The organism is Variovorax sp. CCNWLW186 (genome assembly GCF_037203865.1).
GTDB lineage: Bacteria > Pseudomonadota > Gammaproteobacteria > Burkholderiales > Burkholderiaceae_C > Variovorax.
In genome coordinates this window covers 1-54,553 of record NZ_JBBCBO010000020.1, presented here as the reverse complement: position 1 = coordinate 54,553, position 54,553 = coordinate 1, and the positions used below count along the sequence as shown (strand labels likewise).

General features: G+C 65.6%; 53 protein-coding genes, 2 tRNA genes and 2 pseudogenes (1 of these 57 cut by a window edge). 21 read left to right on the top strand and 36 right to left on the bottom strand.

Annotated features, from left to right (window positions below; translation table 11 throughout):
* Positions 1 to 291: the 5' portion of a GlcG/HbpS family heme-binding protein gene (locus V9K97_RS21040; protein ID WP_028258861.1), read on the bottom strand. The gene continues 117 nt to the left of window position 1, outside the view; only the first 291 of its 408 coding nucleotides appear in the window; it begins with the start codon at positions 289 to 291; its stop codon lies beyond the left edge, outside the window.
* Positions 292 to 454: 163 nt separating this feature from the next.
* On the opposite strand from V9K97_RS21040, the gene V9K97_RS21035 reads away from it, so the two are divergent.
* Entirely contained in the window at positions 455 to 1,156 is a 702-nt protein-coding gene (locus tag V9K97_RS21035) for a Bax inhibitor-1/YccA family protein (protein ID WP_126748851.1), read from the top strand.
* Positions 1,157 to 1,217: 61 nt separating this feature from the next.
* Here V9K97_RS21035 and rlmD read toward each other — a convergent pair whose 3' ends face one another.
* Genes rlmD through surE form a run of 5 tightly spaced genes read right to left on the bottom strand, consistent with a single transcriptional unit; the run spans position 1,218 to position 6,176 of the window.
* Positions 1,218 to 2,678: a 23S rRNA (uracil(1939)-C(5))-methyltransferase RlmD gene (gene rlmD, locus V9K97_RS21030; RefSeq protein ID WP_337320409.1), complete on the bottom strand. Its 1,461-nt coding sequence runs from the start codon at positions 2,676 to 2,678 to the stop codon at positions 1,218 to 1,220.
* A 52-nt stretch (positions 2,679 to 2,730) separates the two neighbouring features.
* Positions 2,731 to 3,735 carry a sigma-70 family RNA polymerase sigma factor gene (locus tag V9K97_RS21025; RefSeq protein WP_337320407.1) on the bottom strand — a complete coding sequence of 335 codons (1,005 nt, stop codon included), beginning with the start codon at positions 3,733 to 3,735 and terminating at the stop codon, positions 2,731 to 2,733.
* 4 nt (positions 3,736 to 3,739) lie between these two features.
* Positions 3,740 to 4,630 (bottom strand): peptidoglycan DD-metalloendopeptidase family protein, encoded by an 891-nt coding sequence (locus V9K97_RS21020; protein ID WP_337320404.1) that lies wholly within the window; start codon positions 4,628 to 4,630, stop codon positions 3,740 to 3,742.
* Positions 4,631 to 4,641: 11 nt separating this feature from the next.
* Positions 4,642 to 5,415, bottom strand: a complete 774-nt coding sequence (locus tag V9K97_RS21015) for a protein-L-isoaspartate(D-aspartate) O-methyltransferase (RefSeq protein WP_258505276.1) — start codon at positions 5,413 to 5,415, stop codon at positions 4,642 to 4,644.
* A 2-nt stretch (positions 5,416 to 5,417) separates the two neighbouring features.
* Positions 5,418 to 6,176 carry a 5'/3'-nucleotidase SurE gene (surE, locus tag V9K97_RS21010; RefSeq protein WP_126748846.1) on the bottom strand — a complete coding sequence of 253 codons (759 nt, stop codon included), beginning with the start codon at positions 6,174 to 6,176 and terminating at the stop codon, positions 5,418 to 5,420.
* Positions 6,177 to 6,304: 128 nt separating this feature from the next.
* Here surE and V9K97_RS21005 point away from each other — a divergent pair, with 128 nt between their 5' ends.
* On the top strand, positions 6,305 to 7,291 hold the full coding sequence (locus tag V9K97_RS21005) for an NADPH:quinone oxidoreductase family protein (RefSeq protein ID WP_337314581.1): 987 nt from the start codon (positions 6,305 to 6,307) through the stop codon (positions 7,289 to 7,291).
* Positions 7,292 to 7,378: 87 nt separating this feature from the next.
* Here the strand turns inward: V9K97_RS21005 and V9K97_RS21000 are convergent, their stop codons facing one another.
* The 3 genes from V9K97_RS21000 to V9K97_RS20990 all read right to left on the bottom strand — a co-directional run bounded on the left by V9K97_RS21000 (position 7,379) and on the right by V9K97_RS20990 (position 8,783).
* On the bottom strand, positions 7,379 to 7,723 hold the full coding sequence (locus V9K97_RS21000) for an H-NS histone family protein (RefSeq protein ID WP_258505272.1): 345 nt from the start codon (positions 7,721 to 7,723) through the stop codon (positions 7,379 to 7,381).
* A gap of 276 nt (positions 7,724 to 7,999) precedes the next feature.
* Positions 8,000 to 8,075 (bottom strand) — tRNA-His (locus V9K97_RS20995).
* A 75-nt stretch (positions 8,076 to 8,150) separates the two neighbouring features.
* Complete coding sequence (locus V9K97_RS20990; RefSeq protein WP_337320402.1) at positions 8,151 to 8,783, bottom strand: YbhB/YbcL family Raf kinase inhibitor-like protein; 633 nt, start codon at positions 8,781 to 8,783, stop codon at positions 8,151 to 8,153.
* Between the two features lie 209 nt (positions 8,784 to 8,992).
* On the opposite strand from V9K97_RS20990, the gene V9K97_RS20985 reads away from it, so the two are divergent.
* Complete coding sequence (locus V9K97_RS20985; protein WP_126747350.1) at positions 8,993 to 9,241, top strand: GlsB/YeaQ/YmgE family stress response membrane protein; 249 nt, start codon at positions 8,993 to 8,995, stop codon at positions 9,239 to 9,241.
* A gap of 19 nt (positions 9,242 to 9,260) precedes the next feature.
* Entirely contained in the window at positions 9,261 to 9,593 is a 333-nt protein-coding gene (locus V9K97_RS20980) for a hypothetical protein (RefSeq protein ID WP_126747351.1), read from the top strand.
* A gap of 42 nt (positions 9,594 to 9,635) precedes the next feature.
* Here the strand turns inward: V9K97_RS20980 and V9K97_RS20975 are convergent, their stop codons facing one another.
* The 6 genes from V9K97_RS20975 to V9K97_RS20950 form a co-directional block, all read right to left on the bottom strand.
* Complete coding sequence (locus V9K97_RS20975) at positions 9,636 to 10,310, bottom strand: histidine phosphatase family protein (RefSeq protein ID WP_337320400.1); 675 nt, start codon at positions 10,308 to 10,310, stop codon at positions 9,636 to 9,638.
* 60 nt (positions 10,311 to 10,370) lie between these two features.
* Positions 10,371 to 12,281, bottom strand: coding sequence for a SurA N-terminal domain-containing protein (locus tag V9K97_RS20970; protein ID WP_337320398.1), 1,911 nt, complete (start codon positions 12,279 to 12,281; stop codon positions 10,371 to 10,373).
* 75 nt (positions 12,282 to 12,356) lie between these two features.
* Positions 12,357 to 12,432, bottom strand: a tRNA-Val gene (locus tag V9K97_RS20965).
* Positions 12,433 to 12,459: 27 nt separating this feature from the next.
* Positions 12,460 to 12,732 (bottom strand): HU family DNA-binding protein, encoded by a 273-nt coding sequence (locus tag V9K97_RS20960; RefSeq protein WP_007830705.1) that lies wholly within the window; start codon positions 12,730 to 12,732, stop codon positions 12,460 to 12,462.
* A gap of 213 nt (positions 12,733 to 12,945) precedes the next feature.
* Positions 12,946 to 14,031, bottom strand: coding sequence for a tartrate dehydrogenase (locus V9K97_RS20955; protein ID WP_337320396.1), 1,086 nt, complete (start codon positions 14,029 to 14,031; stop codon positions 12,946 to 12,948).
* The gene (locus V9K97_RS20950; RefSeq protein ID WP_337320394.1) at positions 14,028 to 14,942 is read right to left on the bottom strand and encodes an alpha/beta fold hydrolase; all 915 of its coding nucleotides are present in this window, start codon (positions 14,940 to 14,942) and stop codon (positions 14,028 to 14,030) included. The genes V9K97_RS20955 and V9K97_RS20950 overlap by 4 nt, the downstream gene beginning before the upstream one ends.
* 70 nt (positions 14,943 to 15,012) lie before the next feature.
* Between V9K97_RS20950 and V9K97_RS20945 the strand changes: the two genes are divergently transcribed.
* Entirely contained in the window at positions 15,013 to 15,975 is a 963-nt protein-coding gene (locus V9K97_RS20945; protein WP_337320392.1) for a LysR substrate-binding domain-containing protein, read from the top strand.
* 16 nt (positions 15,976 to 15,991) lie between these two features.
* On the opposite strand, the gene V9K97_RS20940 is transcribed toward V9K97_RS20945, so the two are convergent.
* From V9K97_RS20940 to V9K97_RS20925, 4 genes are all read right to left on the bottom strand, one after another.
* On the bottom strand, positions 15,992 to 16,879 hold the full coding sequence (locus V9K97_RS20940) for a DMT family transporter (RefSeq protein ID WP_443303855.1): 888 nt from the start codon (positions 16,877 to 16,879) through the stop codon (positions 15,992 to 15,994).
* Positions 16,876 to 17,442 carry a CDP-diacylglycerol--glycerol-3-phosphate 3-phosphatidyltransferase gene (pgsA, locus tag V9K97_RS20935; RefSeq protein WP_206178231.1) on the bottom strand — a complete coding sequence of 189 codons (567 nt, stop codon included), beginning with the start codon at positions 17,440 to 17,442 and terminating at the stop codon, positions 16,876 to 16,878. The genes V9K97_RS20940 and pgsA overlap by 4 nt, the downstream gene beginning before the upstream one ends.
* 56 nt (positions 17,443 to 17,498) lie before the next feature.
* A complete protein-coding gene (gene uvrC / locus V9K97_RS20930) occupies positions 17,499 to 19,460 on the bottom strand; it encodes an excinuclease ABC subunit UvrC (protein WP_337320389.1) in 1,962 nt (653 codons plus the stop codon).
* 76 nt (positions 19,461 to 19,536) lie between these two features.
* Positions 19,537 to 20,982 (bottom strand): M20/M25/M40 family metallo-hydrolase, encoded by a 1,446-nt coding sequence (locus V9K97_RS20925; RefSeq protein ID WP_337320387.1) that lies wholly within the window; start codon positions 20,980 to 20,982, stop codon positions 19,537 to 19,539.
* Positions 20,983 to 21,071: 89 nt separating this feature from the next.
* On the opposite strand from V9K97_RS20925, the gene earP reads away from it, so the two are divergent.
* The 4 genes from earP (at position 21,072) to V9K97_RS20905 (ending at position 24,690) form a co-directional block, all read left to right on the top strand.
* Complete coding sequence (earP, locus tag V9K97_RS20920; protein ID WP_337320385.1) at positions 21,072 to 22,169, top strand: elongation factor P maturation arginine rhamnosyltransferase EarP; 1,098 nt, start codon at positions 21,072 to 21,074, stop codon at positions 22,167 to 22,169.
* Positions 22,170 to 22,345: 176 nt separating this feature from the next.
* Complete coding sequence (gene efp / locus V9K97_RS20915) at positions 22,346 to 22,900, top strand: elongation factor P (protein WP_012746921.1); 555 nt, start codon at positions 22,346 to 22,348, stop codon at positions 22,898 to 22,900.
* Between the two features lie 85 nt (positions 22,901 to 22,985).
* Positions 22,986 to 23,765, top strand: a complete 780-nt coding sequence (locus V9K97_RS20910) for a crotonase/enoyl-CoA hydratase family protein (protein ID WP_337320383.1) — start codon at positions 22,986 to 22,988, stop codon at positions 23,763 to 23,765.
* Between the two features lie 61 nt (positions 23,766 to 23,826).
* Positions 23,827 to 24,690, top strand: coding sequence for a TIGR00730 family Rossman fold protein (locus V9K97_RS20905; RefSeq protein ID WP_337320381.1), 864 nt, complete (start codon positions 23,827 to 23,829; stop codon positions 24,688 to 24,690).
* Positions 24,691 to 24,717: 27 nt separating this feature from the next.
* Here V9K97_RS20905 and V9K97_RS20900 read toward each other — a convergent pair whose 3' ends face one another.
* From V9K97_RS20900 to pncB, 5 genes are read right to left on the bottom strand one after another with little or no spacing between them, the layout of a single operon-like run.
* On the bottom strand, positions 24,718 to 25,881 hold the full coding sequence (locus tag V9K97_RS20900) for an MFS transporter (RefSeq protein ID WP_258505243.1): 1,164 nt from the start codon (positions 25,879 to 25,881) through the stop codon (positions 24,718 to 24,720).
* Positions 25,878 to 27,233: a DNA recombination protein RmuC gene (locus V9K97_RS20895; RefSeq protein ID WP_126747364.1), complete on the bottom strand. Its 1,356-nt coding sequence runs from the start codon at positions 27,231 to 27,233 to the stop codon at positions 25,878 to 25,880. Before V9K97_RS20895 ends, V9K97_RS20900 begins: the two co-directional genes overlap by 4 nt.
* Positions 27,234 to 27,283: 50 nt before the next feature.
* On the bottom strand, positions 27,284 to 28,270 hold the full coding sequence (locus tag V9K97_RS20890) for a 2-hydroxyacid dehydrogenase (protein WP_337320377.1): 987 nt from the start codon (positions 28,268 to 28,270) through the stop codon (positions 27,284 to 27,286).
* Positions 28,271 to 28,283: 13 nt separating this feature from the next.
* On the bottom strand, positions 28,284 to 29,696 hold the full coding sequence (locus tag V9K97_RS20885; protein WP_337320375.1) for a sodium:proton antiporter: 1,413 nt from the start codon (positions 29,694 to 29,696) through the stop codon (positions 28,284 to 28,286).
* A gap of 25 nt (positions 29,697 to 29,721) precedes the next feature.
* Positions 29,722 to 30,942, bottom strand: a complete 1,221-nt coding sequence (pncB, locus tag V9K97_RS20880; protein ID WP_157613121.1) for a nicotinate phosphoribosyltransferase — start codon at positions 30,940 to 30,942, stop codon at positions 29,722 to 29,724.
* A gap of 174 nt (positions 30,943 to 31,116) precedes the next feature.
* On the opposite strand from pncB, the gene V9K97_RS20875 reads away from it, so the two are divergent.
* Both V9K97_RS20875 and V9K97_RS20870 read left to right on the top strand, forming a co-directional pair.
* A complete protein-coding gene (locus V9K97_RS20875) occupies positions 31,117 to 31,350 on the top strand; it encodes a CsbD family protein (RefSeq protein WP_337314484.1) in 234 nt (77 codons plus the stop codon).
* 86 nt (positions 31,351 to 31,436) lie between these two features.
* On the top strand, positions 31,437 to 31,844 hold the full coding sequence (locus V9K97_RS20870; protein WP_258505237.1) for a hypothetical protein: 408 nt from the start codon (positions 31,437 to 31,439) through the stop codon (positions 31,842 to 31,844).
* Positions 31,845 to 31,912: 68 nt separating this feature from the next.
* Here V9K97_RS20870 and V9K97_RS20865 read toward each other — a convergent pair whose 3' ends face one another.
* Both V9K97_RS20865 and V9K97_RS20860 read right to left on the bottom strand, forming a co-directional pair.
* Complete coding sequence (locus V9K97_RS20865; RefSeq protein WP_337320373.1) at positions 31,913 to 32,356, bottom strand: acyl-CoA thioesterase; 444 nt, start codon at positions 32,354 to 32,356, stop codon at positions 31,913 to 31,915.
* A pseudogene (locus V9K97_RS20860) lies at positions 32,353 to 33,280 on the bottom strand (histone deacetylase family protein). The gene V9K97_RS20865 and the pseudogene V9K97_RS20860 overlap by 4 nt, the downstream one beginning before the upstream one ends.
* Before the next feature lie 185 nt (positions 33,281 to 33,465).
* On the opposite strand from V9K97_RS20860, the gene V9K97_RS20855 reads away from it, so the two are divergent.
* Positions 33,466 to 34,017, top strand: a complete 552-nt coding sequence (locus V9K97_RS20855; RefSeq protein ID WP_126747372.1) for a phasin family protein — start codon at positions 33,466 to 33,468, stop codon at positions 34,015 to 34,017.
* A 131-nt stretch (positions 34,018 to 34,148) separates the two neighbouring features.
* Positions 34,149 to 34,907 (top strand): 3-hydroxyacyl-CoA dehydrogenase, encoded by a 759-nt coding sequence (locus V9K97_RS20850; RefSeq protein ID WP_157613116.1) that lies wholly within the window; start codon positions 34,149 to 34,151, stop codon positions 34,905 to 34,907.
* Here V9K97_RS20850 and V9K97_RS20845 read toward each other — a convergent pair.
* On the bottom strand, positions 34,855 to 35,796 hold the full coding sequence (locus tag V9K97_RS20845; protein ID WP_337320371.1) for a YihY/virulence factor BrkB family protein: 942 nt from the start codon (positions 35,794 to 35,796) through the stop codon (positions 34,855 to 34,857). The genes V9K97_RS20850 and V9K97_RS20845 overlap by 53 nt on opposite strands.
* Before the next feature lie 93 nt (positions 35,797 to 35,889).
* Between V9K97_RS20845 and dnaG the strand changes: the two genes are divergently transcribed.
* On the top strand, positions 35,890 to 37,872 hold the full coding sequence (dnaG, locus tag V9K97_RS20840; protein WP_337320369.1) for a DNA primase: 1,983 nt from the start codon (positions 35,890 to 35,892) through the stop codon (positions 37,870 to 37,872).
* Here dnaG and V9K97_RS20835 read toward each other — a convergent pair.
* Complete coding sequence (locus V9K97_RS20835; RefSeq protein ID WP_337320469.1) at positions 37,809 to 38,381, bottom strand: hypothetical protein; 573 nt, start codon at positions 38,379 to 38,381, stop codon at positions 37,809 to 37,811. The genes dnaG and V9K97_RS20835 overlap by 64 nt on opposite strands.
* On the opposite strand from V9K97_RS20835, the gene rpoD reads away from it, so the two are divergent.
* The 4 genes from rpoD to sugE all read left to right on the top strand — a co-directional run bounded on the left by rpoD (position 38,296) and on the right by sugE (position 43,367).
* Positions 38,296 to 40,563: an RNA polymerase sigma factor RpoD gene (gene rpoD, locus V9K97_RS20830; protein WP_281149989.1), complete on the top strand. Its 2,268-nt coding sequence runs from the start codon at positions 38,296 to 38,298 to the stop codon at positions 40,561 to 40,563. The genes V9K97_RS20835 and rpoD overlap by 86 nt on opposite strands.
* 89 nt (positions 40,564 to 40,652) lie before the next feature.
* On the top strand, positions 40,653 to 41,888 hold the full coding sequence (locus V9K97_RS20825; protein ID WP_337314471.1) for a multidrug effflux MFS transporter: 1,236 nt from the start codon (positions 40,653 to 40,655) through the stop codon (positions 41,886 to 41,888).
* Positions 41,889 to 41,892: 4 nt separating this feature from the next.
* Complete coding sequence (locus V9K97_RS20820) at positions 41,893 to 43,026, top strand: HPP family protein (protein WP_337320367.1); 1,134 nt, start codon at positions 41,893 to 41,895, stop codon at positions 43,024 to 43,026.
* 20 nt (positions 43,027 to 43,046) lie between these two features.
* Entirely contained in the window at positions 43,047 to 43,367 is a 321-nt protein-coding gene (sugE, locus tag V9K97_RS20815) for a quaternary ammonium compound efflux SMR transporter SugE (RefSeq protein ID WP_157613110.1), read from the top strand.
* A gap of 9 nt (positions 43,368 to 43,376) precedes the next feature.
* On the opposite strand, the gene V9K97_RS20810 is transcribed toward sugE, so the two are convergent.
* The 3 genes from V9K97_RS20810 to V9K97_RS20800 are packed head-to-tail and all read right to left on the bottom strand — an operon-like array spanning position 43,377 to position 46,589.
* Entirely contained in the window at positions 43,377 to 44,363 is a 987-nt protein-coding gene (locus tag V9K97_RS20810; RefSeq protein ID WP_337320365.1) for a tripartite tricarboxylate transporter substrate binding protein, read from the bottom strand.
* A 40-nt stretch (positions 44,364 to 44,403) separates the two neighbouring features.
* Positions 44,404 to 45,618: a CaiB/BaiF CoA transferase family protein gene (locus tag V9K97_RS20805; RefSeq protein WP_337320363.1), complete on the bottom strand. Its 1,215-nt coding sequence runs from the start codon at positions 45,616 to 45,618 to the stop codon at positions 44,404 to 44,406.
* Positions 45,615 to 46,589 carry a hydroxymethylglutaryl-CoA lyase gene (locus V9K97_RS20800; RefSeq protein ID WP_337320361.1) on the bottom strand — a complete coding sequence of 325 codons (975 nt, stop codon included), beginning with the start codon at positions 46,587 to 46,589 and terminating at the stop codon, positions 45,615 to 45,617. The genes V9K97_RS20805 and V9K97_RS20800 overlap by 4 nt, the downstream gene beginning before the upstream one ends.
* Positions 46,590 to 46,707: 118 nt before the next feature.
* Between V9K97_RS20800 and V9K97_RS20795 the strand changes: the two genes are divergently transcribed.
* From V9K97_RS20795 to V9K97_RS20785, 3 genes and pseudogenes are all read left to right on the top strand, one after another.
* Entirely contained in the window at positions 46,708 to 47,610 is a 903-nt protein-coding gene (locus V9K97_RS20795) for a LysR family transcriptional regulator (RefSeq protein WP_258505222.1), read from the top strand.
* A 135-nt stretch (positions 47,611 to 47,745) separates the two neighbouring features.
* Positions 47,746 to 48,639: pseudogene (locus tag V9K97_RS20790) on the top strand (MBL fold metallo-hydrolase); the annotation flags it as partial.
* 47 nt (positions 48,640 to 48,686) lie between these two features.
* The gene (locus tag V9K97_RS20785; RefSeq protein WP_337320468.1) at positions 48,687 to 49,364 is read left to right on the top strand and encodes a DsbA family protein; all 678 of its coding nucleotides are present in this window, start codon (positions 48,687 to 48,689) and stop codon (positions 49,362 to 49,364) included.
* A 21-nt stretch (positions 49,365 to 49,385) separates the two neighbouring features.
* On the opposite strand, the gene V9K97_RS20780 is transcribed toward V9K97_RS20785, so the two are convergent.
* The 5 genes from V9K97_RS20780 to V9K97_RS20760 are packed head-to-tail and all read right to left on the bottom strand — an operon-like array spanning position 49,386 to position 54,428.
* The gene (locus tag V9K97_RS20780; RefSeq protein WP_337320358.1) at positions 49,386 to 51,086 is read right to left on the bottom strand and encodes a tannase/feruloyl esterase family alpha/beta hydrolase; all 1,701 of its coding nucleotides are present in this window, start codon (positions 51,084 to 51,086) and stop codon (positions 49,386 to 49,388) included.
* A gap of 30 nt (positions 51,087 to 51,116) precedes the next feature.
* Positions 51,117 to 51,821, bottom strand: coding sequence for an ABC transporter ATP-binding protein (locus V9K97_RS20775; protein ID WP_337320356.1), 705 nt, complete (start codon positions 51,819 to 51,821; stop codon positions 51,117 to 51,119).
* Entirely contained in the window at positions 51,814 to 52,575 is a 762-nt protein-coding gene (locus V9K97_RS20770) for an ABC transporter ATP-binding protein (protein WP_337320354.1), read from the bottom strand. Before V9K97_RS20770 ends, V9K97_RS20775 begins: the two co-directional genes overlap by 8 nt.
* Positions 52,572 to 53,555, bottom strand: a complete 984-nt coding sequence (locus V9K97_RS20765) for a branched-chain amino acid ABC transporter permease (protein ID WP_258505217.1) — start codon at positions 53,553 to 53,555, stop codon at positions 52,572 to 52,574. Before V9K97_RS20765 ends, V9K97_RS20770 begins: the two co-directional genes overlap by 4 nt.
* Positions 53,556 to 54,428, bottom strand: coding sequence for a branched-chain amino acid ABC transporter permease (locus V9K97_RS20760; RefSeq protein ID WP_337320352.1), 873 nt, complete (start codon positions 54,426 to 54,428; stop codon positions 53,556 to 53,558). It lies immediately after the preceding gene.
* Positions 54,429 to 54,553 lie beyond the last annotated feature (125 nt).

Below are 54,553 nucleotides of genomic sequence, written 5' to 3'. Positions count from 1 at the left end.
TTCCAGCAGGCCCTGCACGGCGGGCGCCGTGAGAAACGCGGTGCGGCCGCCGTTGATGATGTCTTCATAGACCTTGCTTTCGCGGCGGCCCATGGCTGCGGTATGGGCCTTGGCCGGGGCAATGTGCGAAGACAGCGCCGCAGCCCCGTCCAGGCGCTGGAGCCAGAGCAGGTTGCCTGCATCGTCCGAAATGGCAATGGTGACGGCCCAATTGTTCTTCAGGGCTTCGGCTTCCGCGGCTGCGGCAATGGCCTTGACGTCGGCGAGTTCGAGGAAGGACTTGGTCTTCATTTTGAGCGTCGGTTGCGTAAAACCCAAGAGCATAACGGCCAAAGAGCCGGCCGGTCCCGGCGCCCTTAGGACCATCATCCATACGGTCTTTGTATCACCCCCTCTTGCAGAACCCTAGAATGCGCCCAACTGCGTCAGTGCAGCAACCAAAGGAGCTACTGCCATGAACGACCGCGTGACCACCCTCGACACTTCCACCGGCTACGGCCAGGTGCTGCCGCAGGCTGAGCGCCAACGCGTCCTGCGCAACACCTACTGGCTGCTCGCCCTGAGCCTGTTGCCCACCGTGCTGGGCGCATGGATCGGCGTGAGCACCGGTATTACCCGCTCGCTCACGGGCGGGCTGGGCCTTATCGTTTTCCTCGGCGGCGCCTTCGGCTTCATGTTCGCCATCGAGAAAACCAAGAACTCGGCCGCCGGCGTGCCGGTGCTGCTGGCCTTCACCTTCTTCATGGGCCTGATGCTGTCGCGGCTCATCGCCATGGTGCTGGGCTTCAAGAACGGCTCCGAGCTCATCATGACCGCGTTCGGCGGCACCGCCGGCGTGTTCTTCGTGATGGCTTCGCTGGCCACCGTGATCAAGCGCGACCTGTCCGGCATGGGCAAGTGGCTCTTCGTCGGCGCCATGGTGCTGATGGTGGGCGCCATCATCAACGTCTTCGTCGGCTCGAGCGCCGGCATGATGGCCATCTCGGTGGCCGCCATCGGCATTTTCTCGGCCTTCATGCTCTATGACCTGAAGCAGATCATGGACGGCGGCGAAACCAACTACATCAGCGCCACGCTCGCGCTCTACCTGGACCTGTTCAACGTGTTCCAGAGCCTGCTGGCCCTGCTGGGCATTGCCGGCGGCGAACGCGACTGATCGAACCGAGCGAAGGCGCCCCGCGGCGCCAACTAACAAAGGGCCCTCTCGGGCCCTTTTTTCATGCCAGATCGAATACCGCAATCGACTCCACGTGCGCCGTGTGCGGAAACATGTTGATCACCCCGGCAAACGTGCACCGGTACCCCGCCTGATGTACCAGCAGGCCGGCATCGCGCGCCAAGGTGGACGGATTGCAGCTCACGTACACGATGCGCTTCGGCGGCGTCCAGCCGTCGGTTCTCAGTTCCGGCTGCAGGTGCAGGTCGGCCATGGCCTTGGCAAGCGCAAAAGCGCCTTCGCGCGGCGGGTCGACCAGCCACTTGTCCGCGCTGCCGTCGGCCACCAGCATGGCGGGCGTCATTTCGAAGAGATTGCGCGCCACGAACCGGGTAGGCGAAAGCGCCCGCCTGGCCAGCGTGGCAGGTTCATTCTTCTTGAAGTTGTCGCTTGCGCGCGCCACCAGGGTGTCGCTGCCTTCGATGCCCAGCACCTCGCGCGCACGGCTGGCCAGCGGCAGGGTGAAATTGCCCAGCCCGCAGAACCAGTCGATCACCCGCTCTTGCGGCTGCACATCGAGAAGGCGCAGCGCCTTGCCCACCAGCGCGCGATTGATGTGCGGGTTGACCTGCGTGAAATCGGTCGGCTTGAACGGCATGGTGACGCCGAACTCGGGCAGTTCGTACGACAGCGGCGTGCCGCCCTCTTCCAGCAGCTTCACTGTCTCGGGGCCTTTGGCCTGGAGCCACCATTGAACGCCGGGGTTCTGCGCCGCGAACGCTTTCAGGCGGCCGATGTCCGCGCTGGACAGCGGCTCCAGGTGCCTGAGCACCAGCGCGATCGTGCCGAGCGCGGTCGTTCCCGGCGCATCACCGCAGGCAAGTTCGATCTGCGGGCAGGTCTCGCGTGCATCCATCGAGCCGATGAGTGCGCGCAGCGGCATCAGCATGTCGCTGACCTGCTTAGGCAGCACCGGGCACACCTGCATGTCGGCGAGATACCGGCTCTTGCGCTCATGAAACCCGATCAGCACCGTGCCCTTCTTGACCACATGGCGCACCGAGAGCCGGGCGCGGTATCGGTAGTGCCAGGCCGGCCCTTCCATCGGCCGCAGCACGTTCTCGGGCCGCACCTTGCCGAGATGCCACAGGTTGTCTTCGAGCGCACGCTGCTTCACCGCCACCTGCGCCGCGGCGTCCAGATGCTGCATCTTGCAACCGCCGCACGCGCCGGTGTGCAGCCCGAAATGCGGACAGCCCGGGCGCACGCGTTGCGACGATTCACGCCGAATGGCGGTGACCGTGCCCTGCTCCCAGTTGTTCTTGCGCCGGTGCACGTTGAGCTGCACTTCCTCGAAGGGCAAGGCGCCTTCGATGAACACGACCATGCCCTCGGCGTTGTGTGCGACGCCCTGCGCATCCAGGTCAAGCGACTCGACCTTGAGCCATTCGTCCGGGGCGCTGCCCGGGGTCTTTCCGGCCGCTTTCGTGGGGACTTTCTTTTCTTCAGTGGATTCCGTCATCCCCCGATTGTCTCAGCGCCGGCCCGGCCTCCCGTGGCTGCGCCCGCGCCGCCTAGAACAACGCATCGCGGCCCACGCCGGAGCGAGCCAGCTGGCGGCGCATCTTGGCGAGCGCCTCGTTCTGGATTTGCCTCACGCGCTCCCGCGTCAGGCCGAGCCGGACGCTCAGCACTTCGAGCGTTTCGGGCTCCCGATCGTGTAGCCCATAGCGGCCTTCGAGCACCTCGCGCTCGCGCGCATCGAGCGCATGAACCCATTGGTCGAGCAGGCGTTCGACCTCGTGCGTGTGGGTCACGTCGGTCGGATTGCTTCGCTCGTCGTCGGAGGCCACGGTGTCGGCCAAGGTAAAGCCCTCGTCGCCGCGCGCGTCGCCGCCATCCAGGGAGCGCGGCGCCTCCGCAAGTGCCAGCAGCTCCGCCACTGCCTGCACTTCGCGCCCCAGAAATGCGGCGATGTCTTCCACCCGCACACCGTCGGGCCGGTTCGCCAGGAAGTCTGAATCGCCCTCCAGCGTGCGGCGGGCCCGCAGCACCTGCTGCAGTTCGCGCACCACCTGCACGGGCAGGCGGATTGCACGCGCCTGGGTCATGACGGCTCGCTCGACCGATTGCCGGATCCACCACGTCGCATAGGTGGAAAAGCGAAAGCCGCGCTCGGGTTCGAACTTGGTGATCGCGTGCATCAGGCCGAGGTTGCCTTCCTCGATCAGATCGGAGAGCGGCACGCCGCGGCCCAGATACGCCTTGGCGATGTTCACAACCAGCCGCAGGTTGTGTTCGATCATCGATTGCCGCGCTGCAAAGTCGCCGGCGCGGGCAGCGCATGCGGCCTGGTATTCCTGCTCGGGCGTGAAGAGTTCGGTGCGCCGCACCTGCCGCAGGTAGATGGTCAGGGCATCCGCGCCCTCGCCACCTAGCGGTTCGGCAAACGCAATCGGGTCTGCGGCAGCACGGCCGGGCCTTGCGGGCGTGCTCTCTGGATTGTTGTCTGCGGCCGCTTCGCCCTTGCCCACCGCCCGGCGCACAGGCAGTGTGCGACGGGGGCGAGAGGCGGCCATGGCATTACCGGCTCGGCAGGTAGCGTGCCGGATCGACAGGCTTGCCCTGGCGACGGATTTCGAAGTGCAGCTTGACGCGGTCCGCGTCGCTGTTGCCCATTTCGGCGATCTTCTGTCCCTTTTGCACCGACTGGTCTTCCTTCACGAGCAGCGTCTGGTTGTGCGCATACGCCGTGAGGTAGGTGTTGTTGTGCTTCAGGATGATCAGGTTGCCGTAGCCGCGCAGGCCCGCGCCTGCATAGACGACGCGGCCATCGGCCGCGGCCAGGACCGCGTCGCCGGCTTTGCCGCCGATATCGAAGCCCTTGTTCTTGGCGTCGTCGAACCCTGCGATGAGCGTGCCGTGCGCGGGCCAGATCCAGCCAAGATCCTCGTCGCCCGAATTGGCGGCAGGTGCCGATGGCGATGCGGTGACCGGCGGCTTGCTGGCCGCCGCGCTCGCGGGCGCCGCGGGCAACACCGCGGGCGGCGTCACAGGCTTGGTTACGGCGCCCTCGGTGGGAGTGGCCGCGGCCGCCACGGTGGTGGACGTCGGCCCCACCGGAGGAACCACGCGCAGCACCTGGCCGACTTCGATCAGGTCGGGATTCTCGAGATTGTTCCAGCGTGCGATGTTCTGCCAGCCTTGGCCGGTTTCGATTCCGATGCGGCGAATCGTGTCGCCGGGGCGCACAGCGTAGTAGCCCGGCTTGCCATAGTTCTCGATGCCGGGCAGCGGCTTGCCCGACGCATCGGTGGTGATGAGCGGGCCTCCGGGTGCCGCATTGGGGGCGCGCGTCATCGTGCCACGGTCTTCGACCGGCGCCGGCCCTCGCGGTGCGGCGCAGCCCGCGATCACGAGCACAACGGCCAACGTGATACCAGCGCACCAACTCCGATTGCCAAAACCCTGCATGTGTTGTTCCTTCAAGCGATGCCCGATTTTAGGGGGACAAAGTGAACCGCCTCAAGAATGCGGCGCTCCAGTCCACGGGCGGTTTTATCGATGACGACGAGGGCCTGTCCGCCCCCCGCCGATTGCGTGGGCGCGACGATGCGCCCGCCCACTGCGAGTTGATCGGTCCAGGCTTGCGGGACCGCTTCGCCGCCAGCGGCGGCGATGATTCCTGCGTAGGGCGCACCCTTGGCGTAGCCAACCATGCCGTCGCCGAGCATCAGGTGCACGGTCGCGAGCCGGAAGTGCCGCAGGTTGGCGCGCGCGCGCTCGTGCAGCCCGCGCAAGCGCTCGATGCTGTAGACCTCCGTGGCCACATGGTTCAGCACCGCAGCCTGGTAGCCGCAACCGGTGCCGATTTCGAGCACGCGTCCGAGCCGCTCTTGCGGTTTGCCCACCAAGGCAGGCGCACCCAGCAGAAGCTCGATCATGCGAGCCACCACGCTGGGCTTGGAAATGGTCTGGCCCAGCCCGATGGGCAGGCTCGTGTCTTCATAGGCCTGGTTGACCAGCGCACTGTCGACAAAACGATGCCGCTCCACCGCGCCCAGCGCCCGCAGCACGCGGGGGTCGGTAATGCCTTGGGCGGCGAGCTTCTGCACCATGCGCGCGCGCACGGCGTCGGAAGCCATCGAGGGGGTGGCCGGCACCATTGGCTTGGCCGGCACGGCGGGCATGCGCCCTCGCGTGGCGGCCGATGCGGTGGGTGTCAGGCGAACCGGGAAACCAGGCCGTTGCGTGGCCATGCTCAGTTGCCGAGACGGGCTACCGTCTCGCGCCATTGCCCCAGGTTGGCGTGATCGGTCAGGTCGATCTGCAGCGGCGTCAGTGCGACATGGCCGGCCGCGGTGGCGTGAAAGTCGGTGCCCTCGCCGCTGTCCTTGGCGCTGCCGGCGCCCGCAATCCAGTACATCGTTTCGCCGCGCGGGCTTTCCTGCGTAATCACCTTTTCCGCCGCGTGGCGGCGGCCGAGCCGGCAAACCTTGATCGGCTTGAGCTCCTCGAACGGCCGGTTCGGCACATTCACGTTGAGCAGGAAAGCGCCGCCTTCGATCATGCGCTCGCTCTCGATCCGCTGAACCAGCCGGCGCGCCACCTGCGCGGCCGCATCGACATGCGCCCAGCCTTTTTCGATCTGCGAGAACGCAATGGCCGGAATGCCGAACAGGTATGCCTCCATCGCCGCGCCGACGGTGCCCGAGTAGATGGTGTCGTCGCCCATGTTGGCGCCGTTGTTGATGCCGGACACCACCAGGTCGGGCCGGTAGTCGAGCAGCCCCTTGAGCGCGATATGGACGCAATCGGCCGGGGTGCCCGTGACGTAGCGAAAACCGTTGTGCGCCTTGTGCACGTAGAGCGGTGCGGCCAGGGTCAGCGCATTCGACTTGGCGCTGTTGTTGTGCTCGGGTGCAACCACCTCGACATCGGCGATGTCTTTCAGGGCGTCGTGCAATGCGACGATGCCCGGCGCCTGAAAGCCATCGTCATTGGAAATAAGTATCTTCATGGTGCTTCTGGGTGCCCCGGATTGTAGGCGCCGGGTGCGTCGCAGCAGGGACAACGGCGCCCTGCCGCGCCCCCTATCATCGCCTCGCATTCATTGCCCACACACGACTCATCCAAGGAGACCCGAGCATGCACGCATGGCTTTGCGAAAACCCCACCGGCGTCGATGCGCTGACCTGGAAGGAACTGCCCACACCAACGCCGGGTCCGGGCCAGGTGCTGATCGAAATCAGGGCTGCCAGCCTCAATTTCCCCGATCTGCTGATCGTCCAGAACAAATACCAGATCAAGCCGCCCCTGCCCTTCGTGCCCGGTTCGGAATACGCCGGCATCGTCCAGGCGGTGGGCGAAGGCGTCACGCATCTTTCGATCGGCCAGAACGTGGCGTGCCTTTCGGGAACCGGAGGCTTCGCAACCCACACGCTGGCGCCGGCCGCGCTTTGCATGCCTTTGCCGGAAGGCTTCGGCCATGTCGACGCGGCGGCGTTCATCATGATCTATGCCACATCGTGGCATGCGCTGATGGACCGGGCGCAGCTGAAGGCCGGGGAAACCGTGCTCGTGCTGGGTGCCGCCGGCGGCGTGGGCACCGCGGCCATACAAATCGCAAAGGCAGCCGGTGCAAAAGTGATTGCGGCGGCTTCCACCGACGAGAAATGCGAACTCTGCCGCTCCATTGGCGCCGATGCCACCATCAACTACACGACGCATGCGCTTCCAAACGGCTTTCGCGACGCCATCAAGGCGGCGACCGACGGCAAGGGGCCTGACGTCATTTACGACCCGGTGGGCGGCGATTTTGCGGAGCCGGCATTTCGCTCGATCGGCTGGCGCGGCCGCTATTTGGTGGTCGGCTTTGCATCGGGCCCGATTCCGTCGCTGCCATTGAATCTGACGCTGCTGAAAGGCGCATCGCTGGTTGGTGTGTTCTGGGGCGATTTTGCCAAGCGCGAGCCCAAGGCCAATGCACAAATGATGGCTGAATTGGCGCAGTGGTACGGTCAGGGAAAGATCAAGCCCGTGATCGACAGCACGATGCCGATGGCAGAATTGAAAGCAGCCTACGCCCACATGGGCTCACGCGGCGTCAAAGGAAAACTCGTCATGGTGAACTGAGCGCCCTGCGCCCGGTTGGTTCCACGCCCGCAATAAAAAAGCCCGCAGATGCGGGCTTTTTTATTGGCTGAAGGCCCTGTCGAGCGTTTACTTGATCTCGAACTCGGAAAGCGACTTGCCGGCGGCCAGGGCTTCGGTCACCCAACGCGGCTTGCGGCCACGACCGCCAGACCAGGTTTCGCCGCTCGGGCCGCGGTATTTGGCCGCTGCCTTGGCTCCGGGAACCGCGTTGCCGCGCTTGACCGACCCGCCGCGTGCGCTGAGTTTCAGATCGGAAGCGGTCAAACCGTATTCGGCGATTTTCTTGCGCACCTCTTCAATGACGCCCGCACGTTCTTGGTTGCGAAGGTCTTCGGCCTGCTTGCGCAATTGCGCAATCAGCTCGTCGTGCTTCTTGATCTGGGAATTGATATCGGCAAGGGTCGAAGCCATTGTGGACTCCTGAAAATTGGAAACGGGGCGGATTTTAATTCAATTCCAATTTAAAACAAGCATGCCGGTACCAGAAAAAACCCGGGGCGCACCGTTAGTTTGCGGCAGCGCACAATGCAAAGCGCACTTGGCTCGCGCGTTCTTATCGAACAAAAAGAGGGAATACAAGGGGGTTAAGCCCCAACGGCAGCAACAGCCGGAAATGACAACGCCGGGGCTGGCCCGGCGTTCATGCCCCTTGGACGCTATTGCGCAATAGCAGTCAGGGAAGGTATTTGGGGTGGCTGATGGGACTCGAACCCACGACGACCAGAATCACAATCTGGGACTCTACCAGCTGAGCTACAGCCACCGAAGAGCCCGCAATTGTAGCGTCAAAAACTCCCGTTTTCGCCACCGGGGCATTCAAAGACGCTTGAAGCCCTGCTCAACCCGTTGCCAAAGGGCCCGCCGGCGCGGTCTTCTCGATCTTGATGGAGCCGTCCGGCCTTTCGCAGGTGCCAATCAGCAGGCCGCTCGCCAGTGCATGCTCGCGCAGCGCTTCGAATATTTCGTCGCGCCCCGGCGTGGACGAAAACGAGGGCGCGCTGCCGAGCGCAAACAACTGAAAGGCGTAGCGGTGAGCGCCGTGCCCCGGAGGCGGGTCCGGCGGTAGCCACGCGGCCTGCAGCCCCGAGTTGCGGCCAACCTGCAGGCCGGCCGCGCCTTCGTTGTCGCGGCTCGGGATGGCGGCCTCGTCGAGCTTGCCGTCGCTCGGCCGCAGCCCCACCACGATCGCATGCACCAGCGGATTCGGGGTTGGCGAGTCGGCATCCTCCACCACCAGCACCAACGAAGTGGTTTCCGCCGGCAGTTGGGCCCACTGAAGCGGCGGCGACAAGCCTTCGCCGTCGGCCGTATAGCGCGGGGGCAGCGGCCCGTGGTCCACGAACGCCACGCTGGTCAGGGATATGGACGCCATGCCCTGCCGCATTCCGAGCGTATTGAAAATAATCTTGTCCAGGCCGGCACGCACGCCGTGCAGCGCGTGGCCAATGACTTCAGGCAATTTTTCGAGCATGGCTTCGGTATAGCCCCGTGCGGCAGTTCACCCTGTAGGACGCCGCTGCATGCGAGAGATGGCGGTCGTCCGCACCAAATTTCTCGAACGCAAAACCAATGTATTTCCCGGCCCGTGGAGCCGGTTTTGCTCCGCTATCATGATCGTCGCCTGAATCAACGGGCAATGCTTTCCCGCTTCTTCCAATTCACCGCCAAAGGAACTTCTTCATGAGCATCGTCTGGACTATTCTGATCGGGTTCATCGTGGGTCTGGTTGCGCGGGCCGTCAAGCCGGGCGACGATTCCGCCGGCTTCATCGTGACCACGCTGATCGGCGTTGCGGGTTCATTGATCGTGACCTATGTCGGCCAGGCCATGGGCTGGTACACCGCGGGCCAGGGCGCCGGTTTCATCGCGTCGGTGCTCGGCGCGATCGTGCTGCTCGTTCTTTACGGCCTGATCAAGCGCAAGAGCTGATTCCGGGGGCTGCGTAGGGATGCCGCGCAAACCACGCGCCAAGCATCATGTCTACGTGGTCGAGCTCGACGACCGCGTATGGAACCATGGCCGCTTCAGGCGGGCCAATCCCGACTATCAACTCGGCAAGCCTTTCGTCTATGTCGGAATGACCGGGCTCGACCCGGACATTCGCTTCGATAAGCACAAGGCCGGCATCCAGGCGAACACCTTCGTGCAGGAGTTCGGCCTGCGGCTGCTGCCCGCCCTCTATGAGCGCTACAACCCGATGAGCTACGAGGACGCGCGGTCGATGGAGGTCGAACTCGGCATCCGGCTGCGCGCGAACGGCTATGGCGTCTGGCAGGCCTGAAACCGACGCCCTCTTTCAACGCCCTCTTCTGGCGCTGCAGATTCAGGCGTAAGTGATCCAGCCCTCGTAGGCAGGGGCATCCAGGTGCGGAAGGGTGTTGTACGTCACGAGCATGTGGCGCTTGGGCGTAAAGGCGAACTCCGTCACCGCCGTATTGCGAATGCGCAAGTTGAGTTCGATGGTCGTTTCCGCGCTCGTGCCAAGCACATGTCCGACCGCCGTGCTGATCGGCCCGCCGCTCGACACCACCAGAACTTTTGCGCCATGGTGGCGGTCGCGCACATGGTCGAGCGCTGTGGTCACGCCCGCCAGAAAGTCCACATAGCTCGGCATGCCGGCAGGCTGGGTCTTGCCTTGCATCCAGGCGCCCAAGCCGCTGCGCAAGAGGCGGAAATGGTGGCGGTACATCTCGGGCGAATCGGGCTTCTCGGGCTTGCCTTCGTGGATGGTGGCAATAACAGCCTCGCTGTCGTACTCGTTGAGCCCGGGCCATGGCAGCACGTCGTCGCGCTGCAGTCCGAGCCCTTGTGCAATGCCCTCCCAGGTCTGCCGATGCCGCTTCAGGGTGCCCGTGATCACCGCATCGAAGTGCATGCCGCGCTCGCGCCAGTATTCACCCAGCCGCACGGACTGCCTGTGTCCGAGCTCGCTCAGGTTGTCGTAGTCGGCAGCGCCGAAACTGGCCTGCCCGTGGCGCACGAGATAGAGGGTTCCCATGCATGCGATTCTGGCGACAAGCGCATTGCGCGCTTGTCCCTCGTGTGACGGAACGCCGGGTCAGCGTGCCGCTGGCAGCGTGTCAGCTGGCTTCGGCACGAGGATCTCGGCCTTGAAGCGTTCCTTCAGCATGTTGTAGTACGCCACGTCTTCCGCGGCAGCCACGGATTGGCCGACCTGCGCGTTCTCTTGCTGCGCCTGCTCAGGGGCCGAAGGCGTGCGCGGAACGACCTTGGTCACGCGAACCACCGCATAGCCCTGGGTGCCCAGTTCGACACCCACCAGCGCGGGCAGCTTGGACGCATCGGCACGCAGCGCGGCATCGATGATCGCCAGCGGCTGGCTCTGCGATTCACGGCGCGAAACCGTGACCGGTGCGCCAAAGGTTGCGCCGTCGGCCTTCGTGGTCCAGGCAGCAAGCTTGGCTTCGCCTTCGGTCTTTGCCAATACCGCGGCGCGTTCGGTGACGAGTTGCGCGCGGATCTTGTCCTTCACTTCGGCCAACGGAATGGGACGCGCCGGCGAGTACTGCGTCACGCGGCCAGATGCGAGCTGGTTCGAACCGACTTCGATGGCTTCGGTGTTCTGCTTGCGGTCGAGCGAATCGGGCGCAAACAACGCACTCAGGAAGTTGCGGCTCGCCAGCGCGCCGGTGGCGCCCGGTGCGGGCGTGCGCGCCACATTGGTTGCAGTCTGGATCGTGAGCTTCAGCTTTTCCGCCGCCGGCTTGAGGCTGTCGGGCTGCTGGTACACCGCGTCGGTGAAGGCCTCCGCGGCCTTTGCGAACTCCTGCGTTGCCTGTTGTGCGCGAACGTCGCTCTCGATGGTGGCGCGCACCTGCTCGAACGGAGGCACCACGGCCGGCTTGATGTCGGTCAGCCGGATGATGTGATAGCCGAACTCGGTTTCGATCACGTCGCTGATGTCACCCTTCTTGAGCGCGAACATCGCGTCGTCGAAAGGCTTGACCATTGCGCCGCGGGTCACGAAGTCGAGGTCGCCGCCCTTCTCGGCGGAGCCAGGGTCCTGCGAATTCTTGCGCGCCACATCGGCAAAGGTGGTGGGTGCCTTCTTCACTTCGGCCAGCAACTGCTCGGCCTTTGCCTTGGCCTTTTCGCGATCGGCCGCCGACGCACTGGCCGGTGCGGTAATCAGGATGTGGCTCGCGCGGCGCTCTTCCTTCGTGCCGAAGCGCGCCTTGTTCTGTTCGTAGTAGGTCTTGAGGTCGGCCTCGTTCACCGAGACGTTCTTCTTCGCCGCTTCGAGGTCGAGCACCAGGTACTCGATGCTGGCCTGCTCGGGGGCCTGGAACTGCACCGTGTGGTCCTTGTAGTAGGTCTCGATGTCGGCATCGCTGATCGTCACCTTCGATGCGAAGCTATCGGGAGTGAAGCGTGCGACCTGGATCTCGCGGCTGTCATAAAAGGCGTTGATGGTGGCGGCAGCCAGCGCGGGCGGCGTGAACGCCGTACCCGAAATGCCCAGCAGCACCTGCTGCGTTGCAAGGTCGGCGCGCATCGAGGCCTCGTACTGCTCCGGCGTGCGGCCGGTCACGCGCTGGAAGGTCTCGCGATCGAACTTGCCGTCCGGCGTGCGGAATGCGGCAAGGCCCGCGTCCTGCGCGAAGATGCGGGTCAGCCGCTCTTCGGAAACCGTCATGTTCGACTTGGCCGCAGCGGCTGCCAGCACGCGGTCGCGCACCAGCCGTTCCAGCGTGGCATAGCGCATTGCATCGGAATCGAGCAGCGTCGGGTCGACGTTCGGCGACTGCTGCCGGATGCGGTCGACTTCGTTGCGGTGCTGTGCGTCCCATTCGGAACGGGTGATGTTGTTGCCATCGACACGCGCAACCTTTTCCTCGTTGCCGGAGCCCTGGTAGCGGTCCACACCGAAGAGGACGAACGAGGGAATGATCAGCAAGAACAAGAAAATCATGACGATCTTGTTGTACTTGCGGAAGAAATCAAACATGCTTGAACACTCTCTTGCGACGGATGTCGAACGGCAATAAAAAAGGCGAACCTGTGTTCGCCTTTGCATCGGTGGTGGTGGGTGCTGAGGGGCTCGAACCCCCGACCTACGCCTTGTAAGGGCGCCGCTCTACCAACTGAGCTAAGCACCCCACCGGGAAACTCTCCGAGTCTACGTCTTAGTTGAGCGCGTCTTTCAGCGCCTTGCCCGGACGGAACTTCGGAATCTTGGCGGCCTTGATTTTAATCGCGTCGCCGGTCCGGGGATTGCGGCCGGTGCGAGCAGCCCGCTTGCCCACTGCGAAAGTGCCAAAACCGACCAGCGACACGGAGCCGCCTTTTTTGAGCGTGGTACGAATGGCGCCGATGGTGGATTCGAGCGCGCGCGTGGCGGCTGCCTTGGAAATATCGGCGTTTTTTGCGATGTGCTCAATCAGTTCGGTCTTGTTCACAAGGGCCCCTTGTCGAAGAAATAAAGTTGGTCGGCTTTCGTCAGTGCGACCTGGCCGCGAAATGACGCGACGCAAGAAGTGTGGCAGGACTGACGCCTCGGCAGCGCACTGCCAGCGAGGATTACAACCACTGGTCTGCAGGGTGTCAATACGACACGAGGCCATGCAGAACAGCGGAGCGCGCGATTTTAGGGGCCTTTCGTGAACTCTATTTCAAAGCGCTTCGGCAATTGCCTTGCCCAAGTCGCTGGTGCTCGCCTTGCCGCCGATGTCGGGCGTGCGCGGTGCTCCGCTTTGGGGCGCGAGCACCTTTTCAATGGTGGAAAGAATCGCGTCGTGCGCCTTCTTGTGCCCCAGGAACTCGAGCATCATCGCACCGCACCAGATCTGTCCGATGGGGTTGGCAATGCCCTTGCCGGCAATGTCGGGCGCCGAACCGTGCACCGGTTCGAACAGCGAAGGCGTCGTGCGCTCGGGGTTGAGATTGGCGCTGGGCGCAATGCCGATGGTGCCGGTGCATGCCGGACCCAGGTCGGACAGGATGTCGCCGAACAGGTTGCTGGCCACCACCACGTCGAAGAAGTCGGGCCGTTGCACGAAGTGGGCGGTGAGGATGTCGATATGGAACTTGTCGAGCTTCACGCCCGGGTAGTTCTTGGCCATTTCGGCCACGCGCTCGTCCCAATACGGCATGGTGATCGAGATGCCGTTCGACTTGGTCGCGCTCGTCAAATGCTTCTTCGGCCGCGATTGCGCAAGCTCGAAAGCGAACTTGAGCACGCGATCCACGCCCACGCGCGACATCACCGTTTCCTGCACCACGATCTCGCGCGGCGTGCCTTCGTACATGCGCCCGCCGATGCTCGAGTATTCACCCTCGGTGTTCTCGCGCACGATGTACATGTCGATCTCGCCCGGCTCGCGCGGCGTGCCGTCGCGGCGCACCACGGGAGCCGTGATGCCGGGCATCAGCCGTGCGGGGCGCAGGTTGATGTACTGGTCGAACTCGCGGCGGAACAGCAGCAGCGAACCCCACAGCGACACGTGGTCGGCAATCTTTTCGGGCCAGCCCACCGCGCCGAAGTAGATCGCATCGTGGCCGCCGATCTGGTCCTTCCAGTTGTCGGGCAGCATCTTGCCGTGCTTCTCGCAGTAGTCCCAGCTAGAGAAATCGAAGTGGTCGAACTTCAGGTCGATACCGAACTTGCGCGCCGCGGCATCGACCACGCGCAGGCCTTCGGGCATGGTTTCCTTGCCGATGCCGTCGCCGGCGATGACTGCGATTCTGTGGGTGGTCATGGTCTGGTTCCTTCTTGCTGGAGAGGGGGAGTAAAAAACTGGAGTGCCTCGGCGAGCACCTCGCCGGGAGCTTCTTCCGGAACATAGTGGCCGCACGGCAAGGCGCGGCCCGAAACCTGCCCGGCGCATTCGCGCCAGAGCGCCAGCACATCAAAGCACCGGCCGACTGCGCCGTGTTCGCCCCACAGCACGCGCAGGGGCTGCTCAAGGCGCCGGCCGGCGTCGATGTCGGCGCGGTCATGCACCAGGTCGATGGTGGCGGAGGCCCGGTAGTCGCCGCAAATGGATTCGGCCGTGCCCGCGATTGCGGCGCAGCGCTCGTACTCGGCCAGCACCTCGGGCGCAAAGGGCGCGAGCCCCGCGTGGCGCCCGCCCATCACGCTGCGCACGTAGCGCACAGGGTCCGAAGCAATCAGCGCCTCGGGCAGCGGCGGCGGCTGGATCAGGAAAAACCAGTGCCAGTAAGCGCGAGCAAACGCTTCGGTGGTGTTCCCGTACATCGAGAGCGTGGGCGCGATGTCCAGCAGCAGCATGCGGTCGACCGCGGCGGCATGGTCGGCCGCCAGCCGATTCGCCACGCGCGCGCCGCGGTCATGCGCAAGCACGCCGAAGCGTTCGAAGCCATGGTGCCGCATGGCGGCGAGTGCATCGAGCGCCATCTCGCGCTTGCTATAGGCCACGTGCTCGGCGTCGTCCGCGGGGCGGCCAGAGTCGCCGTAGCCGCGCAAGTCCACCGCCACCACAGTGAACCGCTCGGCAAGCGCCGGTGCCACTCGATGCCAGATGAGGTGCGTCTGCGGATGGCCATGCAACAGCAGCAACGGAGCACCGCGGCCGCCGATGCGGCCATGCACGCGCACGCCGTCGCGCTCGATATCGAATTCAGGAAAGTCGAAGAAGGAAGCAGTCACGCGGCCATTGTGCGTTGCGCTCCGCCAGCCATCAAGCAACAATCAGCCAATTCATACTTTCCAATCTGGCATGAATTCATTGTCGATGGACCGGGGCGACCTGGAGCTGGTGCTGGCCATTCGCGACCAGGGCAGCCTGGCGGGCGCATCCGCCACGCTGGACGTGGTGCCTTCGGTGGTGACCAAGCGACTGGGTGCGCTCGAGGCTCGGCTGGGCCAGCGGCTGTTCGAACGCACCACGCGCAGGCTCAGCGTCACGGCCGAGGGCGAGGCGGTCTGCCTGCATGCCAAGGCGCTGCTCGAGGGTTTTGCGGCACTCGAAAGCGAGCTCGGCGAACGGCAGAACGAACTGGTCGGCACGATACGTCTCGCCGCCACCTTCGGCTTCGGCCGGCGCTGGCTCGGCCCCGCGCTGGCCGCGTTCCAGGCGCGGCACCCGGGGCTGCAGATCGAGCTGCTGCTGACCGAGCGGCTCCCGGACCTCGGCGCCGAAGGCTACGACGGCGCGCTGTGGCTCTGGGCCGTGCAGCAGCGCCGCGCGGCCGACTGGGTCACGCGCCGCATCGCGCGCAACCAGCGCGTGCTTGCCGCCTCTCCTTCATATATAGAGCGGCGCGGCCTGCCAGCCACGGTCGACGCGCTGGGCACGCACGACTGCCTGGTGGCGCGCGAAAACGGCGAGGTCAACCAGCACCAGTTCGCGCTCTGGACGCTGCGCCACGCCCGCGACGGCAGCACGGCGCGTGTGCGCGTGCAAGGGCCGCTGACAAGCAATTCCGGAGAGATGGTGCGCGACTGGTGCCTGGCCGGCCACGGAATCATGCTGCGCAGCCTGTGGGATATTGCGCCGCAACTGGCGTCCGGCGAGCTGGTGCGCGTGCTGCCCCACTACGCCATGCCCGATGCCGACATCCACTGGATTGCGCCCTGGCGACCCAAGACGCCGCGCCGTGTGCGCCTGCTGCTCGACCATCTGGCCGAACAGTTCCGCGGCGAGCCCTGGAAGCCGGGCAAGCCCGGTTCGCCGCGCTGAAAGAAAACGCGCCCGGTCAGCGCTCGCTGCGCACCACCAGGCTTACGCCCGCCGCGGTCAGCCCGATGCCCAGCAAGGTCACCAGCGTGATCGGCTCGCGGAACAGCAGCCAGGCCATCACCGCGGTACATGGCGGTACAAGGTACAGCAAGCTGGTAACGGCGGTGGCCGTGCCGCGCTGGATCAGCATGTAGAGCAGCGAACTGCCGCCGAGCGACAGCACCAGCACCGACCACGCCATGGCGCCGGTCGAGTACACGTTCCATTCGATGCCCTGCGTTTCCATGGCCGCAAAGGGCAAGGTCACGAGCAACGCCGCCGCCATCTGCACGGCGCTGGCGCTGCGAACGTCGCACGGCGCGACGAAGCGCTTCTGGTACAGGGTGCCCGCGGTGATCGAAAGCAGCGCCATGACGGCGAGCCCCATCGTCAACGCACTGACTTCAGTGCCCTGCCCGAACTTGCGCGACACCACGAGCACCAGGCCGGCAAATCCCAGGACCAGCCCTGCCCATTGGCGCTGCGAAATGCGCCCGCCGGTGAACGAAAGCCAGATGGCGGTCAGCACCGGCTGGATGCCGACCATCAGCGCCACCAGCCCCGCGCCCATGCCCGCATGCACAGCAGCCCAGACGCCGCCCAGGTAACCCGCCTGCATCAGCACGCCCGTGGCCGCAAGGTGCCCCCACTGCGCACGCTCCTTCGGCCAGGCGACCCGCGCGAGAGCGACCCAGATGCAGAAGCACACGAGAGAAAGTGCATAGCGCACGGCCAGGAACTTGAGGGGCGGCGCATAGGGCATGCCATAGCGCGCAACGATGAAACCCGTGCTCCATATGAGCACGAAGACCGCCGGCATGGCTCGCAGCCACCCGGAGCCACGTGCCGCAGCCGCCGCCGTCATTTGCTGTGGGCCCGGATCTCGGGAATGGCCTTTTGCAGGTAATAGACCATCGACCACACGGTGAGCACCGCCGAGATCCAGATCAGCCACTGGCCCCAGAGGCCCGTGTCGATGACCTTGAACAGGCGCCCGTCATACAGCAGGAACGGGATCGCGACCATCTGCACCGTGGTCTTCACCTTGCCGATCATGTGGACCGCCACGCTCTTGCCAGCGCCGATTCGCGCCATCCATTCGCGCAGCGCCGAGATGGCGATCTCACGGCCGATGATGATCAGCGCCACGAACACATCGGCGCGCTGCAGGTGCACCAGCACCAGCAGCGCGGCACACACCAGGAACTTGTCGGCCACCGGATCCAGGAAGGCGCCGAAGGCCGAGGTCTGGTTGAGCTTGCGCGCCAGATAGCCGTCGAGCCAGTCGGTGGCGGCAAAGACGATGAACATTACCGTGGCGATCAGGTTGCGCATCGGCTCGGCGATCGGCAGGTAGAACACGCCAACGATCAATGGAATCGCGACGATGCGCGTCCAGGTCATGATGGTCGGGAGGGTCCAGAACATGCGGGCGATTGTGTCATGCGCGCGTGACCGGCCGAAGGCCAAAGGGCAAATCGGCGTCAGTGCAGTGCGCGATAGATTTCCTCGGCAAGGTCGGTGGCAATGCCTTCGACCGATGCGATGTCCTCGACGCTGGCGGCCGCCACGCCGCGGATTCCACCGAAACGCTGCAGCAGGCGCGCCCGGCGCTTCGGCCCGATGCCCGGAATGTCTTCGAGCTGGCTGCCGCCCACGCGCACCTTCGCGCGCTTGGCACGCATGCCCGTGATGGCGAAGCGGTGCGCCTCATCGCGGATCTGGGCGATCAGCATCAGGGCGGCGGAGTCCTTGCCCAGGTAGACCTTCTCGCGGCCGTCGGCAAACACCAGCTCCTCGAGCCCGACCTTGCGGCCCTCGCCTTTCTCCACCCCCACGATGAGCGAGAGCGCCAGGCCCAGCTCGCTGAACACTTCGCGCGCCATCGACACCTGGCCCTTGCCGCCGTCGACCAGCACCAGGTCGGGCATGCGCGCCGCCTTGGTCCTCGCGGGTGCATCGGTGCCCGCGCCCGCGGCATCGCCCATGGGCGGCGCGTCGGTCTCGGCCGCCATGGCCTCGGCGAGCTTGCCGTAGCGGCGATGCAGCACCTGGCGCATGGCGGCGTAGTCGTCGCCGGGCGTGATGCCCTCGATGTTGTAGCGGCGGTATTCGCGGTTCTGCATCGTGTGGTGCTCGAACACCACGCAGGATGCCTGCGTGGCCTCGCCCGCGGTGTGCGAGATGTCGAAGCACTCGATGCGGAAATTGTCGAGATCGTCGGGCGCAAGCTCCAGCGCATCGGCCAGCGCGCGGGTGCGCGCCTGCTGCGATCCTTCTTCCGCCAGGAGGCGCGCCAGTTGCAGGCCCGCGTTCGTCTCGGCCATTTCGAGCCAGTGCCGGCGCTGCTCGCGCGGCTGGAACACCGCCGTCACGCGCGAGCCGGCCTGCTGGGAGACGGCTTCGATCAGCTCGCGCCCCACCAGATGGCTCAGCACCAGCGTGGCGGGTACCGGCACATCGATGTAGTGCTGGGCAATGAAGGCCTCGAGCACTTGCACTTCGATCGAATCGGCCGGCGCGGGCACCACGCCCTCTTCCGCATCGAGCTCGCCATGATGGATTTGCGCGGCGTCTTCCACGTGCACGGGAAAGTAGGCGCGGTCGCCCAGGTGCCGGCCGCCGCGCACCATCGCCAGGTTGACGCAGGCCTTGCCGCCCTGCACCTTCACGGCGAGGATGTCCACGTCCTTGTCGGAAGCAATTTCGATCGACTGCTGGTGCAGCACACGAGAAATCGCCGACATCTGGTTGCGCAGCTCCGCCGCCTGCTCGAATTCGAGCTTCTCCGCGTGCTCGGTCATGCGTGCCTCGAGCTTCGACAACACCAGTTGCGTGTCGCCCATCAGAAAGGCTTCGGCGCTGGCCACGTCCTGCGCATAGGCCTCGGGCGTGACGTAGCCCACGCACGGCCCGGTGCACCGCTTGATCTGGTACAGCAGGCAAGGCCGCGTGCGGTTGGCGTACACCGTGTCTTCGCAGGTGCGCAGCTTGAATACTTTCTGCAGCAGCTGGATCGACTCCTTCACCGCCCAGGCGCTCGGGTACGGCCCGAAGTAGCGGTGCTTCTTGTCGACCGCGCCGCGGTAGTAGGCCAGCCGCGGAAACTCGTGCGAGGCGATCTTCAGGTACGGGTAGCTCTTGTCGTCGCGAAACAGGATGTTGTAGCGCGGCTTGAGCGTCTTGATGAGATTGTTCTCGAGCAGCAGCGCCTCGGCCTCGGAGCGCACCACGGTGGTCTCCATGCGCGCGATCTTCGAGATCATGTGGCCGATGCGCGTGCCGCCATGGCTCTTCTGGAAATAGTTCGCAACCCGCTTCTTGAGGTTGCGCGCCTTGCCCACATAGAGCACCGCGCCGGCCGCATCGAAATAGCGGTACACGCCCGGCAGCTGCGGCAGGGCCGCGACTTCGCTGAGCAATTGATCGGAATGCACGTCTGACATGGCGGCTATTGTGGCGCGCTGAAGAAAGCAGAAACGCGGCGACCAGCTCGGCCGCCGCGTTTCTTATGACCCGGAGCTACTTGGCGAGTTCGCTCACCAGCCGGTACAGGAACTCGCGACCGTCATACAGCCGCTGGATCTCGATGCGCTCGTCCAGCCCGTGGGCGCGCGCATCGGCGGGGTCGAGGAACATGCCCGTCACACCGTACATCGGAATGCCGGCATTGCGCATGAAGCGGCTGTCGGTAGCGCCCGTGCTCATTGCCGGCACCACGGGCACACCCGGCCACATGGCCTGCGTCACCGATTCGACCGTCTTCACGAGATCGCCGTTCAGCGGAGAGGCCGGGCTGCGCAGCGGCTTGCCGACGTTGCGCACCACGATCTTGTCGTTTCCGATGGCCTGGGTCAGCAGCCGTTCGATTTCCTCGGGGTCGTCGTGCGGCAGGATGCGGCAATTGACCGTGGCCTTGGCCGACTGCGGAAGCGCATTTTCGGCATGCCCCGCCTGCACCATGGTTGCCACGCAGGTGGTGCGCAGCTGCGCGTTGTAGGCCGGGTTGGCCGAAAGCCGCTCGATCACCGCGGCATCGGGGTTGCCGCCGCCGATGGCGCGCATGTCGTCGGCCAACTGGCCGGTGGCAAAGGGCGCGCTGCGTGCGAAATAGGTCTTCGTGACATCGGCCAGCTTGACCGGGAACGCGTAGTTGCCCAGACGCTCCAGGCCCGCCGACAGCGCATAGATCGGGTTACTCTTCGTCGGCACCGAGCTGTGGCCGCCCACATCGCGCGCCTCGAGCATGTAGGTGGTGTACATCTTCTCGGCCACCTGCATGCGGTGCAGGTTCGGCTTTCCGCCGCGCAGCTCGCCGCCGCCGCCTTCGTTGATGCCGAATTCCGCCTGCAGCAGCTCGGGCTTGTTGTTGATGAGCCAGAAGGCGCCGTTGCTGAGCGCATCGCCGCGCTCTTCGTCGGCCGTCAGCGCGAGGATGATGTCGCGGCTGGGCTTGAAGCCTTCCTGCTTGAGCTGCCCCAGCACCGACACCAGCGCCGCGGCCATCGCCTTGTCGTCGATGGAACCCCGGGCCGTGAAGTAGCCGCCGGTTTCCTGCAGTTTGAACGGATCGGTCTTCCAGTCTTCGCGCTTGGCCTCGACCACGTCGAGGTGCGCCAGCAGCAGCAACGGTTTCTTGCTGCCGTTGCCCTTGAAGCGCAGCACCAGGTTGCCCTTCTTGGGGAAGGGCTCGAAGATCTGGATGTCGCCCGGGGCAAAGCCCGCATCGACCAGCCGCTTTTCCATGGCACGCGCCGCCTGCGTGTTGTCGCCCACCGAATGGCTGGTGTTGATCTCGATCAACTCCTTGTAGATGCCATGAAACCGCTGCTGTTGCGGCGTGAGCGACGGCGTGGTCTGCGCCGAGGCGCCCACGACGCCGCCCAAGGCCAAGGACAGGGCGAGCACGGTTCTCGCCGTGCGAAGGCAACCAGGGAACAGCGGCGAACGGCGGGTCTTCATGCGCATGGTTTCTCGCTCCGGGATGTTGTGGTGCCGGCCAGCATACCAAGCAGCCACCACTGCCCCGGCCCGCCGAAGACGGGCACACTGGCGCCATGCAATGGGACATCTTCTGCAAGGTCATCGACAACCACGGCGACCTGGGCGTGTGCTGGCGGCTGGCCAGCCAGCTGGCAGCGCTCGGCGAGTGCGTGCGGCTTTGGATCGACGACGCCACGGCGCTGCACTGGATGGCGCCCGCCGGCTGCGAGGGCGTGAGCGTGGTCGACTGGCTCGACGCCGCCGCCGTCCGGCAGGCGGCCGCGGCCCCGCCGCCCGACGTGCTGATCGAAGCCTTCGGTTGCGAACCGGCACCCGAGTTGATCGCCCGCTTTGCCGAGCCGCCGGCCGCGGGCGGGCCGGGCCGGGCGTGGATCAATCTCGAATACCTGTCGGCCGAGCCCTATGTGGAACGGCTGCACGGGCTGCCTTCGCCGGTGTTCAAGGGACCTGGTGCGGGACTGACCAAGCGCTTTTTCTATCCCGGCTTCACGCCGGCCACCGGGGGACTGCTGCGGGAGCCCGGCCTCCTGGAACGGCGGGCGCATTTCGACCGCGGGCAATGGCTGGCGGCGCAGGAAATCCCCTGGCGCGAAGGCGAGCGGCTCGTGTCGCTCTTCTGCTACGAACCCCCGGCGCTGGCGACCCTGCTCGAGCAACTGGCGGCAGATCCGCAGCCGACCCGGCTCCTGGTGACTTCGGGCCGCGCCGCCCATGCGGTCAGGGCGTTCTTTTCAAGCCGGCAACGGCCGGCCCACGGGCTTTCAGGCTGGGGAGCGCTATCAATTTCATACCTGCCCTACCTCACGCAGCCGGATTTCGACCATCTTCTGTGGGCCTGCGAGCTGAACTTCGTGCGCGGCGAAGATTCGCTGGTGCGCGCCCTCTGGGCCGGCGCGCCCCTCGTGTGGCAAATCTACCCGCAGGACGATGACGCGCATCACGTGAAGCTCGGCGCCTGGCTCGACTGGCTGGGCGCGCCGCCGTCACTGCGGCAGTTTCACCACGCCTGGAACGGCTTCGGCGACAGCCCTCTGCCCCCTCTCGAAATACCGGGGGCATGGCATGAAAGCGTACTGGCGGCCCGCGAAAAGCTGTGCGCGCAAGAGGACTTGGTCGCGCAACTGCGGCATCTGGTCGCCGGAAAAAGCTAAAATAGCGGGCTTTGCGGATTTCGGCCCGGATTACACAGATCCGAGATGCTGTCCGCCAAACCTGCCGCGGGACATGTACCGCGGGGCCAAGAACGCCGGCAAGACGTTGCACCGCAACATTGCAAACGTCGCCCATGGCCCCGTGCACCGAGCGGCCAACATCCAGAGAACCTGATATGAAAATCGCTCAAGAAATCCGCGCCGGCAACGTCATCATGCACGGCAAGGACCCGATGGTCGTCCTCAAGACCGAATACAGCCGCGGCGGCCGCAACTCCGCCACCGTGCGCATGAAGCTCAAGAGCCTGATCGCCAACTTCAACACCGAAGTGGTCTTCAAGGCCGACGACAAGATCGACCAGATCGTGCTCGACAAGAAGGAGTGCACCTACTCCTACTTCGCCGATCCGATGTACGTGTGCATGGACACCGAGTACAACCAGTACGAAGTCGAAGCCGAGAACATGGGCGACGCCCTCAACTACCTCGAAGACGGCATGCCCGTCGAAGTGGTGTTCTACGACGGCAAGGCCATTTCGGTCGAACTGCCCACCAGCGTCGAGCGCGAAATCACCTGGACCGAGCCGGCCGTCAAGGGCGACACCTCGGGCAAGGTGCTCAAGCCCGCCAAGATCGCAACCGGCTTCGAAGTGCCGGTTCCGCTCTTCGTCTCGCAAGGCGACAAGATCGAAATCGACACCCGCACCGGCGAATACCGCAAGCGCGTCTAAGCGCTTGCTGGCGGGCCGAACCGCCACCCTGACAAAAGGCTCCGAAAGGAGTCTTTTTTCGTTGATGGGCGTACCCTTTGCCCTCATGAACACGTCCGCCAGCGTTCGCACCGAAATCGATGGGCCGGTCAGCACCATCGTCATGAGCCGCCCGAAGCAGCGCAATGCCGTCGACCGGCCCATGGCCGACGCGCTGCGCGCCGCCTTCGAGCGCTTCGAAGCCGACGAAAGCCAGCGCGTGGCCGTGCTGTGGGGCGAGCACGGCACCTTCTGTGCTGGCGCTGACCTGGGCGCGGTCGCCGATCCTGCCAGGCGCAATGAGCTCGACCCCGAGGGTGGCGGCTCCGCGCCCATGGGGCCGACTCGCATGGCGCTGAGCAAGCCACTGATTGCCGCCATCAGCGGCCATGCGGTGGCCGGCGGGCTCGAGCTGGCCCTGCTGGCCGACCTTCGGGTGGCCGAAGAAGATGCGGTGCTGGGCGTGTTCTGTCGCCGCTGGGGCGTGCCGCTGATCGACGGCGGCACCGTGCGGCTGCCGCGCATTGTCGGCATGGGCCGCGCGCTTGACCTCATCCTGACGGGCCGGCCCGTGAGCGCCCAGGAAGCGCTTGCCATGGGCCTGGTGAACCGTCTCGTGCCAAAGGGCCAGGCCCGCGAGACAGCCGAAGCGCTTGCGCGCGAGATTGCGGCCTTTCCACAGCAATGCATGCTGGCGGACCGCCATTCCGCCTACGCCCAGTGGGACTTGCCGCTGGCCGAGGCGCTGCAGCAGGAGGGGCGCCTTGGCGTGCCGATCGTCGCGGCCGAAGGTGCTGCGGGCGCCGAGCGCTTTGTGCGAGGTGCGGGGCGGCACGGCACTTTCTGAACCGGCGGGCATGCCGGTTGCAAGGCTGCACAATGCACCCGTCTTCCTGTCTGATTCCTCCATGAACAACACGCACGACCTTCACGACAAACGCCTCGCCGATGCCTGGGCCACGCTCAAGACGCATTCGGAAAAAGGCCTCCCGCTCGACCCCGATCCCTCGCGCATCGCCTTCGCGGACCCCGAGTTCTTGCTGCGCCGCGAAACCCGCGGCATCCGCATGCAGCTCGAGCTGATGAAGCCCGACCTCGAGCAGCGCGCCCACGGCATCGAAAACACCGTGGTGGTGTTCGGCAGCGCCCGCTTCCGCAGCGAGGAAGAAGCTGCCGCGCTGGTCGCCCAGGCCGAAGCCAGCGGCGATGCCGTCGCGGCCGAGCGGTGGCGCCGGCTGGCGCGCAGCTCGCACTATTACGAGAAGGCGCGTGCCTTCGGCAAGCTGGTGGCGCAATACAGCGATGGCAAGCAGCCCGAAGACAAGCTCTTCGTCTGCACCGGCGGCGGCCCCGGCATCATGCAGGCGGCCAACCGGGGCGCGCATGAAGGTGGCGGCCTTTCGGTCGGCCTTGCTATTGCGCTGCCGATGGAAGAAGAAGCGAATCCGTACGTCACGCCGGCCCTGAGCTTCAAGTTCCACTACTTCGCCATCCGCAAGATGCATTTCATGATGCGTGCGAAGGCGCTGGTGGCCTTCCCCGGCGGCTTCGGCACGCTCGACGAGCTGTTCGAAGTGATCACGCTCGTGCAGACCAAGAAGTCGAAGCCGGTGCCGATCGTGCTGTTCGGTTCGGCCTACTGGAAGAAGCTGATCGACTTCGACTTCCTGGTCGAGGAAGGCGTGATTTCGCCGACGGATGTGAAGCTGTTCGAATACGTCGACGCGCCCGAAGACGCGTGGGACGCGATCAAGCGCTTCTACAAGCTGTAAGCGCAAACAGCGCCGCGCCTCCGGCTTTCAGGCCTTCAAGCCCCAGGTGGCCCGGGCGCCCAGCGCAACCACGGCGCCCACCACCCAGAAAACGCCGGCAATGCCGATCAGCGCGCCGATCGAGCCGAACAGCATCGGCATGGCCACGCTCGATGCATTGATGGTCATGAGCCGCAGGCCCAGCGCCTCGCCGTGCCGCTCGTGCGGCGTGATCTGGTGCAGCATGCTCATCACCATGGGCTGCACGGCCCCGAGCGCGAAGCCCAGCACCACGGAGCACAGGCCCATGGTCAGGGCCGAATCGAGCAGCGGATAGACCGCGAACACCGCCGCCGTGACGATGGTCGAAATCAGGATCACGCTGCGCTCCGACGCGCGCGAGGCGATGAGCGGCAGCACGACTCGGATGGCGGCCGCCGCAATGGCAAAGGCACCAAGAATGGAGCCGATGACCGAAGCGCTGATGCCGCGGTCGTGCCCCAGCACGGGCAGCACGAAGGCATGCACGTCCCAGCTCGACGACTGCAGCCAGTTCACGAACAGCAGGCGCCGGAACATCGGTTCACGCAGCAGGTCCCACGCCCGCGTGGGTGCGGCCCCTGCCGCGGGCGCGACGGGCGGAGGTTCGTGCGCGCCGCGCGCAAACAGCCAGCAGGCGATGGACAGCAGAGCCATGGCCGCAAAGCAGACCCGGAATGCCAGCATGTCCGCAGGAGCCCGGCCGGCGTGGTCGATCAGCATGCCGGCGACGAACGGGCCGACGAAATTGGCGACCGCGGGCGCAATCGCGAGCCAGCTGAACACGCGCTTGAGTTGCGTGGCGTTGGTGGCGGAGCGGCCCACATGCCGCTGCAGCGCAATGACCGTTGCGCCCGTGGCACCGCCGGTCAGCAGCGCCGCCAGGCACATGACCGGGAAGACCGGAAAGATCACCACGAGGCCCGCACCGCCCGAAGCCGCCAGGACCGAAAGCCACAGCGGCCGCTTGAAGCCGTGCCTATCGGCAAACCTGCCCGCCGGCAGCGCAAGAAACACCTGCGTGAGCGCGAACAGCGCAATCAGCACGCCGACCGCCGCTGCGCTGTACCCCTGCTGCAGCGCCAGCAGCGGCGTTGCGAGCCGCATGCCGGCCATGGTGGCGTGCAGGCACACCTGGGCCCCGATCACGCGCAGCAGTTCGGAGCCTTTCACGGGGTGTCGTCGCCCTCGCTGTCGGCCGTGGGGGGCAGCAGCACCTGCGACTGCGCCTCGGGCAGCGCCTCGACCTTGCGCAGCGCGAGGCGCATCTGCTTGGCGCGCGTGTCGGCCTTGTCGAGCGTGTCGGAGGCCTTGGCCACCTGCTCCTTGATGCGCGACACCCATTCGCCATAGCGCTCGAATTCGGTCTTGACCGCCCCCAGCACCTTCCATACCTCCGAGGCCTGCTGCTCGAGGGCCAGCGTGCGAAAGCCCATGTGCAGGCTGTTGAGCATGGCAAGCAAGGTGGTCGGCCCCGCCAGCGTCACGCGGTGCTGGCGCTGGATGGCGTCCATCAGGCCCGGGCGGCGCAGCACCTCGGCATAGAGGCTCTCGACCGGCAGGAACAGGATGGCGAAATCGGTGGTGTGCGGCGCGGCAAGGTAGTTCTCCGCAATTGAGCGCGCCTCGCTGCGGATGCGCGCTTCGAGCGCCTTGGCTGCAAGCTCAGCGCCGGCCGCGTCGGCGCGCTCGTGCGCATCGATCAGGCGCTCGTAGTCGTCGCGCGGAAACTTGGCGTCGATCGGCAGCCACACGGGCGCGCCGTCGTCGCCGCGGCCCGGAAAGCGAATGGCAAAGTCCACCCGCTGGCCGCTGCGCGGCTTGGTCTCGATCTGCTTGGCGTACTGGTCCGGGGTCAGCACCTGCTCGAGCAGCGCTTCAAGCTGCACTTCGCCGAACACGCCGCGCGTCTTCACGTTGGTCAGCACGCGCTGCAGGCTGCCGACGCCTACCGCCAGCGTCTGCATTTCGCCCAGGCCCTTGTGCACCTGCTCGAGCCGGTCGGCCACCTGCTTGAAGCTCTCGCCCAGCCGCGCTTCGAGCGTGCTCTGCAGCTTTTCGTCGACGGTCTTGCGCATTTCGTCGAGCTTGGCGGTATTGCTCTGCTGCAGCTGCGCCAGCTGCGCTTCCATGGTCTCGCGCACTTCGGCAAGGCGGCGCGCGTTGGAATCGCTCAGGCCCTGCAGCTGCGTGTTGAGCGTGTCGGCCAGGCTCTTCTGCAGCGATGCGAGCTGCAGCGAGAAAGCATCGAGCTGCGCATTCTGCGTGCGCGTGGCCTCGGCCCCCTGCTGTACGAGCGCCTGCTGGAAGGTGGCAAAGGCCTGTGCGGTTTCCTGCCGCGCACCGCGCGAGCTCTCGCCGATTTCGTGGCGCAGCTCGCGCTCGGTGCGCTCGTTGGCCGCGCCCATGGCGGCGAGCACGGTCAGCATTTCGCTGTGGTCGGGCTTGGGCTGGCGGCGCGCGAGCAGCCAGATCACCAGCACGAGCTGCACCACGGCAAAGGCGGCCAGCAGAAGAAGAATCAAGTCGGTCGATTGCAAAATGGGATCGCTGTTTTCGCTTGGGTTTGCGGGTGTTACTTGCCGGCCGCCGGAACGGGCGTGACGGGCGTGAGCGGCCCCTTGCCGCCGAACCAGGCAATGAGGTTGTCGGCCGCCAACTCGGCCATGGCGCGGCGCGTGGGCACGGTGGCGCTTGCAATGTGGGGCGTGAGCACCACGTTCGGCACCGTCAGCAGATCGGGGTGAACCTTGGGCTCGCCTTCGAACACGTCCAGGCCCGCCGCCGCAATGCGCTTTTCGCGCAGCGCCACGGCCAGCGCCGCATCGTCGACGATGCCGCCGCGCGCAATGTTCACCAGCGTGGCGGTCGGCTTCATCAGCGCGATTTCAGCCGCGCCGATGGTGTGGTGCGAAGCCGGCGAATACGGCACCACCAGCACCACGTGATCGGCGGTCTTCAGAAGCTCCTCCTTGCTCACGTAGCTGGCCTTGCATTCGGCCTCGAGAGAAGCGTCGAGCCGCGAGCGGTTGTGATAGACCACCTTCATGCCGAAGCCGTGCGCGCCGCGCTTGGCAATGCCCTGTCCGATGCGGCCCATGCCGATGATGCCGAGGGTGGAGCCATGAATGTCGGAGCCCGCGAACATGTCGAAGCTCCATTTCTGCCACTTGCCCGCGCGCAGGAAGTGTTCGCTTTCGGTGATGCGGCGGGCCGTGGCCATCAGGAGCGCAAAGCCGAAGTCGGCCGTGGTCTCGGTGAGCACGTCGGGCGCGTTGGTGCCCAGCACGCCGTGCGCGGCCATCGCGTCGACGTCGAAGTTGTTGTAGCCCACGGCCATGTTGGCGCAGATTTTCAGGTCGGGGCAGGCGTCGAGCACCGCGGCATCGATGCGCTCGCTGCCGGTGGTAAAGGCGCCCTGCTTGCCCTGGAGCTTGGCGACCAGCTGCTCCTTGCTCCAGCTCTCGTCGGACTGGTTCGACTCGACTTCGAAATGCTGCGAGAGGCGTTCGATGGTTTCGGGAAAGATCGCGCGTGCGACCAGGATCTTGGGCTTGCTCATGATGTGTCTGCGCCTAGCGGAAAAAGATGAAGGTGGAGAGAACGAACAGCGGTATCAGGATGGCCACCGACCATGCCATGTAGCCGAAGAAGCTGGGCATGCGCACGCCGCGGCTCTCGGCAATGGCCTTGACCATGAGGTTGGGCGCATTGCCGATGTAGGTGTTGGCGCCCATGAACACGGCGCCGGCCGAAATGGCCGCCAGCGTGGTGGCGTAGGTGGTCATGAGCGCAGCGGCATCGCCGCCCGCGGTGTTGAAGAACACCAGGTAGGTCGGTGCGTTGTCCAGGAACGAGCTCAGGATGCCGGTGGCCCAGAAGTACATCGCCGGATCGGGCAGGCCATCGGGCCGGGTCACCGCGGCAACCACCGCGCCGAAGGGCCCGTGCACGCCCGCCTTGAGCATGGCAATCACGGGAATGATGGTCAGGAAAATGCCCGCGAACAGCTTGGCCACCTCGGTCATGGGGCCCCACTCGAACTGGTTATCCGCATGCACCTTGGCCGAGGTGATCTTGAGCGAGAGCAGCGTGATGGCGATCAGGCCGACGTCGCGCACCAGCCCCGGCAGACCGACGCGCGTGCCGAACACATCGAAGCCCACGGGCGATTTCCAGATGCCCGAGAGCAGCACGAAGAAGATGATGCCGCCCAGCAGCCAGAAATTGGCCGCCCCGTCGAAGCCGACACGCTGGGTATCGGGCGTCGGGTCGAACGGCAGCACGCCCTCCTTGCGGTAGTGGTGCCGGTCGACCACATAGAACAGCGCGAGCAGCAGGCCGACCAGGAACAGCGTGTTGGGCAGGATGTTCCGCGCCGTCCAGAAAAAGTCGACACCCTTCAGGAAGCCGAGGAACAGCGGCGGGTCGCCCAGCGGCGTGAGCGAGCCGCCCGCGTTCGACACGATGAAGATGAAGAACACCACCACATGCGCCTTGCTCACGCGGTTGTCGTTGGCGCGGATCAGCGGCCGGATCAGCAGCATCGAGGCGCCCGTGGTTCCCATGAAGCTCGCAAGCACCGCGCCGATGGCGAGGATGGCCGTGTTGAGCCCGGGCGCGCCATGCAGGTTGCCGCGAATGTGGATGCCCCCCGCCACCGTGAACAGCGCGGTGAGCAGGATGATGAAGGGGATGTATTCCTCCACCAGGGCATGCACGAGTTGGGCTCCGGCCAGCGGCGCACCGTAGATCGCGGCAAAGGGAAGAAGAAACGCCAGCGCCCAGGCGGCCGAGATCTTGCCGTAGTGGTGGTGCCAGAAGCCCGGTGCCAGCAGCGGCATCAGCGCGATCGACAGCAGGATGCCCGCGAACGGAACACCCCAGAGCGCAGAAAGCTTGCTGCCGTCGAATTCGGCAGCCATGGCAAGCGCGGGAAACATCATCGGCAGCACTGCGGCCGCCGCCAGGCGAACTGTTTTTTTCATGGAGCCGTACCGTACCAGACGGGCGTCAGGCCGGCGGCTGTTCGATCTCGAACACCTGGCGCAGGTACGCCAGGTATTTTTCGTCCTCGCACATGTTCTTGGATGGCGTGTCCGACAGCTTGGCCACGGGCTGGCCGTTGCAGTTGATCATCTTGATGACGATCTGCAGCGGCTCGTAGCCCAGGTCGTTGGTGAGATTGGTTCCAATGCCGAAGGCCAGCTGGCAGCGGCCGCGGAACTGCTGGTAGAGCTCGATGGTGCGCGGCACCGTGAGGCCGTCGCTGAAGATCAGCGTCTTGGTGAGCGGATCGACGCGGTTGGCCGCGTAATGCGCCAGCATGCGTTCACCCCACTGGAAAGGATCGCCGCTGTCGTGGCGCGCACCGTCGAACAGCTTGCAGAAGTACAGGTCGAAGTCGCGCAGGAAGGCGCTCATGCCATACACGTCGGACAGCGCAATGCCCAGATCGCCGCGGTATTCACGGGCCCAGCTCTCGAAGCCGAAGATCTGGCTGTCGCGCAGCCGCGGGCCGAGCGCCTGGCAGGCCTGCAGGTATTCATGGGCCATGGTGCCCAGCGGAATCAGGCCCAGCTTCATGGCGTACAGCACATTGCTGGTGCCCGCGAGCTGCGGCAGCCGCGCACCGGGCTTGGGATGCAGCGTCGGCGGCGTCACCGCGCCCAGCCGGGCGTTGAGCGTGCGCAGCACTTCTTCATGCCAGTCCTTGGAAAAGCGGCGGCGCGTGCCGTAGTCGGCAATCTTGAGATCGGCCAGCCCGGCGTCCTGCAGCTGCCCGATCTTGGTCTCCAGGCGCCGCCGGCCTTCCTCGAAGTCGGGCTTCTTCTGCGTGTTGCGGAAGTAGACCTCGTTCACGATGGCCAACACCGGAATCTCGAACAGGATGGTGTGCAGCCACGGCCCCTGGATGCGGATCTCGAGTTCCCCCGAGGGTTGCGGAATGATGTTGATGTACTTCTCGTTGAGCCGGAAGAGCCCGAGAAAGTCGACGAAGTCGCTCTTGATGAAACGCATCGACCGCAGGTAGGCCAGCTCGGCGTCCCGGAACTGCAGGGAGCAGAGGCTTCGCACTTCTTCCCGTATCTGCCCTGCGAACTGCGCCAGGTCGACGCCGGGGTTGCGGCACTTGAACCGGTACTCGACCCGGGCGCCGGGAAAGTGATGCAGGACGACCTGCATCATGGTGAACTTGTAGAGGTCGGTGTCGAGCAGGCTGTGAATGATCATGGTGCGGCGCGCGTTGTCTCAAGCTTTTCGGCGTGCGTTCGATTATCACGGGCAGCGTCGGCTTGTGCCTACGGGGCCTGCACTGCACGTCCTACCGCCAGGGTGAATCGGTCCCGCCACATTTTGTTCACGGCGGCCAACAGCCCGCCGAATCAACCGTACAAGGAGATTCGCATGAACAAGGACACCATCGAAGGCAACTGGAAACAGCTCAAGGGCAAGGTCAAGGAGCAATGGGGCAAGCTGACCGACGACGACTTCGACGTCATTGCCGGCAAGCGCGACCAGCTCCTCGGCCGCATCCAGGAACGCCACGGCATCAGCCGCGACGAGGCCGAAAGACAGGTGAAGGAATGGGAATCGCGCGACGGCCGCACGCCCGACACCCTCTGGTACGAAAAGTATTGACGCCTGCCGGGTGGCCTGAAGGCCGCCCCGCGTCCTGACTTCTTTCCAACTTCACTTTTTCAACTTCAAAAAGAAAGAACACCAAAATGAAAAAACATCTGCTCATGCTCGCTCTCGCCTCGACCTGTTTCATGGCCACGCACGCCAGCGCGATGACCAAGGACGAATACAAGGCCGCCAAGGACAAGATCGAAGCCGACTACAAGTCCGCGAAGGCCCAGTGCGACGCAATGAAGGACAACGCAAAAGACGTCTGCCAGAAGGAAGCCAAGGGCGCCGAGAACGTGGCCAAGGCCGAACTGGAGCAGCAATACAAGCCGAGCGATGCACACGCACGCAAGGTTGCTGAAGAAAAGGTGAAGGCCAAGTACGAAGTCGCAAAGGAAAAGTGCGACGACCAGGCGGGCGATGCCAAGTCTGCCTGCGAGAAGCAGGCCAAGGCCGACGAAGCCCAAGGCAAGGCCGACGTCAAGGCCATGAAGAAGACCATGTAAGAACCGCGGCGGTCCCAACCGGATCGCGGCAAAAAAAACGGCGCCCTCGGGCGCCGTTTTTCATGGGGTCAGGTCTTCAGGGAGTCGACGACTTGCTGCAGCGCCTCGGGCAACGGCACCGGCCGCTGCGTGGCCCGATCGACATACACATGCACGAAGTGGCCCTGCGCTGCCGCCGCGTCCGAGCCTTCCGCAAAGAGCGCAATCTCATAGCGCACGCTCGACCGGCCCGCCTGGGCCACGCGAATGCCGGCTTCCACCGTCTGCGGAAAAGCAATCGGCGCGAAGTAGTTGCACTGCGTTTCGACCACGAAGCCGATGGTCTGGCCCTGGTGGATGTCGAGCGCGCCGCGCTCGATCAGCAGCGCGTTCACCGCCGTGTCGAACCAGCTGTAGTAGACGACGTTGTTGACATGGCCGTACATGTCGTTGTCGGCCCAGCGCGTGGGGATGCTGCGAAACGCGCGGTAGCCGCTCCGGGAATTCGGCGTGGGTTTGGTGGCGGAGCTCATCGCGCGGCATTTTGCCAGCGGCGCCAATACTCGAAGGCCACCCTGAAGGTGCCTAGCTGCACCTGCACCGTCTCGGCAATGTCGCTGGCGTAGCCGCCGGCCATGGCAAAGGCCACCGGAATGCGGCGTTGCCAGGTCCAGTCGAACACCCGCCGGTCCCGCGCCTCCAGGCCGTCGAACGTCAGCTTGAGCCGGCCAAGCCGGTCGCGCTCGAAGGGGTCGGCACCCGCCAGGTAGATCACCAGCCCGGGCGAGAGGCGCCGGTCCAGCTCGTCCAGCGCATGCTCGAGCGCCATGAGGTAGTCGGCATCTCCGCAGCCGTCGGGCAGCTCGACGTCGAGATCGCTCGCCTCCTTGCGGAACGGAAAGTTCTTCTGGCCGTGCAGCGAGAGCGTGAAGACACTCGGGTCGTTGCGAAAGATGCTGGCCGTGCCGTTGCCCTGGTGCACGTCCAGGTCGATGACCGCCACCTTCAAGCTGCCGGCCGCTGCGCCCATGCTCGGCCTGCATCAGCCGCGCGGCCACGGCAGCGTCGTTGAAGACGCAGAACCCGCCGCCCTTGTCGGCATAGGCGTGGTGCGTACCGCCTGCCATGTTGGCCGCCACGCCGCCGGCAAATGCCGCGCGGCAGGCCGCGATGGTTGCCCCCGTGGAGCGGCGCGAGCGCTCGACCATCGCCTCGCTCCAGGGAAAGCCGATTTCCCGCATCGCCTGCGGGCTTACGCTGCCGTCGCTGATGGCCGCTATCCACTGCGGGGTGTGGGCCAGCGCCAGTTCGCCGTCGGTGGCGCGCGGCGCCTGGTCCATGTCCACCCCGGGCAGGTGCTCGAGCAGCCGGTCGCGCAGCAGCGCGTAGCGGGACATCGGAAAGCGGTGGCCGGGCGGCAAAGGCAGGACGAACTGGCCGGAATAGAAGGCGCGCATGGCTGCATTCTGGGGCGCGAGCCGAATTTAGAAAGTGTGTTCTAAATTGCTGCAAAGCAGCAAAACCCCCTTGATCGCAAAGCTGTGCTGCCTATACTTGAGGCCATGCTGCACCGCAACAAAAACAAAGACGACGAGGCAGCGCAACGTGAACCGACCACCATCATCCTTACTGGAGATTCCACATGGCACTGACCGCTGACCAAATCCTCGCCGCCCAAAAAGCAAACCTCGAAACCCTGTTCGGCCTGACCACCAAGGCTTTCGAAGGCGTCGAGAAGCTCGTCGAACTGAACGTGACCGCTTCCAAGGCTGCCCTGGCCGAAGCCGCCGGCACCGCCCAAGCCGCCCTGAACGTCAAGGACGCGCAAGAACTGCTGACGCTGCAAGCCAGCCTGTTCCAGCCCCTGGCCGAAAAGACCGCCGCCTACAGCCGTCATCTGTATGACATCGCCCAAGGCACCGGCGCCGAGTTCACCAAGGCTTTCGAAGCCAAGGCTGCTGAAGCCCAGCAAACCTTCGTCGGCCTGGTCGACAGCGCTTCCAAGAACGCACCCGCCGGCTCGGAAACCGCCGTTGCCGTGCTGAAGAGCGCCGTGGCTGCCGCCAACAACGCTTTCGAATCGGTCCAGAAGGCCGTCAAGCAAGCGTCGGACGTTGCCGAAGCCAACTTCAACGCCGTGTCGTCGCAAGCCGTCGCCGCCGCGAAGACCGCGACCACCGCTCGCAAGCGCTAAGCCGCCGACCACCACCAGTTGTCTCCTTGGGTCCTCACGGATCCAATTCAGGGCCTCATCTCCGGATGAGGCCTTTTTTTTGATCTGTCGGCCCTCTTCGATAATGCGGGTCTTATTTCAGGAGACTCTCAATGCAGATCGACGGCAAGGTTTTTATCGTGACCGGTGGCGCTTCGGGCCTCGGCGAAGGCACGGCGCGCATGCTGGCCGCCAATGGCGGCAAGGTGGTCATTGCCGACATGCAGGCTGAAAAAGGCGAAGCCGTCGCAAAGGACATCGGCGGGGTGTTCGTGAAATGCGACGTGAGCCAGGAAGCCGACGGCCAGGCGGCGGTTGCCGCGGCCCAGAAGCTCGGCAAGCTGGTGGGCCTGGTCAACTGCGCGGGCATTGCGCCGGCCGAGAAGACCGTGGGCAAGAACGGCGCGCACGCGCTGGCCGTGTTCAGCAAGACCGTCACCGTCAACCTGATCGGCAGCTTCAACATGATCCGCCTCGCGGCCGAGGCCATGAGCAAGAACGAGCCCGAAGCCACCGGCGAGCGGGGCGTGCTGATCTCGACCGCCTCGGTTGCGGCCTACGACGGGCAAATGGGCCAGGCGGCCTACAGCGCCTCGAAGGGCGGCGTGGTCGGCATGACGCTGCCCATTGCGCGCGACCTGGCCCGCAACGGCATCCGCAACATGACCATCGCCCCCGGCATCTTCGGCACGCCCATGCTCTTCGGCATGCCGCAGGAAGTGCAGGACGCGTTGGCCGCCAGCGTGCCCTTCCCTTCCCGGCTGGGCACGCCGGAGGACTACGCCAAGCTTGCCAAGCACATCATCGAGAACGACATGCTCAACGGCGAGGTGATTCGTCTCGACGGAGCGATTCGACTTCCGCCCCGGTAAGCGGCGGCACCGCCGTGCTGCCGGTGCGGTCCAGGCGCTCGTACTGCGCGATGACCTGGGCGCCCAGCAGCACGAGCGTGGCGGCGATCTCCAGGCTCAGCAGCACCACGATGGCCGTGGTGAGCGAGCCGTAGACCACGTTGACCTGCGAGAGCGTCGAGAAGTACCAGATCAGCACGTGCCGCGTGGCCTCCCACAGCAGCGCGGCAGTTACGCCGCCCAGCAGCGCGTGGCGCAGCGACATCCGCCCGGCCGGCATCACCAGGTAGAGCGAGGTCAGCATGAAGATCTCGCCGCCCAGCCCCAGCAGGTAGAGCAGCAGCCCGGACACGCCCGACAGCGACCAGTCGCGGCCGAACAGGTCGACGCTTTCCTGCCCGACCAGTTGCAGCGCGCCCGACACCAGCGTCATCAGCACCAGGCCCACGCATAGGAACAGGATGTACAGGTACGGCATGACAGCGGAAACCAGGAAATGGCGACTGTGGTCCGCCTTGCGGTGATGAAAGATCACCGCCATTGCGCTTTCGAGAATGCTGAAGGCCAGTGAGCTGAAGAAAATCATCGTGACCAGCAGCACCGGGCCCATCACGTCGCGGTGGTCGAGAAAGTTCGACAACTCCCCGACGATGGCCTTCGACTGGCCGGGCAGCAGCCACTCGAGGTACCGGCCGATGGTGCGCAGCAATTCAGCCTGCTCGATGACATGAGACATCGCGATCACGCTCACGATGAGCAGCGGCACGATGGAAAGCAGTGCGTAATACGCCACCGCGCCCGCCAGCAGCAGGCCCTGGTTCGCGCGAAACGCCTTGAGCGCGTCCCACATGAATCGGAGAGGGTGGCGCAGCAGCGGCGCGACGTGTTGCAATGGCTTGGGCGTCTTCATGCGTGAATTCCGGGGCGTTCATCCGGTGCGGGCAGTATGCCGCCCGGCGCAGGCGTTCCGCCGCTTGCGTATGATTTGCCGCTCTTCGCCTACATGACCATCCCCGCTTCTTTCATCCAGGAACTCATCGCGCGCGCCGACGTGGTGGAGATCGTCGGGCGCTATGTGCAGCTGAAGAAGGCCGGCGCCAACTTCATGGGCCTGTGCCCGTTCCACGGCGAAAAGTCGCCCTCCTTCTCGGTCAGCCCCACCAAGCAGTTCTATCACTGCTTCGGCTGCGGGGTGCACGGCAACGCCATCGGTTTTCTCATGGAGCATGCAGGCATGGGCTTTGTCGAGGCGGTGCACGACCTGGCCGGCCAATACGGCCTGCAAGTGCCCGAGGACGACGCCTCGCCCGCCGAACGCGCCCGCGCCGCGAACCAGCGCCAGAAGCAGGCCACCCTGACCGACGTGCTCGAAAAGGCCGGCGAGGCCTACCGCAAGGCGCTGCGGCAGGCGCCCGGCGCCATCGAATACCTGAAGGGCCGCGGCGTTTCGGGCGAAGTGGCCAAGCAGTTCGGCATCGGCTACGCGCCGGCCGGATGGCGCGCCCTGGCCAGCGTGTTTCCGGACTACGACGACCCGCTGCTCGCCGAAAGCGGCTTGGTCATCGTCAACACCGAAGACGGCGCCGAGGACGCCAAGCGCTACGACCGCTTCCGCGACCGCGTGATGTTCCCCATCCGCAACGTCAAGGGCGAATGCATCGGCTTTGGCGGGCGGGTACTCGGCGACGAAAAGCCCAAATACCTGAACTCACCCGAAACGCCGGTCTTCAGCAAGGGCCGGGAGCTCTACGGCCTGTACGAGGCGCGCGCCGCCTTCCGCGAGCGCGGCTATGCGCTGGTGACCGAGGGCTACATGGACGTGGTCGCCCTGGCCCAGCTCGGCTTTCCGAATGCGGTGGCCACCCTGGGCACGGCCTGCACCACGGAGCACGTGCAAAAGCTCTTCCGGTTCACCGAATCGGTGGTGTTCAGCTTCGACGGCGACGCGGCCGGCCGGCGCGCCGCGCGCAAGGCGCTCGACGGTGCCCTGCCCTATGCCACCGACGTGCGCAGCATCAAGTTCCTGTTTCTGCCGGCCGAGCACGACCCCGACAGCTTCATCCGCGAATTCGGCGCCGACGCGTTCGCGCGGTTCGTGCAAGAGGCCACGCCGCTCTCGCGCTTCATGATCGAGGCCGCGCGCGAGGGCTGCGACCTCACCACCGCCGAGGGCCGTGCCCACATGAGCAGCAACGCGCGGCCGCTCTGGAGCGCCATGCCCGACGGCGCGCTCAAGCGGCAGATGCTGAGCGAGATCGCCACGCTGGTGCAGCTGGACGCCAAGGCCCTGTCGGAGCTCTGGGCCGCCACGCCGGGCCCGCGCAAGGCGGCTGCGGCACCCGCGCCGCGGCATTCCGGCGAGCCGGGCGATCCGTTCGACTACCCCGACATGCCGCCCCCGGCCGAATACGAACCGCCCCGCTACGAAAGCGATAGCGGCAGCAAGCCCCGCGGCAAGTTCATCAAGGGCAAGCGCTGGGGCGGCAAGTTCGAGGCCCCCATCGAGCCCCTGCGCGGCCGCGGCAAGCCGCCGAGCCGGCCCGACGTGGCGGTGCGGCTGCTGCTGTCGAACATGGCGCAGTGGGAAGCCCTTTCGCATGAGCTCCATGTGATGCTGTGCGACCTGCCGGGCCAGCACGGGGCGCTTTTTACCTGGCTGGACAGCCAGCTGCACGAGCACGGCGTGCAGCCCTGGGCGGCGTTGCGCGAAGGCATGCGCGGGCTCGACTTCGAACCGCTGGCGGAACGGCTCATGAGCGTGTCCGAAGCGGCGCCGGTGCCCGAGGGTGAAGAAGACCAGCACCTCGCCGATGCGGTCAAGGAGCTTTCGAGCGTGCTCGATTTCATGCTCGACGACCGCCTGAAAGCCCAGCAGAGCGAGGCCATTGCCGCTGTGGGCACGGACCCGAAGGCCCTGGAGCGCTACAAGGCCCTGGAGGCGCGAAGGCTCGAATTGCGCACCCGGTTGAAGCCCTCCGGTGCATAAAGTGCTTGAAATTTGCGCAATAGGCTATAATGTAAGGCTTCGCAACTGGCGAAATTAGGCAAGAGCGACAGCAGCACCTCCGGGCCGACCCCTAGCGCAACGCACTCCAACGGAAAAAATCCGTCGGAAAGGGTCAATAACCGCAAGGACTGCACACCAAATGTTCGCCCGACATCTTGCCTGACGAGGAATTTCTTCCTCTTTCCCAATTGTCTTGTCCGTGCCTGTGCGCGGGCTTTGTGTCTCGTCCGTGCCTGTGCACGGGCCGTGGCGGTGCTGCCCATGTGGCGGCGCCCCTGTGATTTCGCTTGGTCCATCTTGCTGTAACGAGGTCGTATGCCCAGTTCAAAGAAGCCTGCTCCTTCACTCGCCAAAGGCGTCGCCGCAAAGTCTGTCGCAGAAAAACCGTTGAAAGCCGGCGTTATGCCGGCAACTAAGTCGGGTGCCGCCGCGTCCAAATCGGCAGCCGCAACGAAAGTGAAAACCGTGCCCACGAAATCGACCTCCATCGACGATCCGAAAAAAGCCGCCGCCAAGACGGTTGCCGCCGCCCCTGCCGCCAAGAAAGTCGGCCGCCCGCCCAAGGCCGCCGGTGCTGCCGCGCCCGCCACCGGTGCCAAGCGCGGCCGCAAGCCCAAGGCCGGCAATGACGCCCCCGAAAGCGACATCGACCTGTCGGACATCGAGGAAGACCTGGTCGGCGACGAACCCGCAACCGCAACGACGACCGAGGAAAAGGTCAAGCCGCTGCGAATGAAGATCAGCAAGGCGAAGGAACGCGCCTTGATGAAGGAGTTCGGCCTCGACGAGACCGTGCTCTCCGAGGAAGACCTGGCCAAGCGCCGCTCGCGCCTGAAGACCCTGATCACGCTGGGCAAGACCCGCGGCTACCTCACGCACGGCGAAATCTCCGACCACCTGCCCGACAAGCTGGTCGACGCCGAGACCATGGAAGTCGTGGTCACCATGCTCAACGACATGGGCGTGGCGGTGTACGAGCAAACGCCCGACGCCGAAACCCTGCTGCTGAACAACACCGCGCCCACCGCCACCACGGTGGAAGAAGCCGAAGAAGAAGCCGAAGCCGCGCTCTCCACGGTGGACAGCGAATTCGGCCGCACCACCGACCCTGTGCGCATGTACATGCGCGAAATGGGCACGGTCGAGCTCTTGACGCGCGAAGGCGAAATCGAAATCGCCAAGCGCATCGAAGGCGGCCTGATGGCCATGATGGAAGCCATTTCGGCCTCCCCCGCCACCATCGCCGAAATCCTGCGCCTGGCCGCAGACATCCGTGAAGGCAAGGTCGTCATCTCCACCGTGGTGGACGGCTTCTCGAACCCCAACGAGGCCGACGACTACGTCGCCGAAGAAGACTTCGACGAATTCGACGAGGAAGACGACGACGACGGCAAGGGCGGCTCCAAGGCGCTGACCAAGAAGCTCGAAGAACTCAAGCGCGACGCGCTCGAGCGCTTCGACCGCATTGCCGTCATGTTCGAGAAGGTCCACAAGATCTACGACAAGGAAGGCTACGGCACGCCCGCCTACCAGAAGGCCCAGCAGGCCCTGTCGGACGAGCTCATGACCATCCGCTTCACGGCGAAGACCATCGAAAAGCTGTGCGACCTGGTTCGCACGCAGGTCGACGACGTGCGCAAGAAGGAGCGCGAGCTGCGCCGCATCATCGTGGACAAGTGCGGCTTCCCGCAGGACGAGTTCATTCGCGACTTCTCGGGCTACGACAAGAACGGCAACCGCGTGCCGTCGAACCTGCTCAACCTGAAGTGGGTCGAGAAGCAGGCCGCCTCCGGCAAGCCCTGGAGCGCCGTGCTCGCGCGCAACATTCCGCCGGTGCAGGAACTGCAGCAAAAGCTCGCCGACATCCAGTCGCGCGTGGTGGTGCCGCTCACCCAGCTCAAGGAAATCAACAAGCGCATGAACGAGGGCGAATCGTCCTCGCGCGACGCCAAGAAGGAAATGATCGAGGCCAACCTGCGCCTCGTGATCTCCATTGCCAAGAAGTACACCAACCGCGGCCTCCAGTTCCTCGACCTGATCCAGGAAGGCAACATCGGCCTCATGAAGGCGGTCGACAAGTTCGAATACCGTCGCGGCTACAAGTTCTCGACCTACGCCACGTGGTGGATCCGCCAGGCGATTACCCGGTCCATCGCGGATCAGGCTCGAACCATCCGCATTCCGGTGCACATGATCGAGACGATCAACAAGATGAACCGCATCTCGCGCCAGCATCTGCAGGAGTTCGGCTTCGAGCCCGACGCCAGCATCCTGGCAGCGAAGATGGAGATCCCGGAAGACAAGATCCGCAAGATCATGAAGATTGCGAAGGAGCCGATCTCGATGGAAACCCCCATCGGCGACGACGACGATTCGCACCTGGGCGACTTCATCGAGGACAGCAGCAACACGGCCCCCATCGAGGCCGCAATGCAGGCGGGCCTGCGCGACGTGGTCAAGGACATCCTGGACAGCCTCACGCCGCGCGAAGCCAAGGTGCTGCGCATGCGCTTCGGCATCGAGATGAGCACGGACCACACGCTGGAAGAAGTCGGCAAGCAGTTCGACGTGACCCGCGAGCGCATCCGCCAGATCGAAGCCAAGGCCCTGCGCAAGCTCAAGCATCCTTCGCGTTCGGACAAGCTGCGCAGCTTTATTGATACGCTCTAAGCCGGTCTCCCGGTATTTCTCTGACGAGGAGGCGCCCGCAAGGGCGCTTTCTTTTTTGGCCTTCGGATAAGAAAAATGGAGCAAACCTCATGAATCCCGATGCAGACAAGCTCTGGCTGGCCCCGCGCTGGGCGCTTGCCGTGCTGCTCGCAGTGCTGGGCATGCTCGGTCCCTTTTCCATCGACACCTACATTCCGGCCTTCTCGGGCATCGCGCGCTCCATCGGCGCCACGCCCGCCGAAATGCAGCAGACGCTTTCGGCCTACCTGTTCGGCTTCGCGTTCATGAACCTGTTCCACGGCGCGCTGTCGGACAGCTTCGGCCGCCGGCCCGTGGTGCTGTGGGGCCTTGCGGTGTTCACCATTGCCTCGCTGGGCTGCGCGTTGTCGCAGAACATTGCCCAGTTGGTGCTGTTCCGGGGGCTTCAGGGCTTGTCGACCGGCGCGGGCATCGTGGTCTCGCGCGCGGTGATCCGCGACATGTTCCCGCCGGCCGATGCGCAGCGGGTGATGAGCCAGGTCACCATCTACTTCGGCGTGGCACCGGCCATTGCACCCATCGTCGGCGGCTTTCTCTTCGTTCATGCCGGCTGGCATGCAATCTTCTGGTTCCTGGTGGCGGTCGGCGTGATCCTGTTCGTGGCCAACTACAAGCTGCTGCCCGAGACGCTGCACCAGAGCCAGCGCCAGCCGTTCCAGGTGCGCCACCTGATGCGCGGCTACTGGGACCTGTGCTCCGATCCGCGGTTTCTGCTGCTCGCCTTTGCAAGCGGCGTTCCGTTCAACGGCATGTTCCTCTATGTGCTGGCTGCGCCGGCCTTCCTGGGCGACCACCTCGCCCTGGCGCCGACGCAGTTCTTCTGGTTCTTCCTGCTGACCATCGGCGGCATCATGTCCGGCGCGTGGGCCAGCGGCCGCATGGCGGGCAAGGTGGCGCCCAAGCGGCAGATCCGCGACGGCTTTCTGATCATGCTCGTCACATCGCTGGTGAACGTTGCGGCCAATGCGCTGTTCACCGCGCACGCCGCATGGGCGCTGTGGCCGCTGGCGGTTTTCGCCTTCGGCTGGGCGCTGATGGTGCCCGTCGTCACCCTGCTGGTGCTCGACCTCCATCCGGAGCGGCGCGGCATGGCCTCGTCGCTGCAGGCCGTGATCGGCTCCACCGCCAACGGCCTTGTTGCCGGCGTGGTGGCGCCGCTGGTCATGCATTCCACGCTGGCCCTGGCGTTGACCTCGATGCTGATGCTCGGCATCGGCCTGGTCGCCTGGGTCTGGTTGCACGGGCAGTGGCCCGAAATCGGCCGCCGTGTGGCGGCGGAGGTCTGACGCCATGCCGCAGCTTTCCGCTTTGCTGACGCATGCGCGTGCCTGGCTGCCGGGCCGCAACACCGTCGACGCACGCGAGCGCATGCGCGCCGTGGGCGGCGCGGCAATTGGCTTGCTCATCACCGCGCTGCTGTGCCGCTGGATGGCCGAGGCGGCGGGCATCAGCATCTGGCTCATTGCGCCGATGGGCGCGAGCGCGGTGCTGGTGTTCGCGGTGCCCGCAAGCCCGCTGGCGCAGCCCTGGTCGGTGATCGTGGGCAACACGCTGTCCACGCTGGTGGGCATTGCCTGCGTGCGCTGGGTGCCTGATGCGGCCTGGGCCGCGGCGCTGGCTGTCGGCGCGGCCATCGGGCTGATGTTTGCCACGCGCAGCCTGCACCCGCCGGGCGGTGCCGCCGCGCTACTTGCGGTGCTGACGCACACCACCGACTTTTCGGCGGCGCTGTTCCCCACCCTCGTGAACTCGCTGCTGCTGGTGCTGGCCGGCGTGGCCTACAACAGCTTCACCGGCAGGCGCTATCCGCACGTGCAGGTGGCGCGGCCGCCGTCGGCGGATGCCCGCTTCAGCCAGGCCGACATCGACGCGGTGCTGGCCCGCTACAACCAGGTGCTGGACATCAGCCGCGACGATCTCGAATCGCTCATCCAGCAGACCGAACTCGAGTCGTACAAGCGGCGCCTCGGCACGCTGCACTGCGCCGACATCATGTCGCGCGAGCCGGTGTCGGTGGAGTTCGGCACGCCGCTGCAAGAGGCCTGGACGCTGATGAACCAGCGCCGCATCAAGGCCTTGCCCGTCATCGACCGCACGCGCCGCGTGGTCGGCATCGTGACGCAGGCCGACTTCTTTCGCATGCTCGACCTGGAACACCACGAAGGCATTGCGGGGCGCCTGCGCGACCTGATACGCGCCACCCGCACCGTCGTATCGAACAAGCCCGAAGTGGTCGGGCAGATCATGACGCGCCAGGTGCGCGTGGCCAGCGCCGACCGTCCGGTGGTCGACCTGGTGCCGCTGTTCTCCGAAGGCGGCCACCACCATATCCCCATCATCGACCATGAAAGGCGGCTCACCGGCATGATCACGCAGTCGGATTTCGTGCGCGCGCTCTACCGCGCCGTGCGGCCCGGGAACTGAAACCTTTTCAAGGAGCGCACATGGCGTGGGTCGTGTTGTTGGTGGCGGGTCTGCTCGAAATGGGCTGGGCCATCGGTCTCAAGTACACCGAAGGATTTACCAGGCTGTGGCCCTCCATCGGCACCGCCATTTCGATGGTGCTGAGCGTGGTGCTGCTGGGCTGGGCCATGCGCTCGCTGCCCGTGGGCACGGCCTATGCGGTGTGGACCGGCATCGGCGCGGTGGGCACGGTCATTTTGGGCATCGTGCTGTTCCATGAGCCCGCCAACGCGGCGCGGCTCATCTGCGTCGGCCTGATCGTCGCGGGCATTCTCGGGCTCAAGATCACGAGCCCGGCCTGAGCACGCGCTTCATTCCAATACGACGTTCGCCTTCTTCACCAGCGCCGCATAGCGCGCTGCCTCGCTGCGGAAGTAGCTCGCGGCCTGTTCGGGCGAAGTGGGCTTGATGACGTTGCCCTGCTTGTCCATGGCCTCGCGCACCTCTTCGCTCGTGAAAGCCGCAGCCACCGCGGCGTGCGCGCGCTGGATGTCGGCGGCTTGCATCTTCGGCGGGCCGATCACCGCGAACCAGCCCTCGACCGCGTAGTTGGCCAAGCCCTGCTCCGCAATCGTCTGGATATCGGACGCCGCCGGCGAGCGCTGCGCGCTGCACAGGCCTATGGCCCGCAGCGCACCGCTCTTGAGGTGCGGCTGCACCGCGGGCAATGCCACCACGCCCATCTCGACCTGGCCCGCGATCATGTCGGTGACCATGGGGCCGGTGCCCTTGTAGGGAATGTGCCGCGCCTTCACGCCGGCCTCTTCCATGAACATCTCGCCGGCCAGGTGGATGATGGTGCCGTTGCCCGACGAAGCGTAGTTGTAGGTGTCGGGCTTGGCGCGCAGCAGTGCCACCAGCTCCTTCACATTCTTGGCGGGGAGCTTCGGGTTGACCACCAGCACCAGTGGCGTCGCGCCCACGATGCTGATCGGCGTCACGTCCGCGATGGCGTCGAAGGGCATCTTCTTGTACACGGCCGGGTTGATGACGTGGTTGTTCGACACCATGCCGAGCGTGAGCCCATCGGGCGCGGCCTTGACCACCACAGAAGTGCCGGTGATGCCGCCCGCACCGGGCAGGTTCTCGATCACCACCGGCTGGCCGAAGGCCTTGCCGAGCGCAACCGATGCCGCGCGCGCGATGGCGTCCACGCCCGAACCGGCACTGATCGGCAGGATGAAGCGGACGGGTTTGTCGGAGCCCTGCGCGAGCGCGGGGCACGCAGCCAGTGCGGCGGCGGCAGCGCCAAAACCCAGTACGGCGCGGCGGGTCATCGGGGGAAGCATCGTGTGCATGGTCTTGTCTCTCTTTATGGTTTTCGAAGAAAAATCGCGCTCAGGCGATGGCCAATTCGGCCTGCATGGCCGCCACCTGCGCCTCGGCATAGCCGAGTTCGGCCAACAGCTCACGCGTGTGTTCGCCCAGCATCGGCGGATCGAGCCGCACGCCCAGTCGCTCGCCGCCCAGCGTGATCGGGAACAGCGTGGTCTGCGCGGTTTCTCCTGCGCGCTCGCCGTCGGGAAGGCGGATGTCGGCAAGGCCGCCGGTGGCCTTCAGGTGCGGATCGTCGTAGAGGTCTTCAGGCCGCACGATGGGCGCAAACGGCAGGCCGCGCGCCTCGAAGATCGCCGACAGTTCGGCGGCCGAGCGGTCGGCCAGCCGGCCGCGCAAGTCCGCGAGCAACTTCGGCCGCACGCGAACCCGATCGTTGTTGGTGCGCAAGGCAGGGTCGGCCTTCAGGTCGTCGAAGCCGAGCGCATCGCAGAACACCCGCCATTGCGCGTCGCTCACCGCGGCCAGAAAAATCTGCTCGCCGTCCTTCACGGTGAACACGTCGTACAGCGCCCACGCCGAGATGCGCTCGGGCATCGGCGCCGCGGCCTGGCCGGTGATGGCGTACTGCAGCATGTGCTGGCCAACCAGGAACACGTTGTTCTCGAACAGCGCGGACTGCACCTCCTGGCCCTTGCCGGTCTGTATGCGCTGCATCAGCGCGGCCATCGCGCCGATCGCGCCGAACATGCCGCCCATGATGTCGTTCACGCTGGTGCCCGCGCGCAGCGGGTCGCCGGGCCGGCCCGTCATGTAGGCCAGGCCGCCCATCATCTGCACCACCTCGTCGAGCGCGGTGCGGTGCTCGTAGGGGCCGGGCAGAAAACCGGTGTGGTTCACATACACCAGCCGCGGGTTGAGCTTGCCGAGCGCGGCATAGCCGAGCCCGTACTTGTCCATGGTGCCAGGCCTGAAGTTCTGCGCCACCACGTCGGCCGTGGCGCACAGGCGCAGCGCCGCCTCGAGCCCCTGCGGGTGGCGCAGGTCGAGCGCAATGCTCTTCTTGTTGCGGTTGAACATCGGGAAAAAGCCAGCGCCAGCGCCCAGCAGCTGCCGCGTGCGGTCGCCCTCGATGGGCTCGACCTTGATGACTTCCGCGCCCAGGTCGGCCAGCACCATGCCGCAGGTCGGGCCCATGACCATGTGCGTGAACTCGACCACGCGGATGCCCGTGAGCGGCAGGCGCTTTTCCTCGGGCTTCGTCGTGGTGTCGTTCATGCCGCGACTCCGGCGCCCGCCGCAAAGGTCTTCGGAAAGCCGGCGCGCCACACCGTGCCTTGCAGCGTTTCGCCTTCGAGCCAGCCGGCCACGCGCTCGCGCAGGTCGAGCAGCTTCGGCAGATCGACACCGGTGCGCACGCCCATGCTCTCGAGCATGAAGACGAGGTCTTCGGTGTCGACGTTGCCGCTCGCGCCCGGCGCATGCGGGCAGCCGCCGATGCCGGCCAGGCAGGCGTCGAAGCGCGAGATGCCGACTTCCAGCGCGGCATACACGTTGGCAAGACCGAGGCCGCGCGTGTCGTGGAAATGGCCGCACCAGAGGCGGTCGCCCGCAATGCGCCGCGCGCGCTCGAACAGGCTGCGGACCATGGCGGGATCGGCATAGCCGACGGTGTCCGCCAAGCCCACCCGGTCGGCGCCCGCATCGAGCAGTGCCTGCATCAGGCGCAGCACCTCTTCCGTCTCTACGTGGCCCTGGATAGTGCAGCCGAAGGCTGTGCCTACACCGCCCTCGATCATCGTTTTGGAGCCCGCGGCATCGCGCGCGGCGCGGATGCGGGCGACCTCGGCCACCACTTCGTCGGGCGTCTTGCGCAGGTTGGCCAAGCTGTGCGCATGGCTGGCCGACAGCGGCACCATCATCAGGTCGGCCTCGCCCGCAATGGCGAGTTCCGCGCCCCGCAGGTTGGGCACCAGCACCGAAGTGAAAAGCCCCGGCAGCGTCTTCGCGTAGGCCAGCAGTTCGGCCGTGTCCGCCAGTTGCGGCAGCAGGCGGGCGGGCACGAAGGAGCCGACTTCGATCTCGCGCTGCCCGGCGGCATGCGCGTCGCGAATCCACCCGAGCTTCTGCGCGGTGGGCAGCGTTCTCGCGATGCTTTGCAGGCCGTCGCGGAGGCCCACTTCGCGGACAACCGCGCTGGGCGGCAAAAAGGCGTGAGCGGCGGGTGCTGCTACCGATACATCGTTCAAAGGTGTCTCCTTCGTGGTCTGGCGCCGATGTTAGGAGTTCCCATTCGAATCAGAAAATAGATTTTGGAAGCCAATTCGTTCCAAAATGGAATACCACATCTCAAGACCCGGCAACCACATGAGAGACCTCGACCTCACCACCCTCCGCCTCTTCGTCTCCGTGTGCGAAACCCGCAGCATCGCGCGCGCCGGGGAGCAAGCCAGCATCGTCGGCTCGGCCATCAGCAAGCGGCTCGCGCAGCTCGAAGACGCCGTCGGCACGCCGCTGCTGCTGCGAAAGCGCCGCGGCGTGGTGCCTACGCCGGCCGGCGAAACATTGCTGGAGCATGCGCGCGCGATGCTCGGCAGCGCGCAGCGCATCGAGCGCGACATGGCTGCATATGCAAGCGGAGCGCGGGGGCATGTGCGCATCCTCGCGTCGGCCTCGGTCATGGCCGAATCGCTGGCCGAAGACGTGGCCAACTTTCTGCAGAACCCGGCGCACCGCGACATCCGGGTCGACATGGAAGAGCGCGTGAGCCCCGAGATAGTGCGCGGCATTCGCGAGGGCAGCGCATCGATTGGCCTGTGCTGGGACGCCGCCGACCTCGAAGGCCTGCAGCGGCGCAGCTACCGCACCGACCACCTCGCCGTGGTCGCACACCCCTTGCACCCGGCGGCACGCCGCGGCAAGGTGCGCTTCGAGGATGTGCTCGAGCACGAGTTTGTCGGCATGCCGGCGCTGAGCGCCGTGCAGCTGATGCTCGCGCGCGAAGCCGCCGTCGCCGGCAAGCCGCTGGCCTATCGCGTACTGGTGAGCAACTTCGACGCCGCGCTGCGCGTGGTGCGCGCGGGGTTGGCGATCAGCGTGGTGCCCGCGGAAGTGGCGCAGCCCTTTGCCGACGCCTATGGACTCAGGCTCATGCCACTCACCGACGCCTGGGCGCGCCGCCGCTTCGCCATCTGCTTTCGCGGCGAAGAGACACTGTCGCTGGCGGCGCAGTTGCTGGTGGCGCATCTCGAAAAGTGCGCCACGGACTGACCGCCCGGAATGCAATTCGACCGAAAACAGAAACTATTCGTTGGTCGAATCGGGATTTTTGTTTCTTTTATAGAAACCTACCATCGGGCCTGTCACGTTGTCACCCATCAAGCCTATTCAACCGAAAGACCCGACATGTTCCGCAGAAGCCTTCTCTCCGCCGCCGCCCTTTCCGCCACGCTGTCCCTCGCCTCGCTCGCAGCTCATGCGGCCGAGCCGCTGAAGCTGGACGTGTACAACCCCGGCGCCAAGTCGATGTTCCCGGTGTCTTCCGAACTGGTCACCGGTCAGGCCGACGCCGTGCTGATCGACGCGCAGTTCCAACGCAACGACGCCGAGGCGCTGGTGCAGAAGATCAAGGCCACCGGCAAGAAGCTGACCACGGTCTACATCAGCCACAGCGACCCCGACTACTACTTCGGCCTCGACGTGATCCAGGCCGCCTTCCCCGACGCGAAGATCGTAGCCACGCCGCAGACCGTGGCCGCCATCCAGGCGTCGAAGGACGGCAAACTCGCGCACTGGGGCCCCATCCTGAAGGAGAACGCGCCCAAGGCGCTGGTCGTGCCCGAGCCGCTGGCCGGCGACAGCATCGAACTCGAAGGCCGCAAGATCCAGGTAGTGGGCCTCGACGGCCCGACGCCTGCGCGCACCTTCGCGTGGATTCCCTCCATCAAGGCCGTGGTCGGCGGCGTGCCCGTGTCGGCCAACATCCACCTGTGGGTGGCCGACACGCAAACGCCCGAATCGCGGCGCGACTGGATCAAGACGCTCGGCCGCATCGAAGCGCTGCGCCCCAAGACCGTGGTGCCCGGCCACTTCGAACCCAATGCGGATGGATCGATGCCCTACTCGGTGGCTTCGGTGAAGTTCACGCGCAGCTACCTGCAGGCCTTCGAAACCGAAGCCGCCAAAGCCAAGGATTCGGCCACGCTCATCGCCGCCATGAAGAAGCGTTACCCCAAGCTGCAGCACGCTTCGTCGCTCGAACTGAGCGCCAAGGTGATCAAGGGAGAAATGAAGTGGCCGCAGTGAACGACAGCAACAGCCCCACGCTGCACTACATCTTCGATCCGATGTGCGGCTGGTGCTACGCGGCCGCACCGCTGGTCGATGCGGCGCGCAGCGTGCCGGGGCTCAAGGTCGAGTTCCACGGCGGCGGCATGATGACCGGCGCCAACCGGCGGCCCATCACCGCGCAGTGGCGAGACTACGTGATGCCGCACGACCGGCGCATTGCCGAGCTCACCGGCCAGCCCTTCGGCGAAGGCTACTTCGAAGGGCTGCTGCGCGACATCGGCGCGGTCATGGACTCGGAGCCGCCGACTACCGCAGTGCTCGCGGCTGAGGCGCTGCGGTCAGGTGGCGGCCTCGACATGATCCACCGGCTGCAGCGCGCGCACTATGTCGAAGGCCGGCGCATTGCCGACCTGGACGTGCTCACCTCGGTGGCCGCGGAGCTTGGCTTCGATGCCAAGGCCTTTGCATCGGCGTTCGCACGACTGTCCGGCGAGGCGACCTCCCGGCATATCGCGGAGAGTCGGCAACTGCTGCAGCGCGCAGGTGGCCAGGGCTTTCCGACCTTTGTGCTGGCACACGCCGATGGCACTGCGAGCCGCATCGACATCGGTCCGTGGCTCGGCCGCGCCGATGAGTGGAAGGCTCAACTGGCCACGCTTGCAGCACCTTTTGGCGCTCCGGCAAAGGCTGGGGCCGGCCAAGCATCGTGCGGCCCCGGCAGTTGCGCAATCTAGGCCATCACAGCCTTCGCGCTGTTACCTGCTGCACTGGAAGCTGCCCGCCTGCGATGCGTCGCCACCCGTGTAGCGCGGCCACAGCGGCCATTCGCACAGCGGGCGGGAACGAACCACCCTGAACGGCGGCTGCACTTCCTGCTCGGCCAGTTGCAGGCCGGCCGGTGCACGGCCGCGTTCGACCCAGTCGGACAGCGCGCCGAGCATGTCGACATTGGCCGGCGCGCCGGCGCCCACGTGGTCCACGCCCGGCGCGGTGTAAAGGCGCATGAAGCGGTCGACGTTGTCGCGCCCCATGCGCGCCACCACCGATTCGTAATAGCGAATGCCCGCGAACGGGCTCTGGGCGTAGTCGGCCATGTGCTCGAGCATCAGCAGCTTGCCGCCGCGAGCCTGGAACGCGCCGAGATCGGGATTGGTCGAATCCATCAGCTGCGACACCGTGGCGATGCGCGAGGCGAAATCTTCCGCGCGGTAGTTGCGCACGTCGAGCGACGGATTGCGCGCATAGAAATACTGCAGCGCCCCGCTGCCATAGAACCATGCAATGCCGTTGCTCTGCTGCGGCGGCACCGTGGGCGCGGCGGTACCCGTCCACCACGCGTTCCAGCCGCCCGTGGCTGCAAAGGCCGGCGTGCCTTCGCCGCCGATGCCCCAGCCTGGGTACTCGGTCACTCCATTCGCCAGCGGCACGGGTGAGCGCCATGGCGAGCGCAGCGTGCGCACCGCCTGCACCTGTGCATCGTTCAGGCAGTTGTCTCCGCTGGTGCCGGCGGCGCAGCGCAGGCTGGCGGGATCGAAGCGCTGCAGGCAGGCCACCGGGTTCGACACGATGCCGTCCGCCACACCGTCCGTTGTGTCGCATGACGCGAGCACAGCGTTGTGCACCAGCTGCACCTGCGCGGGCCGCAGCCATCCTTCGCCCATGGTGGCGATGCCGTTGCGCGTGCCGGCGTGTTGCAGTCCTGTCCAGTTGATGACCGGCACGCGGCTGAAGATGCCGTCGAAATCCTGCGGGTAGCGCTGCGCCATGGTGAGCCCTTCGCGGCCGCCTTCGGAACTGCCCACGAAGTACAGCTTCTGCGGCGCCTGTCCGTAGGCGCGCTGCATCAGCGCCACCGCCACGTCGCGCACCTTCTTGTACGAGGCGTGCGCAAAATTCACCAGCGCCTCGTCGTTGAGCGCAAAGGCCTGCGGCGGCTGGCCCTGCACATTCTGGTGGCCGGAGTCAGTGCCGTAAGTCACATAGCCTTGCGCGAGCGGCGTGGGCTGCTCGAACCGCGCGCCCGGCACCAGCGCAAGGCCGGTGATCAGCACGCCGTTGAAGCCACCGCCGCCGTACTGCACGCTGCGCCCGTTCCACGCAAGCGGCAGGTTGACCTGGAACAGGATGGGCGGCGCCGCCGCATCGAGCGGCGCAATGCGCCCGAGCACCCTGCAGTGCGCGGGCGTAGGCGGCGTGATGCGCGCCGCGGGGGTGCCCGCGCGCTCAGCCACGGCCAGTGCGGCGGCCGGAACAAGCGTGGCCGAGTCGATTGTTGCCGCGCCGCTCGGCAGGCCGATGGCCGCGGGTGCCACCGGCGCAACAAGCGCTGCGCAAGACGCCGCCGGATTGGCGCCGAGCGTGAGGTTCTGCGGCCCTGTGGTGGTGCTGCAAGCAGCCAGCAATACGGCGGACGCCAGCACGGCGCCACCGCAAAACACTGTCTTCGGGATCGCCATGCTGTGTGTCTCCTTTGTTTGCCGGGACAGTTACCGGGCCACGCCCAGCAATCTTTCAAGCACCTGCGGCTGGCTGCGCAATGCCGCCGCGCTGTCGGTGTGCACGATGGTGCCGTGGTCGAGCACCACCGCGTGGTCGGAAATCGCGAGGATCGCCTGCGGGTGCTGTTCCACGATGATGGCCGCCAGCCCCTCGTCCTGAGTGATGCGGCGGATGGCGCGCAACAGCTCTTCCACGATGATCGGCGCGAGGCCTTCGAGCGGCTCGTCTAGCAGCAGCAGCCGGGGGTTGAGCACCAGCGCGCGACCTACGGCGAGCATCTGCTGCTCGCCGCCCGAAAGCTGCGTGCCGAGGTTGGTCTTGCGCTCGGCCAGGCGCGGGAACATCTCGTAGACGCGCTGCGGGTTCCACTTCCCGGGGCGCTCCACCGCGGTGAGGTTTTCATGCACCGTGAGCGACTTGAAGATGTTGCGCTCCTGCGGCACCCAGCCGATGCCGGCTGCCGCGCGCTGGTGCGGTGCGAGCTTGTGCAGGGCTTGCCCGCCGAGCGTGATGGTTCCGCCATGTTGCCGGGTGGTCCCTGCCAGCGTGTTGATCAGCGTGGTCTTGCCCGTGCCGTTGCGCCCCAGCAGCGCCATGGTCTGGCCTTCGCCCAGTGAAAAGGCCACGCCGTGCAGCACCACGGCCTCGCCGTAGCCGGCGCTCAGGTTCTCGATGCGCAGCAACTCAGACATGGGCGTGCTCCCCGTGGCCCAGATAGACCTCTTTCACCTTCGGATCGTTGGCGATGGTTTCGGGGTCGCCCTCGGTCAGCAACGTACCGTTGACCAGCACGGTCATGCGGTCGGCAAAGCTGAACACCAGGTCCATGTCGTGCTCGATCAGCAGCACCGACACATCGGCCGGCAATGCCGCAACGGTTTCAAGCAACTCTTCGCGCTCGCCGGCGGGCACGCCCGCCACGGGCTCGTCGAGCAGCAGCACGCGCGGTTCGCAGGCCAGCGCAATCGCAATCTCCAGCAGGCGTCGCTTGCCGTAGGCCATGAATTTCGTCTGCTGCTGCGCGACGTCGCCGAGATGAAACTGTTCGATCAATTGCGATGCGCGTTCCGTCACGGCCTTGGTGGAGCCCAGCGGGCGCCACCATTGCGACGAGATGCCCCGGTGCTGCGACACGACGAGCGCCAGCGTTTCGAGCGGCGTCATCGAATCGAACAGCTGGTTGATCTGGAAGGTGCGCACCAGCCCGCGCGCCACGCGCTTGTGCGGGGCCAGCGTGGTGATGTCTTCGCCGAGCAGCGAGATGCGGCCCTCGGTCGGCACGAGCACGCCGGTCAGCAGGTTGATGAGCGTGGTCTTGCCGGCACCGTTGGGGCCGATCAGCGCATGGCGCGCACCGCGCTTGAGCTCCATGGTGACATTGTTGGTGGCCGTGATGCCGCCGAAGCGCATCACGAGCCCCTGCATCGAAAGCACGGTGTCGGTCATGCGCCGCTCCCTTTTCTCTTGCCCAGCCACGTCCACGGCTTGAGCACGCGGTCGCGCCCCACCAGCACCAGCAGCACCAGCAGCAGGCCGATCCAGAACATCCAGTACTGCGGCGTCACGGCCGAGAGCCAGTTCTGCAGCAGCTTGAAGACGATGGCACCCGCCACACCGCCATAGAGCCAGCCCACGCCGCCGATCACCAGCATGAGCAGCACGTCGGCCGAGCGATCGAAAGCCAGCACGTCGAGCGAGGCAAAGCCCGTGGTCTGCGCCAGCAGCGCGCCCGCGGCACCGGCGATGCCGGCCGCCACGGTATAGATGACCACGAGCCGCGACACCACCGGGATACCGATGGCCATGGCACGCAGGCGGTTGTCGCGAATCGCCTTCAGCGTGGCGCCGAAGGGCGAATGCACGATGCGGCGCATCACAAGGAAGAGCAGCAGCATCACGGCCAGCGAATACCAGGCCGCCGTGCGGCCGTACAGGTCGAACTCGAACAGGCCGAGCACCGGCCCCATCACCACGCCCTGCAGCCCGTCGGCACCGCCGGTGAGCCAGTCGAGCTTGTTGGCAAGCTCGAGCAGCAGCAGCGCGGTGCCGAGCGTGACCATCAACCGCGTGAGGTCGCTGCCCCGCAAAATGGTGACGCTGGCCACGAGACCGAGCATGGCCGACAGCACGGTGGCCACCAACAAGCCCACGGTCGGGTCCGGCATCACGAGCTTGGCGAACAGCGCCGCCGTATACGCGCCAAAGCCAAAGAAGGCCGCGTGGCCGAGCGACACGATGCCCGTGTAGCCGAGGATCAAATCGAGCGACATCGCGAACAGCGCGACGATGGCAATCTCGTTGACCAGCAGCGAATGCGAAGGCATGAGAAACGGCAGCGCAAACGCCACGGCCCACACCAGGAATTCGAGCGGGCGCCAGCGCGCCTTGTGCAACAGGGCCGACTGGTAGGTTGAAGGCTCGTTCATTCAGCGGCCTCCCTTGCGCGTGAACAAGCCCTGGGGCCGCCACATCAATATCAGGATCATGAGCAGGTAGACGGTGAACGCGCCCATCTTGGGAATGAAATACTTGCCCGCCACGTCGGCAATGCCGAGCAGCAGCGCAGCCGCGAGCGGCCCGGTGATCGACGAGGTGCCGCCGACCGACACCACGATCAGGAAATAGATCATGTACTTGAGCGGAAACGTCGGATCGAGACCGAGGATTTCCGCGCCGAGTGCACCGCCGAGCCCCGCAAGGCCCGAGCCGACCGCAAAGGTCAGCAGGAACACGACATTGACATTGATGCCCAGCCCCGAAGCCACGCGCGGGTCATCCACGGCGGCGCGCAGGCGACTGCCGAACCGGGTCTTCGAAAGAATGAGCTGAAGGACCACCGTGAGCACGGCGCACACGGCAATGATGAAGAACCGGTAGTGCCCCATGCCAAGCAGCAGCGCACCATCACCAATTTCTGTACGGCCGCGCAGCCATTCGGGCAATTGGATGTTCTGCTGCGAAGAGCCGACGAAGTAATCGATGGCCGCCACTGCCATGAAGGCAAGGCCGATGGAGAACAGCACCTGGTCGAGGTGCGGCTTGCCGTACATGGGCCGGTAGAGCGTGCGCTCGAGCAGCGCGCCCGCCAGAGCCACGGCGATGAATGCAAGCGGCAGGCAGGCCAGGAACGGCACGCCGAGTTTCTGCATCGCAAACACGGTGAGGTACCCGCCGGCCATGGCGAATGCACCGTGCGCCAGGTTGATGAAGTTCATCAACCCGAGCGTCACGGCCAAGCCTACTGCGAGCACGAAGAGCAGCATGCCGTAGGCGATACCGTCGAAAAGAATGGTCAACATGTCATTTTTTCCGCCACGTTTTTGCGCGGCTGGCTTTCTGGGCGCTGTTGTTCAGGGCTTGTGCAAAGGCCACCGGGTACTCCCCTCCGCGAATGTCCCCCGCCTTCGGCTCCTCCTTTATTTCG

What these genes read in the sequence shown, in the direction of transcription:
- V9K97_RS21035 (WP_126748851.1), top strand. Translation starts at nt 455, where the DNA reads ATGAACGACCGCGTGACCACCCTCGACACTTCCACCGGCTACGGCCAG.
- rlmD (WP_337320409.1), bottom strand. Translation starts at nt 2,678, where the DNA reads ATGACGGAATCCACTGAAGAAAAGAAAGTCCCCACGAAAGCGGCCGGA.
- V9K97_RS21025 (WP_337320407.1), bottom strand. Translation starts at nt 3,735, where the DNA reads ATGGCCGCCTCTCGCCCCCGTCGCACACTGCCTGTGCGCCGGGCGGTG.
- V9K97_RS21020 (WP_337320404.1), bottom strand. Translation starts at nt 4,630, where the DNA reads ATGCAGGGTTTTGGCAATCGGAGTTGGTGCGCTGGTATCACGTTGGCC.
- V9K97_RS21015 (WP_258505276.1), bottom strand. Translation starts at nt 5,415, where the DNA reads ATGGCCACGCAACGGCCTGGTTTCCCGGTTCGCCTGACACCCACCGCA.
- surE (WP_126748846.1), bottom strand. Translation starts at nt 6,176, where the DNA reads ATGAAGATACTTATTTCCAATGACGATGGCTTTCAGGCGCCGGGCATC.
- V9K97_RS21005 (WP_337314581.1), top strand. Translation starts at nt 6,305, where the DNA reads ATGCACGCATGGCTTTGCGAAAACCCCACCGGCGTCGATGCGCTGACC.
- V9K97_RS21000 (WP_258505272.1), bottom strand. Translation starts at nt 7,723, where the DNA reads ATGGCTTCGACCCTTGCCGATATCAATTCCCAGATCAAGAAGCACGAC.
- V9K97_RS20990 (WP_337320402.1), bottom strand. Translation starts at nt 8,783, where the DNA reads ATGCTCGAAAAATTGCCTGAAGTCATTGGCCACGCGCTGCACGGCGTG.
- V9K97_RS20985 (WP_126747350.1), top strand. Translation starts at nt 8,993, where the DNA reads ATGAGCATCGTCTGGACTATTCTGATCGGGTTCATCGTGGGTCTGGTT.
- V9K97_RS20980 (WP_126747351.1), top strand. Translation starts at nt 9,261, where the DNA reads ATGCCGCGCAAACCACGCGCCAAGCATCATGTCTACGTGGTCGAGCTC.
- V9K97_RS20975 (WP_337320400.1), bottom strand. Translation starts at nt 10,310, where the DNA reads ATGGGAACCCTCTATCTCGTGCGCCACGGGCAGGCCAGTTTCGGCGCT.
- V9K97_RS20970 (WP_337320398.1), bottom strand. Translation starts at nt 12,281, where the DNA reads ATGTTTGATTTCTTCCGCAAGTACAACAAGATCGTCATGATTTTCTTG.
- V9K97_RS20955 (WP_337320396.1), bottom strand. Translation starts at nt 14,031, where the DNA reads ATGACCACCCACAGAATCGCAGTCATCGCCGGCGACGGCATCGGCAAG.
- V9K97_RS20945 (WP_337320392.1), top strand. Translation starts at nt 15,013, where the DNA reads ATGAATTCATTGTCGATGGACCGGGGCGACCTGGAGCTGGTGCTGGCC.
- V9K97_RS20940 (WP_443303855.1), bottom strand. Translation starts at nt 16,879, where the DNA reads ATGACGGCGGCGGCTGCGGCACGTGGCTCCGGGTGGCTGCGAGCCATG.
- pgsA (WP_206178231.1), bottom strand. Translation starts at nt 17,442, where the DNA reads ATGTTCTGGACCCTCCCGACCATCATGACCTGGACGCGCATCGTCGCG.
- uvrC (WP_337320389.1), bottom strand. Translation starts at nt 19,460, where the DNA reads ATGTCAGACGTGCATTCCGATCAATTGCTCAGCGAAGTCGCGGCCCTG.
- V9K97_RS20925 (WP_337320387.1), bottom strand. Translation starts at nt 20,982, where the DNA reads ATGCGCATGAAGACCCGCCGTTCGCCGCTGTTCCCTGGTTGCCTTCGC.
- earP (WP_337320385.1), top strand. Translation starts at nt 21,072, where the DNA reads ATGCAATGGGACATCTTCTGCAAGGTCATCGACAACCACGGCGACCTG.
- efp (WP_012746921.1), top strand. Translation starts at nt 22,346, where the DNA reads ATGAAAATCGCTCAAGAAATCCGCGCCGGCAACGTCATCATGCACGGC.
- V9K97_RS20910 (WP_337320383.1), top strand. Translation starts at nt 22,986, where the DNA reads ATGAACACGTCCGCCAGCGTTCGCACCGAAATCGATGGGCCGGTCAGC.
- V9K97_RS20905 (WP_337320381.1), top strand. Translation starts at nt 23,827, where the DNA reads ATGAACAACACGCACGACCTTCACGACAAACGCCTCGCCGATGCCTGG.
- V9K97_RS20890 (WP_337320377.1), bottom strand. Translation starts at nt 28,270, where the DNA reads ATGAGCAAGCCCAAGATCCTGGTCGCACGCGCGATCTTTCCCGAAACC.
- V9K97_RS20885 (WP_337320375.1), bottom strand. Translation starts at nt 29,696, where the DNA reads ATGAAAAAAACAGTTCGCCTGGCGGCGGCCGCAGTGCTGCCGATGATG.
- pncB (WP_157613121.1), bottom strand. Translation starts at nt 30,942, where the DNA reads ATGATCATTCACAGCCTGCTCGACACCGACCTCTACAAGTTCACCATG.
- V9K97_RS20875 (WP_337314484.1), top strand. Translation starts at nt 31,117, where the DNA reads ATGAACAAGGACACCATCGAAGGCAACTGGAAACAGCTCAAGGGCAAG.
- V9K97_RS20870 (WP_258505237.1), top strand. Translation starts at nt 31,437, where the DNA reads ATGAAAAAACATCTGCTCATGCTCGCTCTCGCCTCGACCTGTTTCATG.
- V9K97_RS20865 (WP_337320373.1), bottom strand. Translation starts at nt 32,356, where the DNA reads ATGAGCTCCGCCACCAAACCCACGCCGAATTCCCGGAGCGGCTACCGC.
- V9K97_RS20855 (WP_126747372.1), top strand. Translation starts at nt 33,466, where the DNA reads ATGGCACTGACCGCTGACCAAATCCTCGCCGCCCAAAAAGCAAACCTC.
- V9K97_RS20850 (WP_157613116.1), top strand. Translation starts at nt 34,149, where the DNA reads ATGCAGATCGACGGCAAGGTTTTTATCGTGACCGGTGGCGCTTCGGGC.
- V9K97_RS20845 (WP_337320371.1), bottom strand. Translation starts at nt 35,796, where the DNA reads ATGAAGACGCCCAAGCCATTGCAACACGTCGCGCCGCTGCTGCGCCAC.
- dnaG (WP_337320369.1), top strand. Translation starts at nt 35,890, where the DNA reads ATGACCATCCCCGCTTCTTTCATCCAGGAACTCATCGCGCGCGCCGAC.
- rpoD (WP_281149989.1), top strand. Translation starts at nt 38,296, where the DNA reads ATGCCGGCAACTAAGTCGGGTGCCGCCGCGTCCAAATCGGCAGCCGCA.
- V9K97_RS20835 (WP_337320469.1), bottom strand. Translation starts at nt 38,381, where the DNA reads ATGGAGGTCGATTTCGTGGGCACGGTTTTCACTTTCGTTGCGGCTGCC.
- V9K97_RS20825 (WP_337314471.1), top strand. Translation starts at nt 40,653, where the DNA reads ATGAATCCCGATGCAGACAAGCTCTGGCTGGCCCCGCGCTGGGCGCTT.
- V9K97_RS20820 (WP_337320367.1), top strand. Translation starts at nt 41,893, where the DNA reads ATGCCGCAGCTTTCCGCTTTGCTGACGCATGCGCGTGCCTGGCTGCCG.
- sugE (WP_157613110.1), top strand. Translation starts at nt 43,047, where the DNA reads ATGGCGTGGGTCGTGTTGTTGGTGGCGGGTCTGCTCGAAATGGGCTGG.
- V9K97_RS20810 (WP_337320365.1), bottom strand. Translation starts at nt 44,363, where the DNA reads ATGCACACGATGCTTCCCCCGATGACCCGCCGCGCCGTACTGGGTTTT.
- V9K97_RS20805 (WP_337320363.1), bottom strand. Translation starts at nt 45,618, where the DNA reads ATGAACGACACCACGACGAAGCCCGAGGAAAAGCGCCTGCCGCTCACG.
- V9K97_RS20795 (WP_258505222.1), top strand. Translation starts at nt 46,708, where the DNA reads ATGAGAGACCTCGACCTCACCACCCTCCGCCTCTTCGTCTCCGTGTGC.
- V9K97_RS20785 (WP_337320468.1), top strand. Translation starts at nt 48,687, where the DNA reads ATGTGCGGCTGGTGCTACGCGGCCGCACCGCTGGTCGATGCGGCGCGC.
- V9K97_RS20780 (WP_337320358.1), bottom strand. Translation starts at nt 51,086, where the DNA reads ATGGCGATCCCGAAGACAGTGTTTTGCGGTGGCGCCGTGCTGGCGTCC.
- V9K97_RS20775 (WP_337320356.1), bottom strand. Translation starts at nt 51,821, where the DNA reads ATGTCTGAGTTGCTGCGCATCGAGAACCTGAGCGCCGGCTACGGCGAG.
- V9K97_RS20770 (WP_337320354.1), bottom strand. Translation starts at nt 52,575, where the DNA reads ATGACCGACACCGTGCTTTCGATGCAGGGGCTCGTGATGCGCTTCGGC.
- V9K97_RS20765 (WP_258505217.1), bottom strand. Translation starts at nt 53,555, where the DNA reads ATGAACGAGCCTTCAACCTACCAGTCGGCCCTGTTGCACAAGGCGCGC.
- V9K97_RS20760 (WP_337320352.1), bottom strand. Translation starts at nt 54,428, where the DNA reads ATGTTGACCATTCTTTTCGACGGTATCGCCTACGGCATGCTGCTCTTC.